General features: G+C 30.1%; 53 protein-coding genes and 2 other annotated features (1 of these 55 running past the window's edge). Of the genes, 9 read left to right on the top strand and 44 right to left on the bottom strand.

Annotation, left to right across the window (positions count from 1 at the left end):
* The 12 genes from M915_RS00645 to M915_RS00595 all read right to left on the bottom strand — a co-directional run.
* A protein-coding gene (locus M915_RS00645; RefSeq protein ID WP_009222416.1) for an ABC transporter ATP-binding protein crosses the window boundary here: on the bottom strand, positions 1-1261 show its 5' portion. 470 nt of this gene lie to the left of the window's left edge; only the first 1261 of its 1731 coding nucleotides appear in the window; it begins with the start codon at positions 1259-1261; its stop codon lies off the left edge, out of view.
* Between the two features lie 2 nt (positions 1262-1263).
* Positions 1264-3000 carry an ABC transporter ATP-binding protein gene (locus tag M915_RS00640; RefSeq protein WP_036728400.1) on the bottom strand — a complete coding sequence of 579 codons (1737 nt, stop codon included), beginning with the start codon at positions 2998-3000 and terminating at the stop codon, positions 1264-1266.
* Between the two features lie 45 nt (positions 3001-3045).
* On the bottom strand, positions 3046-3672 hold the full coding sequence (locus M915_RS00635; RefSeq protein WP_036728398.1) for a TetR/AcrR family transcriptional regulator: 627 nt from the start codon (positions 3670-3672) through the stop codon (positions 3046-3048).
* A 266-nt stretch (positions 3673-3938) separates the two neighbouring features.
* On the bottom strand, positions 3939-4352 hold the full coding sequence (locus M915_RS00630) for a hypothetical protein (protein ID WP_051259761.1): 414 nt from the start codon (positions 4350-4352) through the stop codon (positions 3939-3941).
* A gap of 26 nt (positions 4353-4378) precedes the next feature.
* The gene (locus tag M915_RS00625; RefSeq protein WP_036728397.1) at positions 4379-4702 is read right to left on the bottom strand and encodes a hypothetical protein; all 324 of its coding nucleotides are present in this window, start codon (positions 4700-4702) and stop codon (positions 4379-4381) included.
* A 27-nt stretch (positions 4703-4729) separates the two neighbouring features.
* The gene (locus M915_RS00620; RefSeq protein ID WP_009222421.1) at positions 4730-5599 is read right to left on the bottom strand and encodes an MBL fold metallo-hydrolase; all 870 of its coding nucleotides are present in this window, start codon (positions 5597-5599) and stop codon (positions 4730-4732) included.
* Positions 5600-5611: 12 nt separating this feature from the next.
* Positions 5612-6061, bottom strand: coding sequence for a flavodoxin family protein (locus M915_RS00615; RefSeq protein WP_009222422.1), 450 nt, complete (start codon positions 6059-6061; stop codon positions 5612-5614).
* Positions 6062-6157: 96 nt separating this feature from the next.
* Entirely contained in the window at positions 6158-6508 is a 351-nt protein-coding gene (locus M915_RS07620; RefSeq protein ID WP_321163010.1) for a hypothetical protein, read from the bottom strand.
* A gap of 26 nt (positions 6509-6534) precedes the next feature.
* Positions 6535-6789, bottom strand: coding sequence for a DUF6796 family protein (locus M915_RS07615; protein WP_321163009.1), 255 nt, complete (start codon positions 6787-6789; stop codon positions 6535-6537).
* Positions 6790-7022: 233 nt separating this feature from the next.
* Positions 7023-9371, bottom strand: a complete 2349-nt coding sequence (locus tag M915_RS00605; RefSeq protein WP_036728395.1) for a stalk domain-containing protein — start codon at positions 9369-9371, stop codon at positions 7023-7025.
* Positions 9372-9625: 254 nt separating this feature from the next.
* A complete protein-coding gene (locus M915_RS00600; protein WP_036728393.1) occupies positions 9626-10099 on the bottom strand; it encodes a peptidoglycan recognition protein family protein in 474 nt (157 codons plus the stop codon).
* The gene (locus tag M915_RS00595) at positions 10096-10653 is read right to left on the bottom strand and encodes a sigma-70 family RNA polymerase sigma factor (protein ID WP_009222426.1); all 558 of its coding nucleotides are present in this window, start codon (positions 10651-10653) and stop codon (positions 10096-10098) included. Before M915_RS00595 ends, M915_RS00600 begins: the two co-directional genes overlap by 4 nt.
* 704 nt (positions 10654-11357) lie before the next feature.
* Positions 11358-11563, bottom strand: a binding site (T-box leader).
* A gap of 119 nt (positions 11564-11682) precedes the next feature.
* On the opposite strand from M915_RS00595, the gene M915_RS00590 reads away from it, so the two are divergent.
* Together M915_RS00590 and M915_RS00585 are read left to right on the top strand one after the other, a co-directional pair.
* Positions 11683-12990, top strand: a complete 1308-nt coding sequence (locus tag M915_RS00590; protein WP_036728391.1) for a glutamate--cysteine ligase — start codon at positions 11683-11685, stop codon at positions 12988-12990.
* On the top strand, positions 12983-14302 hold the full coding sequence (locus M915_RS00585) for a glutathionylspermidine synthase family protein (protein WP_036728389.1): 1320 nt from the start codon (positions 12983-12985) through the stop codon (positions 14300-14302). Before M915_RS00590 ends, M915_RS00585 begins: the two co-directional genes overlap by 8 nt.
* A gap of 174 nt (positions 14303-14476) precedes the next feature.
* On the opposite strand, the gene M915_RS00580 is transcribed toward M915_RS00585, so the two are convergent.
* The 3 genes from M915_RS00580 to trxB all read right to left on the bottom strand — a co-directional run bounded on the left by M915_RS00580 (position 14477) and on the right by trxB (position 19909).
* On the bottom strand, positions 14477-17182 hold the full coding sequence (locus M915_RS00580) for a calcium-translocating P-type ATPase, PMCA-type (RefSeq protein WP_036728388.1): 2706 nt from the start codon (positions 17180-17182) through the stop codon (positions 14477-14479).
* Positions 17183-17363: 181 nt separating this feature from the next.
* Positions 17364-18650, bottom strand: a complete 1287-nt coding sequence (gene serS / locus M915_RS00575) for a serine--tRNA ligase (RefSeq protein WP_009222430.1) — start codon at positions 18648-18650, stop codon at positions 17364-17366.
* A gap of 49 nt (positions 18651-18699) precedes the next feature.
* Positions 18700-18863, bottom strand: a binding site (T-box leader).
* A gap of 98 nt (positions 18864-18961) precedes the next feature.
* Entirely contained in the window at positions 18962-19909 is a 948-nt protein-coding gene (gene trxB, locus M915_RS00570; RefSeq protein ID WP_036728385.1) for a thioredoxin-disulfide reductase, read from the bottom strand.
* Positions 19910-20016: 107 nt separating this feature from the next.
* On the opposite strand from trxB, the gene M915_RS00565 reads away from it, so the two are divergent.
* Both M915_RS00565 and M915_RS00560 read left to right on the top strand, forming a co-directional pair.
* Positions 20017-21681, top strand: a complete 1665-nt coding sequence (locus M915_RS00565) for a DUF2207 domain-containing protein (RefSeq protein WP_036728383.1) — start codon at positions 20017-20019, stop codon at positions 21679-21681.
* Between the two features lie 103 nt (positions 21682-21784).
* On the top strand, positions 21785-22360 hold the full coding sequence (locus M915_RS00560) for a glutamine amidotransferase-related protein (protein WP_050747998.1): 576 nt from the start codon (positions 21785-21787) through the stop codon (positions 22358-22360).
* On the opposite strand, the gene M915_RS00555 is transcribed toward M915_RS00560, so the two are convergent.
* Genes M915_RS00555 through ftsE form a run of 4 tightly spaced genes read right to left on the bottom strand, consistent with a single transcriptional unit; the run spans position 22351 to position 26331 of the window.
* A complete protein-coding gene (locus M915_RS00555) occupies positions 22351-23535 on the bottom strand; it encodes a S41 family peptidase (protein ID WP_009222434.1) in 1185 nt (394 codons plus the stop codon). The two genes, M915_RS00560 and M915_RS00555, sit on opposite strands and share 10 nt — an antisense overlap.
* A 13-nt stretch (positions 23536-23548) precedes the next feature.
* On the bottom strand, positions 23549-24742 hold the full coding sequence (locus M915_RS00550; protein ID WP_036728382.1) for a murein hydrolase activator EnvC family protein: 1194 nt from the start codon (positions 24740-24742) through the stop codon (positions 23549-23551).
* A gap of 15 nt (positions 24743-24757) precedes the next feature.
* Positions 24758-25657 (bottom strand): permease-like cell division protein FtsX, encoded by a 900-nt coding sequence (gene ftsX, locus M915_RS00545; RefSeq protein WP_036728379.1) that lies wholly within the window; start codon positions 25655-25657, stop codon positions 24758-24760.
* The gene (gene ftsE, locus M915_RS00540) at positions 25654-26331 is read right to left on the bottom strand and encodes a cell division ATP-binding protein FtsE (RefSeq protein WP_036728378.1); all 678 of its coding nucleotides are present in this window, start codon (positions 26329-26331) and stop codon (positions 25654-25656) included. Before ftsE ends, ftsX begins: the two co-directional genes overlap by 4 nt.
* A 176-nt stretch (positions 26332-26507) precedes the next feature.
* Between ftsE and M915_RS00535 the strand changes: the two genes are divergently transcribed.
* Together M915_RS00535 and M915_RS00530 are read left to right on the top strand one after the other, a co-directional pair.
* On the top strand, positions 26508-27083 hold the full coding sequence (locus tag M915_RS00535) for a 5-formyltetrahydrofolate cyclo-ligase (protein ID WP_009222436.1): 576 nt from the start codon (positions 26508-26510) through the stop codon (positions 27081-27083).
* Positions 27083-28264 carry a coenzyme F420-0:L-glutamate ligase gene (locus M915_RS00530; RefSeq protein ID WP_009222437.1) on the top strand — a complete coding sequence of 394 codons (1182 nt, stop codon included), beginning with the start codon at positions 27083-27085 and terminating at the stop codon, positions 28262-28264. Before M915_RS00535 ends, M915_RS00530 begins: the two co-directional genes overlap by 1 nt.
* 66 nt (positions 28265-28330) lie before the next feature.
* Here M915_RS00530 and M915_RS00525 read toward each other — a convergent pair whose 3' ends face one another.
* Positions 28331-29413, bottom strand: coding sequence for an HAD family hydrolase (locus tag M915_RS00525; protein WP_036728375.1), 1083 nt, complete (start codon positions 29411-29413; stop codon positions 28331-28333).
* Between the two features lie 62 nt (positions 29414-29475).
* Positions 29476-30978, bottom strand: coding sequence for an SH3 domain-containing protein (locus tag M915_RS00520; RefSeq protein ID WP_036728372.1), 1503 nt, complete (start codon positions 30976-30978; stop codon positions 29476-29478).
* Between the two features lie 219 nt (positions 30979-31197).
* Between M915_RS00520 and M915_RS00515 the strand changes: the two genes are divergently transcribed.
* Positions 31198-32529 (top strand): TraB/GumN family protein, encoded by a 1332-nt coding sequence (locus M915_RS00515; protein ID WP_036728369.1) that lies wholly within the window; start codon positions 31198-31200, stop codon positions 32527-32529.
* A 110-nt stretch (positions 32530-32639) separates the two neighbouring features.
* Here M915_RS00515 and M915_RS00510 read toward each other — a convergent pair whose 3' ends face one another.
* The gene (locus M915_RS00510; RefSeq protein WP_009222441.1) at positions 32640-33659 is read right to left on the bottom strand and encodes a hypothetical protein; all 1020 of its coding nucleotides are present in this window, start codon (positions 33657-33659) and stop codon (positions 32640-32642) included.
* A gap of 492 nt (positions 33660-34151) precedes the next feature.
* On the opposite strand from M915_RS00510, the gene M915_RS00505 reads away from it, so the two are divergent.
* On the top strand, positions 34152-34997 hold the full coding sequence (locus tag M915_RS00505) for a DUF4300 family protein (protein WP_036728367.1): 846 nt from the start codon (positions 34152-34154) through the stop codon (positions 34995-34997).
* Positions 34998-35453: 456 nt separating this feature from the next.
* Positions 35454-36959, top strand: coding sequence for a C69 family dipeptidase (locus tag M915_RS00500; protein ID WP_036728366.1), 1506 nt, complete (start codon positions 35454-35456; stop codon positions 36957-36959).
* Positions 36960-37079: 120 nt separating this feature from the next.
* Here the strand turns inward: M915_RS00500 and M915_RS00495 are convergent, their stop codons facing one another.
* The 22 genes from M915_RS00495 to M915_RS07520 all read right to left on the bottom strand — a co-directional run bounded on the left by M915_RS00495 (position 37080) and on the right by M915_RS07520 (position 57292).
* Positions 37080-37874, bottom strand: a complete 795-nt coding sequence (locus M915_RS00495) for a class I SAM-dependent methyltransferase (RefSeq protein WP_009222444.1) — start codon at positions 37872-37874, stop codon at positions 37080-37082.
* A 323-nt stretch (positions 37875-38197) separates the two neighbouring features.
* The gene (locus M915_RS00490; RefSeq protein ID WP_009222445.1) at positions 38198-38752 is read right to left on the bottom strand and encodes a hypothetical protein; all 555 of its coding nucleotides are present in this window, start codon (positions 38750-38752) and stop codon (positions 38198-38200) included.
* A gap of 34 nt (positions 38753-38786) precedes the next feature.
* Entirely contained in the window at positions 38787-40106 is a 1320-nt protein-coding gene (locus M915_RS00485) for a sensor histidine kinase (protein ID WP_036728364.1), read from the bottom strand.
* Positions 40103-40756: a response regulator transcription factor gene (locus tag M915_RS00480; protein ID WP_009222447.1), complete on the bottom strand. Its 654-nt coding sequence runs from the start codon at positions 40754-40756 to the stop codon at positions 40103-40105. Before M915_RS00480 ends, M915_RS00485 begins: the two co-directional genes overlap by 4 nt.
* Before the next feature lie 156 nt (positions 40757-40912).
* Positions 40913-42289 carry an ABC transporter permease gene (locus M915_RS00475; RefSeq protein ID WP_036728362.1) on the bottom strand — a complete coding sequence of 459 codons (1377 nt, stop codon included), beginning with the start codon at positions 42287-42289 and terminating at the stop codon, positions 40913-40915.
* A gap of 11 nt (positions 42290-42300) precedes the next feature.
* Positions 42301-42945 (bottom strand): ABC transporter ATP-binding protein, encoded by a 645-nt coding sequence (locus M915_RS00470; protein WP_036728360.1) that lies wholly within the window; start codon positions 42943-42945, stop codon positions 42301-42303.
* 9 nt (positions 42946-42954) lie between these two features.
* Positions 42955-44232, bottom strand: coding sequence for an ABC transporter permease (locus M915_RS00465; protein ID WP_036728358.1), 1278 nt, complete (start codon positions 44230-44232; stop codon positions 42955-42957).
* A 26-nt stretch (positions 44233-44258) separates the two neighbouring features.
* The gene (locus tag M915_RS00460) at positions 44259-45155 is read right to left on the bottom strand and encodes a 4Fe-4S binding protein (RefSeq protein WP_009222451.1); all 897 of its coding nucleotides are present in this window, start codon (positions 45153-45155) and stop codon (positions 44259-44261) included.
* The gene (locus tag M915_RS07540; RefSeq protein ID WP_009222452.1) at positions 45142-45294 is read right to left on the bottom strand and encodes a CD1871A family CXXC motif-containing protein; all 153 of its coding nucleotides are present in this window, start codon (positions 45292-45294) and stop codon (positions 45142-45144) included. Before M915_RS07540 ends, M915_RS00460 begins: the two co-directional genes overlap by 14 nt.
* A gap of 26 nt (positions 45295-45320) precedes the next feature.
* Positions 45321-46478, bottom strand: coding sequence for a TlpA family protein disulfide reductase (locus M915_RS00450; RefSeq protein ID WP_036728352.1), 1158 nt, complete (start codon positions 46476-46478; stop codon positions 45321-45323).
* A 628-nt stretch (positions 46479-47106) separates the two neighbouring features.
* Positions 47107-48735, bottom strand: coding sequence for a hypothetical protein (locus tag M915_RS00445; protein ID WP_036728350.1), 1629 nt, complete (start codon positions 48733-48735; stop codon positions 47107-47109).
* Between the two features lie 17 nt (positions 48736-48752).
* Entirely contained in the window at positions 48753-49589 is an 837-nt protein-coding gene (cmr6, locus tag M915_RS00440) for a type III-B CRISPR module RAMP protein Cmr6 (RefSeq protein ID WP_200860570.1), read from the bottom strand.
* 41 nt (positions 49590-49630) lie between these two features.
* Positions 49631-50089, bottom strand: coding sequence for a type III-B CRISPR module-associated protein Cmr5 (locus tag M915_RS00435; RefSeq protein WP_036728346.1), 459 nt, complete (start codon positions 50087-50089; stop codon positions 49631-49633).
* Complete coding sequence (cmr4, locus tag M915_RS00430) at positions 50079-50957, bottom strand: type III-B CRISPR module RAMP protein Cmr4 (RefSeq protein WP_036728343.1); 879 nt, start codon at positions 50955-50957, stop codon at positions 50079-50081. Before cmr4 ends, M915_RS00435 begins: the two co-directional genes overlap by 11 nt.
* Positions 50954-52159, bottom strand: coding sequence for a type III-B CRISPR module-associated Cmr3 family protein (locus M915_RS00425; protein WP_036728341.1), 1206 nt, complete (start codon positions 52157-52159; stop codon positions 50954-50956). The genes cmr4 and M915_RS00425 overlap by 4 nt, the downstream gene beginning before the upstream one ends.
* Complete coding sequence (cas10, locus tag M915_RS00420; RefSeq protein ID WP_036728338.1) at positions 52160-53797, bottom strand: type III-B CRISPR-associated protein Cas10/Cmr2; 1638 nt, start codon at positions 53795-53797, stop codon at positions 52160-52162. It lies immediately after the preceding gene.
* A gap of 7 nt (positions 53798-53804) precedes the next feature.
* The gene (locus M915_RS00415) at positions 53805-55130 is read right to left on the bottom strand and encodes a hypothetical protein (protein ID WP_036728335.1); all 1326 of its coding nucleotides are present in this window, start codon (positions 55128-55130) and stop codon (positions 53805-53807) included.
* 316 nt (positions 55131-55446) lie between these two features.
* On the bottom strand, positions 55447-55854 hold the full coding sequence (locus M915_RS07560; protein ID WP_235043743.1) for a hypothetical protein: 408 nt from the start codon (positions 55852-55854) through the stop codon (positions 55447-55449).
* A 284-nt stretch (positions 55855-56138) separates the two neighbouring features.
* Positions 56139-56489 carry a Fic family protein gene (locus tag M915_RS07535; protein WP_268743998.1) on the bottom strand — a complete coding sequence of 117 codons (351 nt, stop codon included), beginning with the start codon at positions 56487-56489 and terminating at the stop codon, positions 56139-56141.
* A 131-nt stretch (positions 56490-56620) separates the two neighbouring features.
* A complete protein-coding gene (locus M915_RS07530; protein ID WP_200860569.1) occupies positions 56621-56860 on the bottom strand; it encodes a hypothetical protein in 240 nt (79 codons plus the stop codon).
* On the bottom strand, positions 56847-57131 hold the full coding sequence (locus M915_RS07525; protein ID WP_200860568.1) for a hypothetical protein: 285 nt from the start codon (positions 57129-57131) through the stop codon (positions 56847-56849). Before M915_RS07525 ends, M915_RS07530 begins: the two co-directional genes overlap by 14 nt.
* Before the next feature lie 23 nt (positions 57132-57154).
* Positions 57155-57292, bottom strand: a complete 138-nt coding sequence (locus tag M915_RS07520) for a hypothetical protein (RefSeq protein ID WP_200860567.1) — start codon at positions 57290-57292, stop codon at positions 57155-57157.
* Positions 57293-57671: the final 379 nt, after the last annotated feature.

Genomic DNA, 57671 nt, shown 5'->3' with positions numbered 1-57671 from the left:
CTTGGAATAAATATACATTTTGAAATACCATACTTATTTGTTCCATAAGAGATTCCAATGTGTATTCCTTTATATCTCTTCCACCTATCGTTATACTACCCTCATCAACATCCCAAAATCTCGCAATTAAATTACACATAGTAGTCTTTCCGCTTCCACTTGGTCCTACTATTGCAGTCATGGTTTTTCCCGGCAGTTTTATAGAAATATTATCTAAAATTTTCTTTTTTTCATACGAAAAACTTACATTTCTAAATTCTATATCATGGCTTTCAGGTATGATTTCTTTTCCATCTATATCCATTTGCGGTATTTCATTTATTTTTTCCGCTTGCTCTATTGAACTGCTCACTATACGGAACGTAGCAAGCGAACTTCCTGTTGAACTTATTTGTGTAAATACCATAAATGACATTATTATACACATTATTGCATTTGTAAGTGTCATAGTCCCATTCAGATACATTGATACTGATACAATAATCATTAATACGCTAAATATATTTAGTGATATGGATTGAGCCATTATATACGGTGTAAATACCCTCTCCACACTTAAATTTGAACTTCTACTATTTTCTAATGCTCTACGAACTTTCTTATCTCCCTTTCCTGTTAAATTAAATGCCTTTATTATATGCATACCTTGTATTTGCTCAAGTACTGCTTCTACAAGCTTAGCTTGAGCTTTTTGCCTTTTAGGAAGTAGTGTTCTTGATCTTTTTTCCATCTTTGATGTTATTACAAGATATATTGCTGTTCCCATTACTACCAAAATTCCTATCTTCCACTCAAATAAAAGTATCATAATTGTAAATACAACTGAATTTATAAACCCGCTAAGCATAGCTACAAGTATCATAGGTGCAAGGGTTTCAACATCATCCAATACTGTTGTATTTATTCCTATTATTTCTCCTATGCTTGTCTTGTTGAAATAACCCATGGGAACACTTTTTAGTCTATTCCCTATTTCTATTCTCTTATTGGCAACCATAAAATAGCCCGCATGCGTTTGCTTAAGCTGAGTAAAATAATTTATACTTGCTCTGCCGATAATACTTATTACTAAAAGCATAAATGCAATAAAAGATATTTTCAAAGACTTTTCTCCCTTGATAAGTCCATCTATAACAAAATATATTGCACTTATTTGCAACATGTGAAAAACTGCAAATACAAAACCTAAAAATACAGATTGACTGATATTTTTTCTCTCTTCTCCGGCAAATTCCCATATCTTTTTTAATGTATTTATCATAATTATTCACCATCCCTTGCTCCAATATGTGCATTCCACATATCTCTATAATCTAAGTTATTATTTAGCAATTCTTCATGAGTCCCTCTATCTGCAACTCTTCCATCTTTTATCAAAAATATTTTATCTGAATTGGTTGTTGTGGATAATCTGTGAGCTATTACTATTACAGTTTTCTCTGAAATTAATTTTGCAACAGCTTTTTGAACAATAGCTTCATTTTCGGGGTCTATATATGCTGTTGCCTCATCCAAAATCACTATCGGAGCATTTTTAAGCATAGCCCTTGCTATTGCAATTCTCTGTCTTTCTCCTCCCGATATATGACTTCCACTACTACCTGCAACAGTATCATAGCCATCTTCTAAATTCATGATAAAATCATGGCATCCAGAAAGCTTAGAAACTTTTTCAATTTCTTCATCCGTTGCATCTATATTGCCCATTCTTATATTCTCTCTTATACTCTCATCAAATAAAAAATTATCCTGAGATACAAATGAAACTAAATCGTATAGCTGATTTAAAGGTATCTCTTTTAGCTCTATACCTCCAATTTTTATACTGCCTGACTTAATATCCCAATAACCTGCAATTAGCTTTGCAATTGTAGATTTTCCGCTACCGCTCAATCCTACAAAAGCATTCATTGTACTTTCAGATATATTCATATTTACTGAATGCAGTACCTCTTTTTCTTCTGTGTATCCAAACGATACATCTTTAAGTTCAATATTCATATTATCAAATTTCACACTTTCCTTATTGTGAATTTGTTCTTCTCCACATAAAATTTTATCTATTGAATCTACAATAGTTCCGACCTTAGCAAGATTATCAAAAAACATCATTGCAGAAATAATCGGACCTGCTACTCCAAGAGATAAAATTATAGTTGTTATAAAAATTTCTATCGATATGCTTCCCTTAATATAGAAAATCCATCCTATCGGCAATGTAGTGATCATTGTCGTAGGTGATATTGCACCTGCTAACGAAGTGTAAAATTGACATTCCTTCATCCAATTATAAAAATATGCCGCATTTGCATTTACTTTTTCAGCAAATTTTGCATAGGATTTATTCCCCTGATTAAATGCCTTTATTACTTCAATACCTCCTACATACTCAACTATTGCCGAGTTCATTTCCGCATTTGTCCTTACAGCACCCTCATAACGCTCTGTGTAATTTCTCATTATTAATCCCATAAAAGACATGCCTACAGGAATAGATACTATAGATAATAATGCCATTTTCCAATCAAGTACAAATAAGTAAATTATTATACATACAGGTCCCAAAATATTTGAAGTCATTTCAGGAACTAAATGTGCAAGAGTTGTTTCAGTACTTTCAACCTGATCTACAATTATCTGTTTCATTCGTCCGCTTGATGTTTCTAAAATTGTTCCAAGTGGCATTTTCGGCAATTTATCAAGAATTTTTAATCTTATATTTTTTAATACGCTAAATGTCGACTTATGTGATATCGAAAGAGCATTTGCATAAAAAACAACCTTAATCAAATAACCTAAAAAACTAATTAAAGCCCAATGAATATACAAATTGTTATCTGTATTTCCATTTAATAAATTAATTAAAATCTTACTTACTGCAAAATATGGTATCATTCCTCCAAGTACACCTATTATTGCAAATATTACAGACTTTATTAATCCCGAATGTTCTTCTTTAGCCAATTCCCATATCCTCATCAAAGGATTTTGTTTCTCCATATTTTACCTCCTTCTCAGCAACTAAATTCATTATAATTTCTATTATTACATTGATATTTCCAATAACTCTTTCCATCCTGCAGAATAAAATTTTGTAATCGTTCTAATACACTCTATTGCCTCTTCTCTTTCATAGTCATGAAAAATCGTTTCAAACATACATGAAAAATAAGAATGCACCAACATATGCATTTCCTTTTCAGATATTTTTTTATAAACTATATTATGCTCCTCAAAAAGCATAAACATTCTTTTATTTGCACGCATCTCTTCCTCAACCAGCCAATCTATAAAATTGACATACCTCGTTCCATCCGAACACATTAGTATGAGTTTAAATGCGTCAAAATTGTCATAGATATAGTCAATAAAAACCATAGCAATATCAACACCAAACTTCATCATTGAAATTAAATCTTCATTAGATAAATAATCAAAACATATTCCCTCAGCAATTCTATACTTTTTCATAATTCCATTTATTGCAGGATCCACAAGTTCAGAAAACAAAGCATTTTTATCTTCAAAATGTCTGTAAAATGCACCTGTTGTTATTTCCGCACCTCTGCAAATTTCCCTAAGGTTTGCTCTCTCATATCCGTTTTTCAAAAAAAGTCTTTTAGCACTTTCAAGAATTTTTTTATGAGTAACCTCATAATTACCGTTTGACAAACTATAACCTCCTCATTCAAAGATTACTTAGTTATCATGATACTATTATTGATAATTAATTTCAAGTATAATTATGTAGTTTTATTTTTGAATTCCATTAGACAAAAAAACAGCCTAAAGCGGCTGCCTTTCTTTTTAAAATTTACTTTTTACAAACTGCAAAATATATCCTCTTTCACTTTTGTAATTCAAATTTTTCAAACATTAACCTTGCAACATCACATAATTTTTGAATGTTTGTTTTATCATACACTCTGCTGATAATATCATTTCCAAGTCAATTCATGTTTCCCATTTGCATTTTTAAATCTCATTACCAGATAATATCTTTCTTTGCGTTCAAAATTATAACTTACAATCTTATTCCCTTCATCAATTGTAAATAATACTTTACCATTTCTATCCTGAACTTCAATATAGGCGGTGCCGTTTTTTAACTTTCCATCATACCTGAACTCATACTCTCTGCTTTCTTTAAATTTCAAAACTCTTTTCACAAATCCGGTACAGGCATAAAATCTAACCTTGCATCTATTTGTAAAATATCCCATGGTTCCTACAAACATCAATGCTTTTTTTGCAGAAAAGACAGCATATCCATTTATGTATAATATATAGATAAAACCGCAAATTGTAGCTACAAGTCCTACTATTTCCAATAAATTTAATTTACTTCCCAAAAACATCCACCCCATAATAATTATATTTATATTTGTTTGTTATCTACAATTACATCTATAACAACTTCTTCATCAACATCCTTATAATAAATAATTATAATTTTATTTTCATATTCCCATATATCTCCATACATTCCGAATAACGAACCATCCGGTTTTCCCCAAGCTTCAATTAAATTTTCTTGACTGACACCTTCTAATTTTTCAAGTGCACTTTCTTTTCCATTGTCATTATAAATCTCAACTATATCACTTTTTGGAGGTATGCTTGAATTACTTTTGGTTATAATTTTAAAAACTCCGAAATTTATAACAAATAATATTAAAAAAATAAATAAAATTCTTTTCATAATTGACCTCACATATAAATATATAGCTTATTCTTCATTTGCCTTTTTTAATTTATTTGCTCTACAGCGTTCTTCCGTATCATCCGACTCATCATATGCATCGTATGGCGCCCTAGGATCATATGGTTTTTGTTTCTTCATACTGTTACATACTTCATCCCTATGAGCAAACGTAAAATCAATGCTATCCGCCCAACCGGTATGTCCAGTAATTACAATTGGATTTAACTTTCTGTTTCTCAACTGTTCTTCCAAATTTTTTAGTGACTCTTTGGCAAGAGAATTACTTTCTGCCAAACTATTTATAAAACTATAACCTCCATCTACACCAAACCAAATTGTATCTCCTGTAAATAAATACTTATCATCTATTAAATAAACTAAATGTCCCCATGTATGTCCTGCAACAAGAATACTTTCAATCTTAATTTCGTCTATAAAAAAGACATCTCCGTCTTTTAATAAAATCTTTTTATTATCAATAAAAACTCGCGGTAAAGTTCCCAATCCATATAATACTTTACGTTTCTTCTCTCCTGTAAGATATTTGTTTTCTATTTCTCCTATATATAAAGTTGCATCCTTAAATAGCTGACTACTGTCACGTTCTACAGCACCTATGTGATCAGTATCTTGGTGTGTAATTAAAATGTGTTTTATTGTATTCGGATCAATATCAATCCACTTCATCTTTTCAAGTAATCTTTCATAATTATATCCTGCATCTATCATTATAGTTGTGTCTTTTTTAGTATAGAAAAAAATATTCGCAACAAATTCTCTGATACATTTTACATTCTCATCAATGCTTCCGGTATTTAACGGCTTAAAAATTCCTTTGCCGCGATACATAAAAGACATTACTTTTTCTTGTATTTTTGACGCTTGCTTAGACATATTCCCGACTCCTCATATTTTATTTATAATATTACTATAAAACTCTACCGCCCCATTTATTTCTTCTTCGTTCGGATGTCCCTTAGCTATTCCACCTATTAATTTAAGAGGTCCAAAAGTATCAAATCCTAAGCAGGCATACTCTCCGAGAACTTTTGAATTTTTTTCAATTACAATTTGTTTTATTTTATCTGTGTAGTTCGCCCTCTTTATTCCACAGGTATATATGAAAAATACCTTTTTATTTTCCGGAAGATTCTTCTTTGCAAACTCAATAACACATTTATGAAAATTACTATAAAAAATTCCCGAAGCAAAACATATAAGATCATATTCCGATAAATCCTTTTCCTTAATGATACCGGCATCAATGAGCTTTACATTTTCCAATTTAGCAATAACATCTATAACTTTCTTTGTATTATTATGATGCTTAGAATAATAAACAATAACTGTTTTCATAATAGACCTCCTTGCATTAAAAGTGAAATAATTAACTTGTAAAAAATTTTATTAACATATTATTATATTACTAATATTATAATCTATCTTTATTTCTTACCTATATAAAGCTATCAAAACTGCAACATAATATATAACAGAAACTAAATTTGTCCAGCCTCCGCAAAGAATCATATGAAATCCCTTAGGAAGTTTTCTTAAAAAAGGAATAAACATAATTAATACAGTTTGGCTGAAAATAAACATCCATCTTGGAAGTTCCGTTAAATCCAAAAAGATAATTATGGTAACAATAATGTAGCCAATCGAACAAAAAACAAATACAATTCCCCTCTGAAATTTTAAAAAATAAAAAACTTCGTCAAGAGTATCCTTATTATCATGTCGACCGATAAGACCTAAATTTGCACAATGACTATGATATACTCCGCCACAGATAATCCCCAAACAACTTACTAAAAAACCTGTCCAACCTAAAATGAAATATCTTCATCAATAAAAAGTACTATATGATAAAATCCTACACAGTACAAAAAAGCTGAAATAGGTCCAAGCATTCCACCGATATAAAGCCTTTTTCTACTTACGTTTTTCATAATACCAATAATTGAACTTAGTCCATCATCTGATGAATAATCGTTCTTATCATAGTAAAGCGTCATATCTCCCAAAAACATAAGTATTGCACCCAATAAACCAGCCAATAATGTAATTTGTAAAAGTGTCATATTTTACCTCCATTTCGACTTAATTCTTAAAATACTTATCAAATAATATTATATCAAACAAATTTAATGTATAAAATACTTAGAAATCAAAATAATAGTTGTTCTAAATATAGTTGTTATATATCATTTTTATTTAACATTTTTGATATTATCTTAACTCTCTATAAAAAATAAGACTGCAGATTTCTCTGCAGCCTTATTTTTTAAATACTTAATTATATAAATTTAGAAACTTATTTGTTTTTTTGAATAACTACTGTTTGTGTTGCCGCATCCCATTCAATGTTCTTTCCTTCGCCTTTATTTCCATGACTTAAGCCTAATGCTTTTCCAACTTCTGAAATAGGAAGCATTGTTCTTCCATTCTTAATTTCAGGTTTTACTGAGAAGTTATATGCTTTTCCGTCAATGTAGAATTTACTTGAATCTATGCTAACTAGAATAATGTGTGTTCCATCTGTGAATGTTGCTATTCTTGTGCTTGCATTCCATGAAACTGTGTATCCTAATGATTCTGCAACATATCTTAGCGGTAACATTGTTCTTCCGTCTTTAATATATGGTGCTACGTCCATATATTGTATTGTTGTTATTCCATCAACTGTTTTTACAAGTTTTCCGCTGCCGATTACAAATTCGTTCTTATAATTATAACTATAGCTACTTGTACTTCCTCCTACAACATATGTTGTAGAAACGTCTTTGTAGTTATTTATTGAAGTTATAATTGTTAATGTTTCTCCATATTTTAATGCTCTGTTAGTGTATGTTGTGAAATATCCGTTGCCATCTGCTGTAGAAGAACCAAGGTTGTAACCAAGACTATCTTTTACTGTAACTGTTGCATATGGATTTACTCCATATCCCTTAACATAAGAGTTGCCTGCTTTCGCATCTGTTACAGTTGCATATTTAGCATTAGTATAATATCCGTTCCAATATCCAGGATAATATCCGTTCCAATATCCATTCCAGTAATTATGAGCATAAGCATTATTTAACCAGAATTTTTCAGATGCTTCTCCATCTTTTTCTGCTTGTAGATAATAATCACTTAAATCATAGTAATATCCATAGTATTTGTCTGAATATTTTCCATAATAGCCATAATATCCACCGTAGTATCCGTCATAATATCCCTTATATACTGTTATCGCATTATAATTTGAAACATAGCTGTAAGATATATAGTAATATCCTGTAGAACTTGAAGTTGTACTTCCAAGATAATTTCCATTTCCGTCATAAGCTACTACATGAGTATTAGCAGTTGTATATCCCGATAGACTTGTATGTCCTACATTTGTCGGATTAATAACATTTCCATAATAGCCATAATATCCGCCGTAATATCCGTTATAATATCCGAAATTATATGCTATTGAATAGTTTCCAAGAGAATCTACTATTCCGGATCCTAATACTACTCCATTTTTATAAAGCTTAACAGTTGCTCCTACAGGTTGCGCAGTTCCTTTTACTTTATCATAATATACATCCGCACTTAATACTCTTGGTGTAACAAGTGCTTTTACTTCTACATTAAAAGTTGCTACAAATCCATTACATTTTACTTTTACAGTTTTTATTCCTGCCGTATCAAGTACTGTATCATCAGCAGGTTCTGTTGTAATTACAGGAGCATGTGCTGCAAAATCTGCAAATGCTACATCTTCTGCCGGTTGTCCTTCTTTAGTTAGAGTAACTTCCAATCCATTCAGTTTCAATTTATCTCCTACATTATAAACCATCTTTGTAGGATTTGTCTTTATAGCTATTCCTGTTACTGTTCCAGGTACAGGTGCATTTACAGTTACTTGGAAATTGAAAGTTTTTCCATTACAAGCTACAGTTACATCTTGATTTCCTACAGTATTAAGAACTGATCCGGGTGCAGGACTTGTTGTAATTACAGGATTATGTGATGCAAAAACTGCAGAATCAACATCTTCAGTATCACCATTTGAATAAGTTAAAGTAGCCTCTAGACCTGTTAGATCTAAAACTTCTCCCTTTGTATAAACCGTTTTGTCAGGATCTGTTTTCTTCGCTATTCCTGTTACTGTTGCAGGTGCAGGTGCCTTTACAGTTACCTGAAAAGTTGCTGTTTGAAGATTACAAGTAACCGTTACAGTTATAATTGATGGTGTATTAACTATCGTTCCATCAGCAGGACTTGTTGTAATTACAGGAGCATGTCCTGCAAAATCTGCAAACGCTACATCGTCAGTATGATTATCTGAATAAGTTAACCTAACTTTTAAACCTGCTAATTCTAAAGCTTCTCCAACTGTATAAACTGTTTTGTCAGGTTTTGATATTATTGCAACGCCCGTTACTGTAGCTCCTCTATCAGAAAGCGTTTCAGGATTAGCTTCTTCTTCAGTCACATCAAGTGGATCATTTTCATCATTTTCACCTTCTGTAACCTCAGGTGTCTTATCTTCGGAAACAATCTCTGTAGTCTCAGGAGTTTGTTCAACCGGTTCATTTACCTCATTTGCAAATACATTCATTGGTAAAATGGCAATCACCATCACCAAAGCCATAATAATTGATAAATATCTCTTTTTCTTTAACATTTTCGTTCCTCCTTTCCAAATTTATAAATTAAGTAAAAATATATTTACACCTCAAGTAAGATATATTTTCATTTATATTATACCCGAAATATAATCATAATACCATACTTCTATATGATTTTTATTTATTGTAATGAATTTTTAATAATTCTTTTAACTAAATTAATTTTTATTACAATAATAAAAAAACAATAAATCACACAGATTTATTGTTAGAAGTTATGTAAAATTTAAAAGCGGATATTTCAAAATATCTAAATCATTTCTTTGAAAATCCACCATTGTTTCCAATTATCAGCACTCATTGAACGTGGGCAAAGTTTTCTTGAAGCATCAAAATGTCTAACCACATTATTTTTAGTTATGCCATAACTTTCCATTAAGAACCTGATTAGCTTAATCGCATTAGCTTTAGTTTTCTCAAAATCAGAACCCTCATTTACACAAAGCTCAATTCCTATCGAATTATTGTTGGTAATGCCATATCTGCCATGTCCATCTCCACAATGCCATGCGGTTTTTGAAACTTCAACAGTTTCAACCACACCATTTTCATCAACAAAAAAATGTGCTGATGCATTTCTGTTTCCCCCGTTAAAATATCTATAATGATTTATTGCATCTGCTCCCTTATTTGAATTGCCTGTATCATGTACTACAATATAAATAATCTTTGTCATGCTTCTACTTGAAAAATTATATTTTATCGGCCTTTTATCAACTATCATCTCAAAACCTCCCTTAAAATTTCAATAGCTCTTGTTTTAGTGTTGACAACCGTTCTATATTTTATTCTAAGTTTATTTGCAATATCTGAAATTGACATATTATAAAAATAAAACATAATTAAAACATCTCTCTGTCTTTTAGTTAAGACACTAAAAGCTGACCTTAATTTTAAAACTTCATCACTACATAAAATACTTTCTTCTAAGTTGAAATCACTCTCTAAAAACTCAAAAATTTTGACAGTTTCATCATCTAATGACCCAATATTCCTTTCATCTTTTACCAAGTATTTAAACGTATCAAGATAAAAATACTTAAGATAATTTTTTACATAATTCAGAAAAGAACCTTTACTTGAATTAAACGATACAATAAGCTCAAGTATAATCACAATACCGTCATTATATAAATCATCGTAAAAATTCCACATTGGGCAATATTTTTTTATAGATGACTTAATAAGCGGATCAAGTCTTTTTAAAAGCAATACTTTTGCGTTCTCATCGTTAGCTTTAGCAAGTACATATAAATCGTCAATCTCTTTATAATTCATACTAAACCTCCTTATTATAAATAGATGCTTTAGAACATATGTTCTTTTTATATTATAAAATCTATTTATTCATATGTCAATATAGATTTCTTTTTCATCTCGACACATTTTTATGCCATCTCAACCGTAGCATAGTGACTTTTTACCTTCTTGTCATCTTGACCGTAGTGGAGAGATCTTTTACCTCTTGTCATCTCGACTAAACGCCGAAGGCGTGCATGGAGAGATCTATTACATACCATCATAATTTATAATATTTACACTTCTTTTATTATTGTGAGGGGGCGAAGGGAGTTGCGATTCTCCATCTCCCCCTCACGCTCCCCCATTACACCCTTAAAACGCTTTTAGAATGTTGTATTGATTAGAATATAGACTTATTTTATGTCATCTCGACCGAAAATGAACGGAACGTAGTGCAGTGAATTGGAGTGGAGAGATCTTTTTTCTTTCTGTCATTGTATAACATGAGATTTCTCCGTTTCGGCTGCGCCTCCAGTCGAAATGACAAAAAAGTAAAGCTATCTGAACCTCTGTCGAAATGACAAAAAAGTAAGACTATCGGTACTCCAGTAAAAATGATAAGGAAAATTTTTACGACATTACAGTCGAAATGACAAAATTTAGACGTAAAAATAGCACGAATATTCGTGCTATTTTTACATAAGATATTTAATTTTGATTATAAAAAAAGTCTCTTTAAAAAAAGAGACGACTTAATCGCGGTACCACTCAAATTGATGTTAATACACCCACTCACAATCAATAACGCGATTAAACGTAACAGGCTCACATTAGCTTACCTGAAAATTTCCATGATCCTATTCACAAAACTAACCTTATTCGTTTTCACCAAACCGAACTCTCTTGGAAGGTATCATTATGTTACTTCTCACTTCATAAACCTTTCTTATAGTATAAATATAAAAACCTAAAGTGTCAATGAATTTTTAATCTTATATAGACAATTTTTTAAAAAGAATATTTTATATACTTATTGGGTATTTAATATCTATCGAGGAGGTTTGTATGAATTATAATTACAACGAACAAGTAGAAAGAATTATAAATTATATTAAAGATGGCGAGAAACCTAAAAATCTTTTTAAAATAGGCGTGGAATTCGAGCATTTTGTAATAGATAAAAATACTTTAAACACAATATCCTATTATGGAGAAAATGGAGTTGGCAGTACAATTAAAGAATTATGTAATTTTTTTAATGCCGTTCCTATTATGGATGGAGATTTTATTTTGGGATTTGAAACAGATGACTACTCAGTTTCAACAGAACCCGGTGCACAATTTGAACTTAGTGTTGTTGCACAAAAATCTGTAACCGACTTAGAACGTAAATATAAAAATTTTATGCAAATTGCACTTCCATTTTTCGAGAAAAAAGGACAATTTTTACTTGCGCTTGGATACCATCCAAAAACAAAAATTGATGAGATAAAGATACTCCCTAAAAAAAGATATGACTATATGTTTAATTATTTTAAATCAAAAGGAAATATGGCTCATAATATGATGAAAGGAACTGCATCAGTTCAAGTATCTATAGATTTTGAAAATGAATATGATTTTAAGAAAAAATATTTTTTGGCAAATGCTATTTCTCCTATTCTATATACTATTTTTGATAACAGTCCGATTTTCGAAAACAAACCTTATAAAAAACATAATCTAAGACAAACCATTTGGGAAAATACAGATCCGGATAGAAGTGGAACCCTAAAAATTGCATTTGATGATAATTTTTCTTATAAAAAATATGCCGAGTTTATTTTAAATACTACTCCAATTTTTATAGATAAGAATAAAAAGCTTGAAGATGTTAACGAATTGCCATTTAAATCAATATTTAATCCTAAAAAAGATAACGATGATCTTATATATCATGCCCTATCTATTGTATTTCCCGATATCAGAGCAAAAAAATATTTGGAATTCAGAATGATGGATGCCGTAAAAATGCCTTATAACTTTGGAGCGGCAGCACTTATAGAGGGGCTTTTCTATAATAAAAATAATCTTGAAAGACTTTACGAAATGTACAGAGAAGTAAAATATGAAGATGTAATTAATGCAAAAAAATCATCCGCCGAAAAAGGACTTTTAGGGATATTTTTAAATAAAACTATCTTTGAACATGCAACCGTTCTTTTAAATATTGCTCATGACGGTCTTTCAGATATAGATAGAAATTATTTAATGCCTCTATTTGAACTATTAAATTCAAATAGCGTACCTAAAAATGAATTTGAAAAAACAGCTGAAAAATATGGATTAAAAGAAGCTGTATTTAAAAATAAGATTGAGGTGGAAAATGTATAACAGTAAATTTGTAGATAAATATATTGAAATTATAAAATCAGATGAAGAAAAATATTATAATGACTTTTTAAAATTTAAAAATTCTGTTGCAAATTCAAGTGCAATATATAAAAATAAACCTGTCCCTACAACCTATCAAGGACTATTCTATTCACAAGAAGACAGGAAAATTTTTGAAAATATGTCGTCTATTCTAATGAGCATTACAAGAAAAGTTACTGATGAATATTTAATAAATTCTGAGTATAGAAAGTTGTTTGAATTTTCAGAAGAACTTGAAAATTTAATTTTACACAATCCAATCTATGATGTGCCCGTTCCTATCGCAAGATATGATGTATTCTACAACGGAAAGGAAAATTTTAAATTTTGTGAATTTAATACTGACGGTTCATCTGCAATGAATGAAGATAATACGATTGGCGAGCTTCTTTTAAATACTCTTGCAATGAAAGAATTTAAGAAATACTATAATGTTAAAAATGTTGATTTATTTACTCCATGGGTAAAAGAATCCATTGGCATATATGAAAAAATCTATAATAAAAAACCAAATATAGCAATAGTTGACCTTCTTGATATAGGTACTCCTCATGAGTTTAAAAAGTTTAAGGAAAAATATAACGAACTTGGATATAATTGTGAAATTATTGATATAAGAGATTTAAAATATAAAGACGGTAAGCTGAAAAAGGATGACTATACTGTTGATTTAGTGTACAGAAGAATCGTTACAATAGAATTTATGAAACATTATAATGAATTTAAAGATTTTATAAAAGCATACTACGACAATGCATTTATGATGCTGGGTTCCTTTAGATCTCAATTAATGCATACAAAACTGATTTTTAAAATTTTAAGAGAACCTGCAACAACAAAATTTTTATCTGACTCTGAAAATGAATTTATTAAAGAGCATATACCTGTTACAATATCTCTCACTGAAGACACAATAGATGAGTTGGTAAAAAATAAAAACAGTTATATATTAAAACCTATAGATGACTATGCAAGTCATGGAGTTTATTGTGGAAAAAACCATTGTATCGAAAAATGGAAAGAAATTTCACAAAATGCTTTACAGAAAAAATATATTTATCAAGAGTATTACAAAATGCAGCCTTTACAATTTGTAGAATTTTCAGAAGATGGAAAACTTGAAATAAATAATTTTTCAGCAGTCTTAGGAATGTTTATATATAACGAAAAATTTATAGCTCCATATACAAGAATCGGAAAGGAAAATACAATAGGTGGAAATAGCAGTTATTATACCGCTCCAAATCTATTAATTGAATATTTAACTTAAAACAGATATTAAATATCTGTTTTTTTTTGCCAAAAATTTTACTATTGTTTTACTGTCAATCTCTATTATATTAAAAATGTTTTTATAATATATTTGTTTTAACATTCAAATAATAAAATATATAAGTATCTTCACTACTGATATAAACAGCTAAAAAATAAAAAGTCTTTCTTATTAGAAAGACTTTTTAGATTCGAATCTAAGCGCTTTTTGTATTTCCCCAAGTATTAAAGGAATTACGGATGCAACTAATACAACTACCCATTCCCTTATTCCTATACTCTCAAGCTTAAACAACTCTCTTATTCCGGGAATATACATTACAAGTAACATAAGCATAAGTGAAAAAGCTGTAGCTGAAACAAGTTTTCTGTTAGAAAATATTCCGATACTTAACAGGGTATTTTTTATTGATCTTGCTGAATATGATCTTAAAAGTTCTGATAAAATCAATGTTGCAAAAGCCATAGTTCTTGCGTATTCAAGCCCTATTCCCTCTTTTCCAAACCACTTTAACCCTATCATATATGCGCCAAGTGTTGAAATTGTAATAGCTATTGATTGAACTAATACTGTAATTTTAAGTTCTTTATCTAAAATTGATTCATTCGGATCTCTCGGCGGCTCTTGCATTATTTTTGCATCTGCATTTTCAACTCCAAGTGCAAGCGCAGGGAATGAATCTGTTACAAGATTAAGCCATAATAACTGTATTGGAATTAGCGGTACAGGCAAATTTAATATTATTGATATTAAAACTATAAGAACTTCTCCAATGTTACATGATAATAAAAATCCTACAAATTTTTTTATGTTAGAATAGATTATTCTTCCTTCCTCAACTGCATTTACTATTGTGGCAAAATTATCATCTGTCAGTATTACATCGGCAGTATTTTTTGCAACATCTGTTCCCGTAATGCCCATTGCTATACCTATATCCGCTCTCTTTATTGCAGGTGCATCATTCACTCCGTCACCTGTCATAGCTGCAATATGACCATTTTCTTTTAATGCACGAACTATCTGAACTTTATTTTCAGGTGATACTCTTGTAAATACTCTTTTTTCTTTGACAATTTCTCTAATTTGTTCATCTGTCATATCATTGAGTTCTCTTCCCATTATTGCTTGAGTTTTATCTTTTGCTATTCCAAGTTCAATTGCTATCGCAAGACCGGTTTCAAGGTAATCACCTGTTATCATTACAGGTATTATTCCCGCATCTTTACATTCCGATATTGCCTGTATTACTTCAGGTCTTGCAGGGTCAATCATTCCGGTAAGCCCTACAAATATCATTTCTCTTTCAACATTTTCACTTGTCAGCACCGAAGGAATCTGATCAAATTCTCTATATGCATAAGCAAGTACTCTAAGAGCGGATCTTGCAAATCTTGAATTGACAGACATTATTGTATCTTTTGCTTCATTTGTAAGCTCTTTTATTTCTCCATTATCCAAATAATATTTACAGTTTGAAAGAACTATATCCGGAGCGCCTTTTGTAAAAGAAATCGCTTTATTTTCTGTATATCCGCTATGAATTGTAGACATCATTTTTCTATCTGAATCAAACGGTATCTCTGCATCTCTGCTATATTTATTGTTTAATTCATCTACCGAATATCCAACTTTTTCTGCAAATGTCAATAATGCTCCCTCAGTTGGATCTCCTATTATTGATGCCTCATCGTTTTCTGTTATATTTAACCTTGCATCATTTGTAAGTGCAGCTATTGTTGCAAGAAGTTTTAAATCTTTAAAGTCATCTAACAAAATATTTTGACCGCTATATGTTATTTCCCCTTTCGGTAAATATCCCGTTCCGGCAATTTCAATTGTCTTTGAGTCTATAAATGCCTTTACTACCGTCATTTCATTTTGCGTAAGTGTACCAGTTTTATCGGAGCATATTACTGTTGTAGTGCCGAGCGTTTCTACTGCTAAAAGTTTCTTAACTATAGCATTTTTCTCTGCCATTTTACCCATTCCTATTGACAGTACAATTGTTACTATTGCAGGAAGACCCTCAGGCACTGCCGCAACTGCAAGAGAAATTGACGTCATAAACATTGTTAGAAAGTCATGCTTGTATAAAAGTCCCACTAATAATACCAAAATACAAATAGCTACCACCAAAATACCAAGTGTTTTTGAAAGACCGGCAAGTTTTTTTTGTAATGGTGTCTGCTCTCTATCTACTGTCTGAATTGATGTTGCTATTTGTCCGATTTCAGTTTTTATACCTGTTTCAACTACAACTCCTGCCCCTCTGCCATAGGATACTATTGTCGAAGAATAAGCCATATTAGCCCTATCGCCAATTTCCATTTTAGATTTATAAATCTCTTTGGCATTTTTTTCTACCGGAACAGACTCTCCTGTAAGTGAAGATTCATCAATTTTTAAGTTTTTGCTGTCAACAAGTCTTAAATCGGCAGGCACTATATCTCCTGTTTCAAGTATTACATAATCTCCGGGTACAAGTTCTGCCGAATCAACTTCAATAGATTTTCCATTTCTCACTACTTTAGCTTTAGGTGACGACATTTTTTGAAGTGCAGCAATGGCTTCTTCCGCTTTTCCCTCTTGATATATTGAAAGTGTAGCATTGACTACTACTATTGCAACTATTATTATTGAATCTACAACCTCTTTAAAATATGCCGAAACTAATCCCGCACATATTAAAATAATAATCATAGGATCTAAAAATTGATCTGCAAGTTTTTTTATAAAAGGTTTTTTTTCTTCTTTCTCCAGTTCATTTTTCCCGAATTCTATAAATCTTTCCAACACCTGTTCTTCTGAAAGACCTTCTTCTGAAGTATCTAATTCTTCAAAAACTTCTTCAGACAACTTATTATACCATTGCATAAAATTCCTCCTGTTAATAAAAAAGCCACTGCTTCACACGAAACAGTGGTCTTGCTACCATAAATGGTTTTCAGCCGGGTATTATCCGTATTGACGACTGAAAAATATTAGCTACTCCCCAATGTATTATCAGTATACATTATAGGTTAACTTTTTTCAATTGATATTTCAAACAAACTTTTTATTTCTTTATTTCAATTTTTTCTTTACCGCCCATATATGGTTGAAGCGGCTCCGGTATTCTGATACTTCCATCTTCTTGAAGTAAGTTTTCTAAAAATGCTATTAACATTCTCGGAGGTGCCACTACTGTATTATTTAGTGTATGTGCAAGATAATTGCCATCTTCACCTTTTAATTTTATATTAAGTCTTCTCGCTTGAGCATCGCCAAGATTTGAACATGATCCAACCTCAAAATATTTTTTTTGTCTTGGAGACCATGCTTCAACATCAAGTGATTTAACTTTTAAATCTGCCAAATCTCCTGAACAACATTCAAGTGTACGAACCGGTATTTCAAGACTTCTAAAAAAATCTACAGTATTCTTCCATAATTGATCAAACCAATATGGAGAATCTTCCGGCTTACAAATTACTACCATTTCCTGTTTTTCAAATTGATGTATTCTATAAACTCCTCTTTCTTCAATTCCATGAGCTCCCACTTCTTTTCTGAAACATGGAGAATATGATGTCATCGTAAGCGGCATATCATTTTCAGGTGTTATGGTATTTATAAATTTACCTATCATTGAATGTTCACTTGTGCCTATCAAGTAAAGATCTTCGCCTTCAATTTTATACATCATATTTTCCATTTCGGCAAAGCTCATTACACCTGTAACTACATCTGAACGAATCATAAACGGCGGAATATAATAAGTAAATCCTCTGTCTATCATAAAATCTCTTGCATAAGATAATATCGCAGAATGAAGTCTTGCAATATCTCCTCTCAAATAATAAAATCCATTTCCTGATGTTCTTCTTGCAGCATCTAAATCTACACCGTCAAATTTTTCCATTATATCTATATGATAAGGTACTTCATATTCAGGAACTACAGGCTCTCCAAATTTTTCAATTTCAACATTTTCAGAATCATCTTTTCCGATTGGAACCGATTTGTCAATAATTTGAGGTATTATCATCATTCTTTGAGTTAATTCTCTATCTAACTCTTTTTCTTCCGCTTCAAGCTTTTCAAGTTCATCATTTATATTCTTTACTTCAATCTTTGCTTCATTTGCCTTTTCAATTTCTTTTTTTTGCATAAAAGCTCCAATTTCTTTAGAAACATAATTTCTTCTTGAGCGTAATTCATCTCCTTTAGTTTTAACAGCCCTTAATTGTTCATCAAGCTCTATTACCTCATCAACTAATGGAAGCTTTTCATCTTGAAACTTCTTCTTAATATTTTCTTTTACTACCTCAGGATTTGCTCTTAAAAATTTAATATCTAACATTTCTTCCTCCCTTTTAATTTAATATAAAAAAAAAGCCTTCTCCATCCCTCAAAGGGACGAGAAGACCCGCGTTGCCACCCTAATTAACCTTATCGGTTCACTTTAAAAATTAAAACTCAGAGGTGGATTCAATTAACCAAAATATCTACTTTCACCATCCGTAAACTCTCTACAATTCTAAATTAATTTACTATTCCTCATCATAGTTCTATTAAATTTAAAGTCATTATATCAAATCCATTAATATTTTTCAAATAATTTATGTGAAATTTAAACTCACCTTAAACATCTCTCGTAAAAGATGTTTAAGATTAATTTTTAAAACCTTCGTAAAGAGTACCTTCTTGTTCTGCAATGTACTTTTCAGCAACAACTGCAGCTATCGCTCCATCTGATGTAGCAGTTACAACTTGTCTAACCTCTTTAACTCTGAGATCTCCCGCTGCAAATACACCCTCAACGCTTGTTTTCATATTATTATCTGTTAATATATATCCATCTTCCATATCAAGCTTTCCTTCAAAAACTTTAGTTGCAGGAACATATCCTATAAATACAAATATTCCAAATGGTTCTTTCTTGGATATATTTGTAATTTCTCCTGTCTTTAAATTTTTTATACTGATTTCATTTACTATTTTATCGCCCTTTATTTCTTCTATTGCACTATTCCAAATAAAATGAATTTTTTTATTTTTAAAAGCTCTATCTTGTAGTGATTTACTTGCTCTTAATTCATCTCTTCTGTGAATTATATAAACATTTTTTGCAAATTTAGAAATAAATAACGCTTCATCTACGGCACTATCTCCACCGCCGACAACATATACATCAAGGTCTTGATAAAATGCAGCATCACAAGTAGCACAATATGATACTCCTCTGCCGATAAATTCATCTTCTCCTACACATCCTATTTTTCTCGGATGTGCTCCTGTTGCAATTATTATCACCTTGGCCTCATATACATTTTCTTTGCAAATTACTTTTTTTACTTTTCCTTCAAGTTCAACATCTATAACTTCATCCATCACAAATTCAGTTCCAAAATTTTCTGCCTGTGATTTTATTGTCATTGCAAGTTCTAAACCTGAAACCATTAATGAACCGGGATAATTTTCAACATCTGTAGTTGATGAAATTTGTCCTCCTTCAACAGCTTTTTCTATTACAAGTGTATTAAGTTTAGCTCTTGCACCATAAAGACCCGCTGTAAGTCCTGCAGGTCCTGCCCCCAAAACTATTAAATCGTATATCATAAAATCCTCCTTGTCATATGTTACTTATATACCCCCATTTTTATTTTTTAATAATAACTTATTTATCTATTTTTTTTATTTGGTATAATTTATAAAGAGGTGAATTTATGAAAAAATTATTTCTACTTTTAACATTATTACTCCTAATAATCCCGCAAAATATATTTGCGGACAGTTCTACAACAATACAAAAATTTGATTCTAAAGTAGTTGTAGAAAAAAACGGAGACTTAAAAATTACGGAAACTGTTAACTATAAAAGTTCTAAAAATATGAATGGAATTTACAGAAATATAGTTATTAAAAACAGTGATTCTATAGAAAATTTAATAATCAAATCTGATTATAAAAAATTCAGTCCGACTGACAAAGCAAAAAATGGAGATTCTTATGTATATACTGTTACTAAGTCAGATAACTCCGCAAAAATTAAAGCTTATATACCTTGGACCGGTTCTATTAATTTAACATTTGAATATACACTCAAAAATGGAGCAATACTTGGAACTGACTCGGGTATTATTGCATATACTTTTTTAAGTGATATAGATACAAAAATTGAAAGTTTTGTAGGAACTGTTGAAGTTCCTAAATTAGATAAATTTATGAACTACTACACCGAGAATAAACTTAACATTGATGAAGGTAACGGAACATTAACCATTTCTTCTGATAATATAAATAGTTCTTCAATTTCAATAGCTGCTTCTTTCCCAAAAGAATTTATTTCAGAAAGCACAAATATCAAAAATGTATCTTCTGAAAATCTTGACGAATTTTTTGAAAATTTTCCGATAAATAAAGATATGGCTAAAGTATTGAGTTCTATTTTAATTATACCTTCATTTATATTTATGATTGTTATTTTCATCTTTTATTCAAAAAAAGATGAAAATGAAAAACAACCCATAGGAAAATTTTTAAAGCTATCTCCTTCAGAAGCATCCGTTTTTATAATTGGAAATTATTTGCCGTCTGTAATTCTTGCAACAATATTTGATTTTGAAAAAAGAGACTTTTTAAAAATTAATGTTGAAAATTATACAACTAAAAAAGATAAACAAAAAGAAAATTATATATTTGTAAAAACAAACTCTCCTACAAATTTATCAGAAGACGAAAAATATCTATACGATTTAATATTCTCATATGGAGATGGTAAAACTGTTTCTACAAATCAATTAAACTCCGCAAGAAAATCAAATTCTATGACATTTATGAGAGACTTTAATAAATATTATGAACTTGTCAAAGATGAACTTTATAAAAAAGGTGTTATATATAAAAAGCCTAAATATTTAGTAATATCAATAACAGCTATGCTGTTTTCTCTATTTGCATTTGTAATGAGTATTTTATTGTTAATCAGTAAAAGCATATTGGCTATTTTAATTCTACCTATATCAATAATTATATTTATTCTCTCTATTATGTTAATAACCAAAAAAACACCTCTTGGAGATGAACAATACAAGTTATATACTACTTTATACAGTGAATTAAAAAAAGTTTCAAATTTTGAATACAAAAGTAATGACGATAAACAAACTCTATTACTTTATGCAATTGCTTTTGGATTAAAAGAAAAAGCATTAAATAATTTAAAAGAAAATTTAGATATAAATTCAGATATCTTTATTCCGATATTTTGGAATTATCCTATGATGTCAACATTTAATTATTCATTAATAGGAAGTACTTCAACTTCGACTTATTATGGAACATCATCAAGCGGAGGTTCTACAGGCGGAGGCTCTACAGGCGGATTTTAATAAATTTGATTTTAATATATAAATTGTTATAACTTTTAAAAAATATAGACAAATTAATGGGTATACTATTTAATGGAAATTTAATTTATTAATTGAGGTGTTTATGAAAAAAATACTTATTGTAGATTTCGGGTACTCTTACCCTGAAAAAATAAAAGAAAAAATTGAGGAATTTGCTGATGTTTATATAACAGATAATAATTCCGCTTATGAAAGAGCTGTTATGCTTGATGTTGATGGAATTATATTGGGCGGCGGAATCTCAAATATAAAAGCAGATGATGCTTCGTGGATTGATGAAAAAATATTTAAACTTAATATTCCAATTTTGGGAATATGCTCCGGCATGGAAATAATTGCGATAGTTTTTGGCGGAAATGTCGGCAAAGAAAAATATCCGTTTGAAAAGGGCGAAACTGTAACCTATTTAGATTCAACATCCGATTTATTTAAAAATCTTCCTCATTTACAAAATACTCATATGTTTCATGGATATAGTGTAGAATCATTACCTGTCGGTTTTAAAAATATAGGCTATACAGATACCTCACCTATAGCCGCTTTTGAATTTAAAAGTAAAAATATTTACGGGGTAATTTTCCATCCTGAGGGAAAATATTCCGCCTATGGCAAGATAATATTAAATAATTTTATAAAAATAATAGAGTCTCAGTGTTGAGACTCTTTATTTATACTTTCATTTAATACTTCTATTGCTTTTTTTAATTGAGTATCGGTATCCAAATACTCTACCCCTATTCCTTTTGCATCTTTTTCAATTTCAATTTCAATATCAGGTTTTATTCCTATCTTATGAATACATACCCCATTCGGAGTAAAGTATTGAGATGTTGTAAGTTTTATCCCGTCTCCTTTTGGAAATCTTGCAGCACTTTGCACTATACCTTTTCCAAAAGATGTAGTTCCTATAATTGTAGCCCTCTTATGGTCATGTAATGCTCCTGCTAAAATTTCAGATGCAGATGCACTTCCCTTGTTAATTAAAACTGTTATTGGAAGCTCTGTCTGATTTGAATCCGATTTAAATTCAAATACAGTTTTTTCATTTTTATCTTTAGCATAGACTATCATTCCTTCAGGTAAAAGTTCATCCGCTATATTTGCAGCAGCATCTACAACTCCTCCCGGATTTCCTCTAAGATCAATAACAAGTCCCTTTACATCTTCTCTCTCAAGCTTATTTAATGCCTCTTTAAAATCAGGATAAGTAGTTTCATCAAATTGAGTTATTGCTATATATCCAATATTGTTTATCTTTTTAGATATTATTGTTTCCATTTTAACTTCATCTCTTTCCATAGACAAATCTCTTGTCTCACTTGTAGATGGAGTATATACGGTAATATTTACCTTTGTCCCTTTTTTACCTTTCATAACTGCAATAGCATCGTTCATTTTTTCTGCAGTGTATTCAACACCCTCAACTTTTATTATTTTATCCTGTGCCTTTACGCCTGCTTTGTCTGCCGGAGAACCTTTTATAGGTGATATAACTGTAATTAAATTATCTTCCCCTTTTGTTATAACAACACCTATGCCATAAAATTTTCCGGATGTTGTTTCCATAAGTTTATCGTATTCTTCTTTTGTCATATATTCTGAATACGGATCATTTAAACCTGCAATTACTCCCTTTAATTCTCCAATCTCAAAATCTTCGTCTGTTACAGGATAAAGAAAATTTTTCTTAACATAATCCTCTAAGAATTTTATTCTTGCATATTTCGTAGAAGATGCATTCCCATAGCCGTATATAGCTGCATTATATGTCAAAAAATTTGTACCTATTAAAAGCAATATAACAGCTAAAATTTTTATCATCTTTTTTTTCATAAATTTTCTTCCTTTATAAATAACCCATAGGATCTACTGTCTGTCCATTTATTCTAACTTCAAAATGTAAATGTGGTCCTGTTGAAAGTCCTGTTGAACCCACAAGTGCCACAATATCTCCTTGACTTACACTTTGTCCAACTTTAACTTTTATTGAACTGTTATGTGCATATACAGTAACAATATCTCCATGGTCCACCATTACAACATTTCCATAACCGCTCATAGCTCTTGCCATTATTACAGTACCCGCTCTTGCAGCAACTACCGGTGTACCGTTAGGTGCCGGAATATCTACTCCGGAGTGAAATCTGGATATCTTAAGTATCGGGTGAAATCTCATTCCGTATGGTGACGAAATTGAATTGTGACCCGGAACAGGCCAACCGACTTTTGCTCCCGGTCTTATTTTTATATTTATATTCCCTGTCTTGGCAATATCTTCCTCGCGTTTTTTTGCAGCTGCAATTTCTTTCTGAAGTCTTACTATTTCGCCGTCAAGCTTACTCCAATTTTCTTGGGCTTTTTCATATTCTTTTCTATATGCCTCTAAATCTTTCTGTAAGACATTCATATAAGATTGTTTTTCATTGTTGGCAGCAACAAATCCAACCTTTTCTTGTTCAAGCTTTGCTTTTGAAAGAGTAACTTCATTCCTATCACTTTCAAGTTTAGCTCTTGTTTTTTTAATCAATTCAGCTTGTTCTGAAATATAATCTACAAGTTTTTTATCATAATTTGCTATTGAAGTTATAATTTCATTGTTTCTTATTAAATCCTCCATACTTCGTGAATTTAATATTACCTCAATGTAATTCACATTTCCGTTCATATACATAGCTCTTACTCTTTGTCCGAAGAGCTTTTGCTTTTCTTCTAAATCTTTTATAGTTTTATCTAAAAGCTCTTGATTTTTTATAATTTCAGAATTTAAGGAATTAATTTTATTTTCAAGCTGATTTATATTCGATGTAAGCCCGTCAATTTTTCTGTCTAATGCTGAGATTTGAGCTTGTACCGTATCTACATCTTCTTGCTTATTCTTTAATTTATCTTTTGTTTTTTCCATTTTCTTTGTAGCATCTTCTTTTTTCTTCTCAACCTTTTGCTTTTGTTTTTGAAGCTGAGTACTACTTGATGCAAACACAGGTTGTGAAAAAACTAACGCTATTACTAAAAATAGAATAAAACTTTTCTTCTTTTTCATTACTTCACTCCAATTCTAAACATCTAAAAATCTCTTTGTAGACATTAAAGAACCCAAATATCCTATACCTACTCCTATACACAAAAATATTATGGAAATATTTTTACTAATACTTTGAGGAGTTGCAATACTTGTTCCAAATAAATTTTCAATATATTGATTTACTCTTATATAGCTATATTCATATGCAAAATACACTATTAAAAGTGCTATTAATGCACCGATAATTCCAAATATTATTCCCTCTATTAAAAAAGGACCTCTAATATAAAAATTTGTAGCTCCAACATACTTCATAATATATATCTCACGTTTTCTGTTCGCAACTGCTATCTTAATCGTATTGTGTATAATTAGAACAGCAACAAATATAAGTGCAATAACTACTGCAGAGCCTATATATTTTACTCCTTTTTCAAAGGTCATCATCTTTTCAATTAAATCATAATGATAATCTACTCTTTCAATAAATTTATTTGTTTTTATTGTATTGACAACATCCTTTGAATAAGACAAATCTTTTAAGCTTATAACAAGCGATGCAGGTAATGTATTTTCAGGAATGGAATCTAAAATATACTTTTTATCTCCAAACCTTTCCTTAAAATCTTCAAGAGCCTGTTCTTTTGAAGTATATTGAACTTGCATTACTCTATCATCATTTCCTATTTGATCAATAAGTTTATTAACAGTAGACGGCTCTATATCTTCTTTTAAATACACAATAACCTTATCAAGCTTATGCCCCAAGTGGTATACCGAACTGTTTATATTGAGTATCAAGATAAATATAAACCCGAATAAAGTCAGCATTGCCGCTATTGAAACTATAGAAGCAATAGACATTGCAAAATTTCTCGATATTCCTTTAATGCTCTCTTTTAAAATATTTAGAAATCTTCTAATCGCTCTCATAGATAGCCTCCTCTTTCAATGTCTTTTACAATATGTCCATCAGAAAGAGTTATAACATGTCGTTGCATTTTATCTACTATATCAACAGCATGAGTCGCCATAATTATGGTAGTTCCCTGTTCATTTATCTTTGTTAAGGCATTCATAATTTCCCAAGCAGTTTCTTGATCAAGATTTCCTGTAGGCTCGTCACACACAAGTATAGGCGCTTTATTTACTATTGCTCTTGCAATAGATACTCTTTGAGATTCTCCACCTGATAATTCTTTTGGATAACAATTTTCTTTACCTGTAAGACTTACAAGGTCCAATGCTTGTGCTACACTTTTCTTTATTTCAGATTTACTTGCTCCTTGTATTTCAAGTGCATATGCTACATTTTCAAATATTGTTTTTTTATCCAACAATCTGAAATCTTGAAATACGACAGATATATCTCTTCTAAGTTTAGGTATCTTTTTTTTCCTAAGTTTTGTAATATCCGTATCATCAATTAATATTTTACCTCTTGTAACTTCTTCTTCTCTTATTAAGAGTTTTATCATTGAAGATTTTCCTGCACCGCTTGAGCCTACTAAAAATAAAAAATCTCCATCAGGTATATTCATATTAATATTTGAAAGAGCCATCACTCCATTTGAATATTCTTTATAAACATTTTCAAATACTATCATAGCTTATCCTTTCTATTTCTTTAAATCACTATTCATTATTATATTACAAAATAATTACAAATTACAAGCCATATTGACTATGCAACACAATTAACATAAAAATTTCACACAATCATCAATAAAATTCAAAAATTTTTGTAAAATTAGTGTATAATATATCTAGTTAGAGGTGAACTATGAATAAAATTGAGTTTAGAAAATTAATGTCCAAAAAAAGAAATGAACTTTCAGAAGACTATATTGAGAATTCATCAGAAAAAATATATGAAAATTTCATAAACAGTGATATATATAAAAAAAGCAATCACATATTTATATTTGTAAGCTATAAAAAAGAAGTTAACACACATAAAATTATAAAAAAAGCATTAAAAGACGAAAAAAATGTTTATATTCCGGTAATCGACAGAAATACAATGACTATGAATGTTTCATGTCTTAGAGATTTTGATTCCCTTAAAGAAAATTATATGGGAATACTTGAACCTACGGAAAAGGATTTGAACTTTGTAGACCCAAAAATTATAGACTTGGTTATAGTACCGGGACTTGCCTTTGACAAAAATGGATACCGAATCGGATACGGCGGAGGTTTTTACGACAAATTTTTTGCTACAATAGAAACAAAACCTATCAAACTTGGAATAGGATACTCAATGCAATTTGTAGATGAAGTTATTCACGATGACTTTGATAAAGCATTAGATTATTTTTTATCTGAAAATCAGATATATAAATTAGGAGGATTTTAATGGAAAGATATGTTGGCACAGTAGTAAGAGGAATCAGAACACCCATAGTAAAAAACGGAGACGATTTAATTGAAATAGTATATGAATCAGTAATTAATGCTGTAAAATCAGAAAATATAGAAATAAAAGATAAAGATGTTGTTGCAGTTACAGAATCATTAGTTGCAAGAAGCCAAGGAAATTATGCTACAACTGATCAAATCGCAAAAGACATATCAGAAAAATTCCCAAATGAAATAGGGGTAGTGTTCCCTATACTAAGTAGAAACAGATTTTCAGTTCTTTTAAGAGGAATTGCAAAAAGCGGAAGAAAACTTCATATACTGTTCTCATATCCATCTGATGAAGTTGGAAACCATTTAATGGACGAAAAACTTTTATATGAAAAAAATATAAACCCTTATACAGATATACTTGAGGAAAATGAATATAGAAAAATATTCGGCGAAGAAGTTAAACATAAATTTACAGGTATTGACTATGTAAAACTATATAAAGAAATTGCACCTAATAGTGAAATTCATTTTTCAAATGATCCTAAAGCCATATTAAAATACACAAAAGATGTACTTGTATGCTCAATTCATACAAGAGATTTTGTAAAACAAGAACTAAAAGATGCCGGCGCAAGCATAGTATATGGACTTGATGATATCCTTTCAGGTCCGATAGACGGTTCCGGATATAATGAAGACTTCGGTTTACTTGGAAGTAACCTTTCAAATGATGAAAGAGTAAAACTATTCCCAAGAGATTGTCAAACATTTGTAGATGAACTTCAAGAAAAGTTATGTAAATATTCCAACAGACAAGTAGAAGTTATGGTTTATGGAGACGGTGCATTTAAAGACCCTGTCGGAAAAATTTGGGAACTTGCCGACCCGGTTGTATCACCCGCTCATACAAAAGGTCTTTCAGGCACTCCTAATGAGCTCAAAATTAAATATATAGCAGATACCGAATTATCAAGTCTTTCTGAAAAAGATGCTGAAAATATATTAAAAGAGAAAATAAACAATAAAGATGCAGATTTGACAGGCAAAAATGAAACTCTCGGCACAACTCCAAGAAGAATTACGGACCTTTTAGGTTCACTTGCCGATTTAACTTCAGGCTCCGGAGATAAGGGAACTCCTGTAGTATATATTCAAGGATACTTTGACAATTTTGCAAGCAAATAAATAGTTCATTGAAATTTATAAAATAAAAGATACTGAAATCCAAAAGATTTTCAGTATCTTTTATTTTTAATTTAATGATATGCTGTCTTGACTGCTTATAAATTCTCCGGTTGTTTCATCTCTTCCCTGTAATAAATATATAGTTCCGTCTTCACAATTATCATATGCAAGCTTTTTTAGTTCATTTATCTTGCCATTTTTTTTAATATTTATTATTAGTCCGACTTTTAATCCTCCATAGCTCAAAGCATCATAATCTCCATTGCTATCTCCCATAAATAATATCGGCGCCTTATTATATTTAGATTTTAATATATCTAAATATTCAGCTTTGCCTTTCATATATGTTCTCAATGAATTTTCTTTTGTAATAGGCAAAAACTTTCCATTTTTATCTTTTTCTAATTCAAGTCCTGCTATTTCTCCAATTTTAAATCCATATCCGAATTTTTTTGAAATTGCAAACTCCTCTACTACTATTTGTGAAGATGCACTGCAAATATATACATCTATATTATTCTCTCTAAGTTCTCTATATAAATCAACTTGCTGTTTTATAGCGCGAATACCGACTTTATATGACAATAATTTTCTTTCTCTAGCCAGCTCGATTTCAAAATTCATAATTTGTAGGGCTTTTTCACTCCAAAACTCAAGTGCTTTTCTTGTAATATCTCTTACATCTTCTTCCGACATATTAAAAAATAGATAAAGTATTTTATAACATGCAGTTCCATATTCTAATGTCTGTGCAAATTCTTTAAATAAATAAGCCATCATATTCACAAAATTTTTATAACTAACAGTTGATTTTATTTCACTCAACTCAATTTTAGATTTCATTTCAATTAAATCATCATAATATTCAACTGTTTTTATAATTAAATTGTCTATAAAAGAATTTATTTCTATTTCTATGTCTTTTCTTAAAACATATTCAAATTCATCTCTTGTCATACTAAATTTTAAATTAAATAGCTGATACAAAAATACGGCTTCTTCAACATCAAACATTGCAGAAGTATTATCCCAATCTGATACTGCATAATTTCTATTATATTTATTTGTAAAATTACAACTCTTATTCTCTTCTATGAGCTTTTTCAGATGATTGTAATTTTTTTCTGTCCATCCACTTTTATCTAACATATTTACCTCTATTTTATAAAAATATAAAGTCCTCTTACTGTTAATAAGAGGACTATAGAATATTATCTTCCATACGCAGGAGTTCCTTCAAACATAGTTTCTGCATCTACCTCAGGTTGATCATATAGTGAATTCTCAAATTTAGATTTTTTATTTCCATGTTCAAGTCTCACATATCCTGTTTCTCCACTTTCAAAAACCTTAACTTTAATCCATAATTTTCCGTCTGTTTCAAGTAATAAAAGTACATCATCTTTATTTACACTTCCTATAGGCTTTGTATCAGTAGGAGTCTTGTATATATTTATCACTTTTGTAGGATATACTGTAATTCTTGAATCAAAATCAAACATTTCATTAGTATCAAACTCAAGTTCAACAAACTTTTCATCTTTCAGTTCATACTTAATATCTCTAACATACGGGAAAAACATATGTTCATAAGCTCTTGTGGCAAAGACGGGCTCTTTTTCCGAGGTACAAATTGAAGCCCTGTCATAAATAACCTGATATGCTCCACCTATAAATTTAAGTTCTCCATTCTTATAATGGAACATCAAGATATCATTTCCCGTTTCTCTTGAAATAATTAATGCCAACTCTTTATAATTGTCATTAGGATCTATATCTATAACTTCAAGATCATAAATAGTATCATTTTCATCCATTCCTTTGCCATATACTTCATCTTTAATTATTTTTGTTAAATCAAAATCTTTTTCATCTATTTCAAATCTGCCTTTAAATTTTGCATATTCCATTTCTCCATCTTCATTTAGAGAATCCGCCCATCCATCAGAAACAAAATATATAGTTTCCAATTTTTTATCTCCATCTAAATCAACATTGCCTTGTTTCTTAGATGTAGATTCATAAGAATATCCGTTTGCCAATAGGTCAGGCTTCAGCATCTTCTTCCATTTAAAAGCATTAAATGAAATCTCCTTTGTAAATTCAGTTTCATATCCGAAATAAGTAGGCATATCTGCAAAATTATCAACATATAAATCCGGAAATTTGTTAGCTCTAATAAAACAACTGCTGTTTTCTCTATCATATATAGGCATTATAAAGGCTTCCCCTTTATTCAATTTGAACTTACCTAAAGATTTTTCAGCACCACTATATCGTTCAGATACTACATCAAATAAAACATTATTATTGCAACTTATGAGCATTTTATAAAATTTCGGTTTTTTTTCAAGTACGTCATCTTTATTATATGTCTCAATAAATTCCACCTTTTTCCAGACTTTCTCCGGTACAAAATTTTTTTCTTCAAATGATATTTCTACATAAGCATTTCCGTCTTGATTATAAAAATCTAAATATTTAGAAGTAAACTCTGCAATATCTTTATCAATTTTAATATTTTCCTCAACTTTATCTTCTTCTTTGACATTTTCCTCTTTAGAGTTTTCTTCTTCAGCTTTTGCATTTGTTTGAGCATTTTCCGTTTTGTTCTTTTCTTCATTTTGAACATCATTAGAAGCTTTACCGCATGCTGAAATATTTAACGCTATCACTAAACACAATATAGCTAATATTTTAAACTTACATTTCATAACTCTCGCCTCTTTTCTTTATTAAAGATAAAACTTTTGTGCAAAACTTACTTCTATTAACTCTATAATAGCATACATTTAATAAAAAAAATATATTTTTTACATTATCACACTAAATATTAGATTATTGAAATTATATATTAAAAGTTATATAATGTTGTTTCACTAATTAGATGATTTCAAATTATGTATGATTAAATTTCATGAAAGGAATAAAAAATGAAAAAAACACAAAAATTTATTACACTTCTGATTTTTATATTATTCTTTAACATAACAAATAGTTTTGCCAAAGAAAATCAACCTGTAAAGTTTAGCTCATGGGCAACATTAGCATTAGATAATGCTGCAAAGGCAGGAATATATTCACCGGACTATATGACATCCGGAAAAGATTTTACTAAAGAAATAACTCAAAAAGAAATTGAAGAACTCGATAAAAATACAAGGATGAAACTTTCAACCTATAAATTAGAAAAAAATCCTGTATTTAAAACAATAAATGTAGAGAAAAACTCTTCAAGAAAAAACATATTATACAATATTTTTAATCTAATGTCACTTTATGACAAAGATATAAATAATAATACCGATGTCATAAAATATCTTACTGAAAATAAAATTCTAATTGGAGACGGAAAGAACTTAGAATTAGATAAAAAAGCAAACTATGAGCAAGCAGTAGTATTTTATAATAGAGCACTTGAAAACATAATAAATAAAAATAATCTTGGTTCAAAGGGAATATTCTTCAAAATAGAAAACAACGGAAACACCGTATATCTATTCGGCTCAATTCATGTCGGTAACTCTTCTATGTATCCGATAGACCGTAATGTTATAGATGCCTTTAATTCTTCAAATGAACTCTATGTTGAAGCAAACATAAGTAATGCGGAATCTATAAAATATATTCAATCAAAAATGATTAGAACAGATGGAAAAACTGTAAAAGATGACTTAGGAGAGGAAAACTACAGTAAATTAAAAAATTATATGGATGGTTATAAAATTCCGGAAAATAATTATGCAAACTTAAATATCTGGTCTCTTAACAGTTTAATTACTTCACTTCCTATTCAGTCTAAAAATCCTTATGCTTCAGCTTTTGGGATAGACACATACTTTATATCTAAGGCTAACACTATGGGAAAAACAATCAAAGAACTGGAATCAACAAAATTTCAAATAGATTTATTATCTGACTTCAGCCCCGAAAAATATAAACAAATGATTATTGGATTTTTAGATAGTCCGGAAAGTAAATCAACTGAAAAATTCTTAGAGCCTATTTCAAAAATGCAAAGTTTATGGATTGAAGGCAATAGAGAATCTCTTAGTAAAATGATTGTCAAACAGGATGACTTTACAATAACTCTATTTAAAGATAGAGATGTTATGATGGCTGACAAAATTTCTGAAATGCTAAATTCAAAAGATAAAAAAATATACTTTGTTGTTGCCGGTGCAGGTCATTTTGCTCCGGATGATAGTGTAGTGAAATATCTTAAAGACAAAAACTTTAAAGTAGAAAATCTAAATATAAATTAGAAAATAATTCAAAATAAAAGCATCTCATGAGATGCTTTTATTTCTTTGCTAAGAATCATATATGACTTATTAATTAAAGAAGACCTGTTTTCACAGGTCTTTACTTTTAATTACATCGCTTTTGGAATAACTATTACCAGCAATACGATTATAAAGAATAAAATAGTATATGCCAAACTTTGTTTTAATTCTTTTTTGCTAAGCTTTGTCGTATCCTTATTCATTAACTTAGTGATACAAACTCCAATATATGCAAGTATCGGCATTATTACAAGAGCTCCCAATATCGTAACTCCCATTCCCAAAAATCTATAAAAAGTCAACAATATAAGCATAAAAGTAATTATATAAATGTTATTAAGACTTTTCTTATCAAGCCAAATAACTGCCAATGTAATTATGAAAGATACAATAAAAATTACATATGAAAGATTGTTTACCAAAGATATTCTTGATATAACAGAATTATTTTTCATTTCTTGTGCATTTACATAATATCCCGAGTCACTAAAAGTAGGATTTTCATTTTCTCCCATTTTTTGTGCATTTGTAAACTTATCCACTTTTGCATTTGTTATAAACACACTTGTTTTAGACAATACATCTTTTCCCTTATAAACTAATTCCTTAGGTTCATAAAAAATACTAAAAGAATATGTTCCTTCGATTTTCTTTAACGGTACTCTAATTTGTGAAACAGGTTTAAATTCATAATTTTGTGTTTTCTTATATGAATCTTTTAGCGAAAGCTTTTCATTAAACAGCTTTTCATTAATCTTATCATAATCTCCTTTTAAAACCACTTCACTGTGACTTGGAACTACACCGGCATTAAAAAAGATCTGCCTTACAGGTACTCCCAAAATTCTAAGGCTTGAATTATCACCTTGATACTCAAATTCAACATCATATCTAATTAAATCCCCTGAGTCAGTTTTTTCTACATTCCTTGCAACTGTCAAATTTGAAATTTCAGTAGGGTTTTTAAATAATAAACCACTGAACTCAGTTCCCTTATTATCAGGCTGTGTCCATAAAACAGATGAGCTGAATTGTTTTGTTATAGTGGAGACGAATAAAATTAAAATAAAAATTCCGAATAAAATAACATTTTTTAATTTTTTGCTCATTATTAACCTCCATAAGTCTATGAAAACATTTTAATAACTATATAATATCATATAGACTCAAAATAATAAACATATTTATTTAAAGGACTAATCATAATATCATTATAAACCTTTAACACGTAAAACTTTATACTATAATATTTTGTAAGAAAAAGATTCTAAAATTACCAACTTAACTTTCTGCAAAAATTAATACTTTTAAGGACTTAAAAAACGAAATAGAGTTGCATTTTGATTATATTGGAAAACTCACAAAAATCTTTTATTTTTTGTCATTTTAATATATCATTAGATTAGCATTTTCGTCTCTGTCGGCTATTTTTTACTGATTTAATATAATAGATGTCAGGTGTTTTTACATGTCAATATCAAAATTAAAGCATTGATTTTTCCGGTAATATCAATCTTTGATATTTGTTGTAAGTGGAAAATCTCAGTAAAATATAAAATTATAGAATAAAGATTGCTAAAAATAAAATTAAAGGAGAAAAAATGAAAAAATATAATAAAATAATCAAACTATTTATCTGTGTAGTATTAGTATTTGGAATTACAGCATGCAATAATTCACAAAAAAATTCAAAAGTAAATCAAGATGTATCAACTTATTCAAATTTAATAAGTAAAAACAGCATTGAAGAAGTTAAGTCCTTGTTGTCAGCTCATCTGGATAAAGATAGTGTAGAAGATTTTATCAAACAAGTAAATGAGTACAATGAAATTGCAAGTTCTACAGGATTAAAAGGAGATTTCACAGCATTTAAAACACCACAATACGATGTAGATAAAATCAGTACCTTGTGGCGTGAAAAGAAGGGAGATTTTATCGGAACAAATTGCAGAATTAACAGCTATATGTTGTTGAAAAAAGACATTGAAATCTCTCAAACTGAGAAGGATGACAAACTTCTATTTTTAGATGACGATGCTATTGACAAAGGAAATTTATTTAGTGCAGAAGAAAAAGAGAAATTTAAAATCTTATTCTCAAGCGTAAAGACCGAAGCAACACAAGATATCAAAATACACGCTGAAAATATGGAAAAATACTTTGAAAATATAAAGTTTAATGAAAATGCCAGGATGCTCTCTGTAATAATACACGATAATCTTGACGGCGAGTATCTCTTTGTAGGACATGTAGGTGTTTTAGTTCCCAACAGAGACGGATTTTTATTTGTAGAAAAAATCAGCTTTGAAGAACCTTATCAGGCAATAAAATTTGCGACCAAAGAAGATTGTTATAAATATCTACAGGATAAATATGCAGACTATACAGGAGAGGGTTTAGCAAAACCTTTCATTATGGATAACGATAAAATGGTTGAAGTTAAATAGATGTATATTTTTCCTTAATAGAAAAACTACATCACCCATACTTACCTATGACGTGAATCCAAGCTCAACATATCATACAGAATGGACGGTTGAAATACTTTAGTTTAATAGCTTTAAAAGCACAAATAAAAGATCTTAATTTTACTGTTAAGGTCTTTTATTATAAAATGTTTTCTTTAAGTTATAACTATTCTGTAATAGTGACAGATATTTTAATAAAGTACTCTATGTATTATTTAAAGTATATATCTTTTATACTTCAAGTTAAAATTTATATCTTAAATATTTTAATTTATCCGAAGTTTACAATAATTCAAAGCTATCTGTTATAAAATTCATATATAAAACACACATATATATAAAATTTATTTTATTAAATGTATTATAATTTAATTTGTATATAAATTTATTTTTAATATATTACCAAAAAATCAAATAAAAGAAAGGAGAATATTTATGGCATGTACTACAATTCTTGTTGGCAAAAAAGCCAGCTATGACGGTTCAACTCTTGTTGCTCGTAATGAAGACTCGGGAGCAGGTGAATTTACTCCCAAAAAATTTATAGTTGTTCATCCTAACGAACAACCGATTAAATATAAGGCGGTAATTTCCCATGTAGAAATTGAGCTTCCCGATAATCCGATGAAATATACTTCAATGCCTGATGCATTAAATGACAATGGTATTTGGGGAGCCTGCGGAGTAAATGAATTAAATATTTCTATGACTGCAACAGAGACGATAACATCGAACGAAAGAGTTTTAGGAGCAGATCCTCTTGTAGAACTTATCCCTGCAATCGGAACAGAAGGTTCTGATAATTATGTTCCCGAAAAAGTCGGAGGTATCGGCGAAGAAGATATGGTAACACTTGTTTTACCGTACATTCACAGTGCTCGTGAAGGTGTTGTAAGATTAGGAGAAATCTTAGAAAAATATGGAACTTATGAAATGAATGCCATTGCATTTCAAGATGTAAATGAGATTTGGTGGCTTGAAACAATCGGCGGACATCATTGGATAGCAAGACGTGTGCCTGATGATTGTTATGTTGTAATGCCAAATCAGCTTGGTCTTGACTATTTTGACTTAAATGATGCATTAGGAGAACAAAAGGAATATATGTGTTCTTCAGATATGCGTGAATTTATTGAAGATAATCATCTTAATCTTTCATTTGATGATGAGTTCAATGCAAGACTTGCTTTTGGAAGTCGTTCAGATGCAGATCACTCATATAATACACCACGCGCATGGGTTGTTCAACGTTACTTCAATCCCAATTCAAACTATTGGGAAGGATCGGATGCAGATTTCAAACCGGACTCAAATGATATTCCATGGTGTAGACAACCTGAATGGAAAATTACAGTTGAAGATATAAAATATGTTCTTTCAAACCACTATCAAGGAACACCTTATGACCCTTATGCAAAATATGGTGACCTTTCACTAAGAGGAGCATTCAGACCAATAGGTGTAAATCGTACAAACTTTTTAGCATTAGTTCAAATAAGACCATATATGCCTGAAGCAATTAGAAGTATTGAATGGATTGCATTCGGCTCAAATGTATTTAATGCTTTTGTTCCGTTCTATGTGAATATAGACAAAACACCGGATTATTTTGCAAATGCGGCAAAAACTGTAAATACAGACAGTTTCTATTGGGCAAATCGTTTAATAGGAGCATTGGCAGATTCACAATTCAGTCTTTGCGGTTCTCATATTGAACGTTACCAAGACTCAGTTCAATCAAAAGGACGTAAACTTCTATGTAAATATGATACTGAAATTTGCAAAAAAGAAATGACTGATGAAGAAATAAAAAAATTATGCGAAAAAGCAAACGAAGAAATTTCAACTATGGCTAAAAATGAAACTAATGATACACTCGGCAAAGTACTTTATGAAGTAAGCTGTCAAATGAAAAACGGATATTCAAGGTCAGATGCATAATAAAATGATTTAGAAAAGCACATGAACTGTACTATCTCCAAAAAGTCAGACCAAAAATCTAACAATTGGAGATCGGTACACATATCTCATGTGCTTTTTGTATATCAATATAAATCAAATTTATTTCTTACCAATCAATAATGAAGACCCTGATAATAAATATAGTTTGGATTCTTTTGGACTCATGAACATACCATTTGTAGTATCAATAAGTTCAACTCTTTCATAACCCTCTCGCTTCAGTTCCTCCATAAATTTATTCATATCTCCATAAATCATTTTAGACATTATATCGTGAATTGCAAATGTACCTCCCTTTTTTAAAACACGTAGAGTTTCCTTTAATAACTCTTGATGACTATATCCTTTAATGTTGTGATATACATAATTACTTGTTACAACATCAAATGTTTCATCCGGAAAATCTAATTTTAAGGCATCACCTTTTACAAATTCTACATTGTTAATTCCTTCAGCCTCCGCATTTTTTCTACATAGAGCTCTGCTATAATTTTTATACTCCTTACCCCAGCGATCAAGCCCTACCATTTTTGAATTTAAATTTCGTTTAGCACAAGCAATAGTTAGTGCCCCGCTACCACATCCGACATCAAGTCCTTTTCCTCCATCAGGAATCGTTACATATTCCGCAATACCCTCGATAATTTGTTTAGACATTTTTCTATCGCCCTTATAAGAAAAAGCTCTGTACAACATAGTCATAAAAATACACATTCCTGCAAAAAAAATAAATCCTACTCCGCTTATGCACATCAGTGCTATTTTTATACCGCCACTCAGATTCTCAAACACATATCCAAAAATATAAAATAAAATTCCACAAACAACAGCGGCAGCTCCTAAAGCCAAAATCAACCACTCAGGTACCCAGTTTTTATAATCAGGTTTATTCATAATAGCCTCCTAAATTAAATCTATTAATAAATTACAATATAACGACCACAAATTTGATAAATAGTACTCAAGCATACTATAAATTTATCATTTGTACTTTAATTATAACATTCTAAATTCCAAATTGACAACATTTTAATATTCATTATCAATTTATGATACTTTCGACTACCTATCATCATTTATCTTCACAATCTTTTTACGTCAACACTTTTTTGTTCTCTGTTTTTCTTTTAGAGAATAAAAAAGGACTTTTACACTTTATGTAAAATGTCCTTCAATTCCAACACTAAAAGTTTTTTCTATTAAAAACTCATTTTATCTCACTCTACTATATCAAGAAAACATCTAACATCACTTATTTCACAAAAATTGGGATCCATGTGTGTCAAGAAATGCCAATTTTTAGTGTTCTTTTTTCTATATAATATAGCTTCGCCATCTTCTGAGCCAAAATATTCTCTACTAACTTCAAAATTATTTTTTTCTAAATATTGTTTCACTATTTCGTATTTTCTTTCACGCTTCTCAATATATTCTTTTAAATCGTTATTTTCAATAGAGTATGCATCTACTCTTGTGCATCCGGGTACAATGCCATTGCCTTCGGTTGATAAATTAGAAATTTCTTTCCATATAATATCTATTCTACCATTTCCTATAAACATAAATTTTGTAAAAGGTATAATATGATTATTAAATTCCAATTCCAAATAATCGGGAATTTTATCTAATTGAATAGATTCATATATAAATCCATCTTCTTCCTCACATTTATAACCTTCTAATTTAGAAATAAATTCTCTACCCTGTTCAATAGTATCAAATAAACCTATTTCAATTCCCATGCCTTCCTGATTTAATTCTAATATATACATTTTTACTCCTTTTGAATCTTATAAAAAGTATTACCTAAACAGATAATTCTATTTTAAATACAAAACATACTTCATTTTGTAGAACCCTATATTTTATTTTATAGTTGTTCAATAGATTGCTGACAATATATAGACCTAAACCGTTGCTGTTTTCCTTATTCAAGTCAAATTTCACTTCAGAAAGTTTATCTGTATCTACAGACTTCTTATTTTCACATGAATTTTCAATGTAGAACCATTCCTTATCTACTCCAATATTTATAGTTCCATAGTCATCAGTATATTTTACAGCATTACTGATCAAGTTGGATAAAATAATTTTGAGAGCTGTTTTCCCTATATAAATCTTTTCATTTGATATAGAATTATTGATTTTTAGATTTTTTTGATTTGTTAATACTTCATATTTTTTTAATACGCCTGCTAAAATATCATTGATGTTTAACAATTCTTCATCATTTTTCAAGTGTTCTAAAGAAGAAACCGATAAAATTTGGGAAATATTTTGTGTCAGACCGTCAACTATATCAATACACTCATTAATATAAACATCCCTATCTTTATACTTTCCGATATTATATTTCATATTCTCCAATATTATTTTAAGGCTCGCAAGAGGAGTTTTAAGCTCGTGAGATGCTCCTTTAAGAAAATCATACTTTAACTTTTCTAATTTTAAAATCTCTTTATTTTTAAATTCCAAATCATCAATTGAGCTTAATAAAGTAAAATACAAATCATTAATTTGTTCTTTTAATTGTCCTACCTCATTTTTAGAATCAACTTTTAAGTAAACATTCTTATCCAGTTTCATCATTTTATCAGTAACACTTTTTATTTCTTGTATATTATTTTTTATTGATTTTGCATACATTAAAGAAACAACAACGGAAAATAAAAGCGATATTAATAATGAATATGGTAAAAATTTAAAACTTAAATCTTTTGCATCCTGCTGCATGTCTGCCGTAGAAATAAATTGTAAATATATTTTTTTACCGGTGTTAAGTTCTATTTCCCTTTCCTCAATTATCAAAGAATTGTTATCACTTTCTAAATTAACATTTACGTTATCTTCAATTTGTATTTCATTATTACTGTTTTTATCTTTTATAAATGCCTTTATTTCACTGCCCTTAGAATAAAGCTCCAAAGTCTGTTCTATATATTTTATTTCTTTTTCATTCATATTGGCCGAAATTTCATTTGCCTTATTATAAATTTCTTCTTTTCTGGTCTCCAAATATGTTTTAGGAAAAATAAAAAAAACTAATGAATGGACTAATATAATTATTATTCCAAGAACAGAAAATATTTGTATGAACATTTTTGGAAATATCTTTAAATTTTTCATTCTCTCTCCAATTTATAACCTACATTTCTAATAGTAGTAATACAATCTAACCCTAATTTTTTTCTCAATTCTTTAATATATACATCTATTACACGATCATATGGAATTTCTTCTGTTTCCTTCCACACATTATCAATTATTTGCATTCTTGTTAATGCTTGTCCCTCATTGTCTAATAAATACTTAAGTATCTCTAATTCTTTTGCATTTATGTCTATACTTTCACCGTTTATTTTTGCCGTATAGCTGGTAAAGTTTACTTCTATATTCTTATATTCAAACTTTTCTATTAGTCCAAAGTTTTTCTTAATTAAAGAATCGACTCTGGCTTTTAACACAGGTAATGAAAAAGGCTTTTCTATATAACCGTCCGCCAAATTAGTAAATGCATCAATTTTATATTCTTCATCACTAAATGCTGTTAATATTAAAATCGGCAATTTACTTTTCTTTCTTATCTCTCTTAAAACTTCTAATCCGTTTATAAAAGGTATTTGAATATCTAAAATAACTAAATTAATATCATTATTAAATTTTGACAATGCTTCTCTTCCGTCTTTTGCCTCTATAGTAATATATCCAAACTCTGATAAATACGCACTTATACCTTCTCTTATCATTTGGTCATCTTCAACAACCAGTATTCTCATAACGCCCTCCTTTTTTCATTTGATAAATATATTATATATCAAATTTTATCTTAATTTATAGTTTTTTACAAATTGCATATTCTTTCTTAATTTTTTGTTATACAATTTATTATATAATATATAAAAGTTATCGATGCACACTTGCATCGATAACTTTTACTTTGTATCAATTAATAATTCTTTCGGATTTTTCTTTAGAATACTTGATGACGATATGATTAAAGATATTATAAGCACCAAAGACATAAATAAAACTACATATATCATCGATTTCGGCATTATATTAACATCTAAACTTGTCAGAGTTTTATTGAAACCGTCAACTTCAGCTCCTCCTCCAAGTTGACTGGATGATGATTGTCTCGCTATTTGTTTTGCTATATCACCTGTAACTTTATTCAGTATATTATTCCCAAGTATTTTTCCTGTATAATCAGCTGAAAAATATGCTCCTATAAATGCAGGTATAGATATGAATAATAGTTCAATTACAAATTGTCCGAAAATTCTTGCCTTTGAAATTCCAAGTGACAATAGGACTGCAATCTCTTTTTTTCTGGCATTCATCCATAAAAATAGTAATAGTGAAACTATAACACCGGCAAATATTAATGAACCGGCAAATAACTTATTTGCTATTGAATATATCCCCGATATTGACTGTTGTAGTGCAGGGTAATTTGATGAACTCTTAATTAAATTATATTCTCTCCAATTAATATCAAGCTTTCCAAATTCTTTTATAACCTGATCTAAATTTTTATTTCCTTTTACAAAAAATGTTGCATCCTGATACACAGCAGTATCTTCAGTATTGCCATAAACTTTTGCCGCCGTATCGATATCGGTGATTAAAGTGTTTTCGTAAAGCTCTTGAGCTGCACTTACACCGCCATTATTATGACCGTCAAAAAGACCTTTTATTTCTACTTCTACCGTTTCATCTGCACCTTTTTCGTTATCGGCATCAAATAAATTGGATTTAATTTTTATCTTATCTCCGACTTTTAAATTATTCTTTTCAGCCAAATCCTTATGCATTAAAATTTTATTTTTATCTTGATATTCTAAGTGAGTTCCCTCAACTAATTTATAAACTCCAGACACAAATTTTGTTTCTTTAGAAGAATCATTAACTCCTGTTAACATAACTGTTCTTTTAAAGTTCTTTTCTCTCTCAGGAGATTGATTGGCAATTGTTTCCTCAGTTTCTATAATATCATGCCCAACCAAGTCGGCGACACTATTTATTCTTTTTACAAAATGATCTATATCTTGAGATTCAGATATCTTTTTAATATCCTGCCCTTTTACATTTCCTCCTCCTCTGGGAGTACCGGGATTTACCTGTCTATTTATTTCCATAGAAAAACTATTTGTTATATTTCCAAAAGTTTCTTCCGAAGCTCTATTTGTAGCATCCTTAATAGATAAACTAATCAGGCTTAGTGCTGACATAGCTAGAATAACTAATAATATTATTAATGACTTTAGACTTTTTCTCGTTACATATGCAAAAGCATTTTTTATCATTATTGTACCTCCTAGACAGTCTTACTTACCTTTTTTAGTTTCTTATCATTCAGCTCTAAAATAATATCTGCCGCACTTGCAACTTCTTTACTATGTGTTACAACTATCACGCACTTATTTCTTTCTTTAGCCAACTTCTTTAATATTTCTATTATCTCTCCCGCCGTAGCACTATCAAGATTTCCGGTAGGTTCGTCAGCCAGAATTATTGGCGCTTCTGATACTAAAGCTCTTGCTATGGCAACTCTTTGTTGTTGTCCCCCCGACAATTTCATAACATTTCTTTTTATCTGACTTTTATCAAGTCCCAGTTCAAGTAAAATTGTTTCAGGTGCTTTACTGTTTACTAATCTAACATTTTCAATCGGTGATAAATAATCAATTAAATTATAATTTTGAAATACCAATGATATATTGTTTTTTCTATGATTACTATATCCTTTTTTTTCTATATCTTCATCTTCAAATAAAATTTGACCGATTTTCGGTTTATCTAAACCGGCTAATAAAGAAAGCAGTGTTGACTTTCCTGTGCCGGATTTACCGATTATTGCATAAAATTGTCCAAGTTCAAATTTTTGATTTACTGATGATAAAATCTTTTCTTTAGAGTTTGAATAACTGTATGTTACATTTTTAATTTCTAATACGTCCATTATGTTCTCCTAACTTATTTTTGATAATATTTCTTTCGGTTTCTTTATTAAAATCATTGCACAAGCAATAGTAACTGACACGACAATAATGCTGATTAAAACACCATAACTTTGTATAAAAGTAACGAAATTTACTATGCCATTTCCGTTTTTAAGCAAGTTATGAGTAAACGTTCCTGAACTGTCAGAATTTATAAATGCACCTATAATTTGGTGTAACAACAAATTTCCAAATAATAAAGATGCTACTATAGCCGGTATAGATATAAATATCAATTCAAAAATAAATTGAGTTACTATTTTAATTTTGCTTATTCCTATTGACAATAGTATTCCGATTTCATAAATTCTTTCTCTTAACCATAAAATTAATATTAATGAAAGAACAGTTACTCCACCTATCATAATAGAATATGTCATTATTTTGATAATATTCTTTATTCCACTCAGTGCTTCTAAAGACTCCTCAAATGCATTAGTATCTTTTTCAAGATTATACTTTGACCAATCAACTTTAAACTCTTTTATTTTATTTAAAGACTCTTTCATATATTCCGGGTCATCTGAAAATAGTGCAAGCTTATTTGCAATTTTATTGCCTTCTCCTCTATTCAATGCCGCTTGACTTGACTCATAATCAATAAAGACCATATTTTCACTGAAATCGGAAGATAACCCCGTATATCTTTCCTGTTTTTTCCCCGAAAAAATTCCAACAATTTCAAATTTATATTCTTTATTTGAACCCATGTTACTAATTTCAATTAATTCAAGACCAATTTTATCATTTAATTTCAAATTGTTCTTTTGGGCAAAATCTTCATGTACAAGAATCTTTCCTCTATCATTTTCTTCAATATTTCTTCCATTTTTAATTGTAAAAACTCCACTGGTAAATAAAACATTTCTCATTGTATTATTTGTAGCTTCTACAGATACAACGTTTTTGAATTCAATAGGTAAATTATCTCTTTCAATTTTTTGTTCACCCTCAACTACTTTGGCATTTGTAGGTTTTGCCAATCCATCATATTGAGGAACAATCTCGTCAATCTCTTTTATATTTTTTATTCCTTTAAATTGATCTACTTCAAAATACCCATTATCTTTTTTTGTTATTGATAAAGAGGAGTTCGAAGATTTATATAAAGATTTTTCCAAACTATTACTTGATTTCATTATGCTTAAACACGAATATAAGCATGACAAAACCATTGTTAAAATAATAAAAACTATAAATGTTCTATTCTTTTTTCTTAAAACATATGCAATAGCATTTTGAATCACTTTTTCACCGAACTCCCTTCTGTTTTTTAATTTTTAATTCCAAAACTAATTGCGTCTACAGGACAAGCATTTTTACATCTTGCGCATCTAATACACTCCATATGATTACAATTTTGAACCGGATCTATATTCATTTGACAAACTTTTTTACATCTACCGCAACTAATGCACTTATCTTTGTCCAATTTATACCTAAATACTGAAATTGAGTTGAAGAATGAGTAGATAGCACCAAGTGGGCATATATACTTACAGAAAGGTCTATATAGGATTATTGAAAGTATCACAGTTGCTATTAAAATTGTTCCTTTCCAAAAATATAAAAATCCTATAGCACCTCTCATAGTTTTATTCAGTAATACAAGTGGTAATCCACCTTCTAACATACCAACCGGACAGATAAGTTTACAAAAATATGGAGAACCCTGACCCAAAATATCAACTAAAAATAAAGGTAATATTATTACAAACACAAGTAAAATTACATATTTCAATTTTCTCAAATACTTATCAAACTTAAATGTTTCTATTTTTTTATAAAATGGAATCTTATGCAACAGATCTTGAATTAATCCAAATGGACATAACCATCCGCAAACAAATCTTCCTACCAATGCTCCTATAAAAAATAAAAAACCTACTATATAATAGCTGAATTTATATTCCGACTTTCCAATCACTGCCTGTAGCGAGCCTATAGGGCAAGCACCTTTTGCCCCCGGGCATGAATAACAATTCATACCCGGAACACAAATTTTTTTCAATTCTCCACCATAAATTTTACCTGTCTTAAATCCTTTAAAGTGAGAATTCGTTAGCAAAAACCAAAATGATTGAAAAAGATGTCTAAACCAATCCATTATCTTGTATCTATTTTTTTTTGTGCCAACATTTACAAATTTCTTTAACTTATCCAATTCCAATACACTCCATGCAAATTCTTATTGCTTTATCAAATACAACCTTAACCTCTCCGTTACTATGTCCATAGTAAATCATAGCCATACTAATAAACATAATTATTACGGGTAAAGCACGACCCCTTAAAAAATTTTTATACATACATCTCCCACCATTTAATCTTAATTTTATTTATTTTTTATATTTGCAAGTTCTTTTTCAATTACTTCTTTCCATTCTTTTGCACTTTTTGCTCCTGAATAAGTTTCACCTACAATTTCACCATTCTTATTAACAAAGAATGTTTCCGGTAAAGCTTGTATTCCATTTAATCTGCCATTAAAATTAGTTTTATCCGGCATTAAGAAAGAATATGGCGCTTTAGTTTTTTCTTGTATTATTTTTGCTTTTTCAAGTGCATCTTTGTTTTCACCATTATCATCAACAGTATCTGTAACAACTCCAACTATATTTACACCTTTATCTTTCATCTCTTTATAAACTTCAACTAAATCAGGAATTTCCTTAACACATGCTGTACACCAAGTTGCAAATACGTTAACCATAGTAATATCATAGTCTGCAAAATCTTTACTTGAAAATTCTTTTCCGTTAATATCTTTTGTTACCACATTGCTTAAATTACCGGATGACTCTTGATTAAATGCTTCTGTATTTTCTAAATCAGTTTTTTCCGATAAAACAAAACCATTTTCCGGACGTTCTTTTTTATCTATAATCTCAATCTCAGTTTTGTTAAATTCATCCAAAAGATTGCTTTCAGCTCCGCTATTTGTACTTAGATAGCAATCGTAATTTCCATCACTTGAAACTCCTATTTTAGTATGAGTATCACATTTTGTAATCTTAGATATTTCTTCTTCCGGTGTATTTTTTTCGAATATACCAATAGTTCCAACTCTTTCAAGTTCGTTTTGCCATTTTTCATATCCGTCGCCCATCTTTTCTATAACTGCATTTTTTTGTTCTTCTGTCATTTTATCAAATGTCAAAATAGCATACTTTAATTCTTTGTCTATAGGACTTTGATCATCCAACATTGCAATTTTTTTATCGGAAATATATTTTCTGGTTTCATCTGAAAGTTTAAATTTAAGTCCTAAATATTCATAAACATATTCTTCCTTTGCTTCCAATGTATAATCTGACGGTTTAAAAGTTTCAGTTTTGCCATTTGCATTAGTTGACATACCTGCCTGTTCAGAGCTTATAGCTTTATTATTTTCCGCCTTATTATTTTCACTACCTTTTTGACATCCAACAGCGCTTAGACTTAAACATAACGTAAGTAATACACATGCTCCTCTTAATACTTTCTTTTTCATAAATTTTCCTCCTTAAAATAGATTGATTTCCAATTAATATATCAGTTCACACATCAAATCGAACTGTTCATGGAATATATTACAAGACTTTTATGAAATGTTTATGAAATGAAAAAAATTTTTTTACAACTTATTTTTTATATTTATAAAACATAAATCAACCCTAATATTTTTATAATTAACTTATACGAGATTACGTTACAATATATTTCTATAAAAAAACAAGCTGAAAATCAGCTTGCTAAAAAATTACATTTTATATTGATTCTATTATTACTTGTTGCATTGCTCATTTCGCCCATCGCTTTTTTTACATTTACATTTCACTTTGATTCTATTATTACTGTCATTTGCGACGCTAATAGCGTATATTCTTAGCGAATTTACATTTCACCCTTGTGTCAAGTATTGGATACCTATTTTCTTTCAGAAATTGCTTGTATGAGGTCAAGATTTTTAATCTCACTTACATTACAATTATTTATAGTGAAATTTTTGAACTTTGAAACTTATACATCTGTTGTTCATAAAGTTTTTTGAAAGTTTTAAATCTTGCACTATCTTTGTCGAATAAACATTTTCTTTTAAGAAAATTTCTATAAAGCCTAGTTGATATCACCATGCAAGTTTATTTTTTCCATTTCACTGACTTCCAAAAACAAGAAAATATTAGAAATGTGGTCAGGAAAATCATTAGCAACTCACACTTTATCAATTTAAATTGACCACAGAATTTTATGCTAAAATCCCTCCCAAGTATAAAGTTCATTAGGTCTAAAAGTATGGATAAAATAGCAATACATCCGATAAATAGTCCAAATCGATTAAACTTATTACCATAATCCACATTATTTTTTTCATATAATATCTCTAAATTTTTTTCCAAGGCTTCCATTTCTTTCTTGATATACAATTGTTTTTGAATAAGCTCATATAGCTCTATTCCCTGCTCTTGTGAACTTACCTCAAAAAAATGTAATTGATTGCGATAATCAATATATTCAGATTGAAGTTTCCGAATCTTTTTATTATCCATATTACTCTGTATTTGTTTTTGAAAACGCAAAATAGATGCTCTTTGAACCAAAACTAAAATAGCAATTTCTACATATTGTGTTAAAAAAGGCCAAGTAATAATAGTGTCCAAGAATTCACCTTCTCCTGTAATTGCAACAAAAGAAGTATGAGAAGCTCCATAAATTGTACCAATTTCTGTCCAACGATGATATAATGAATTGTTTAAAATATTTTTTCTAAAACTGAATGTAGCTGCTGTGCAGCTATTATCTTTATCAATATAAATATATTCATATAAGTATTTAGATAACTTTTTGAATTGTGCATCATCATCTTTTTGTGCGATATAATCCCGTGAATACACTCTGGCAAGTCTATCATCTTGAATTAAACAACAAGTGAACATTCTATCATCTAAAGATGGCTTAAAATCATGATGCAACCGCTGTTCCTTTTTAAGGATTATATTTTTCAAAAAATCCAGCATGTAAGTTTTTTCTTTTGGTGATTTTTCGTTCAGAAAGCATTCATTTTTTTCACCAAAATTGTATTCTTTTTCATCCGAATGTAAAAAATCCCATATTAATATTTGAGCAGATGCAATGTTTTTGTTTTCCAGTGCAATATATGGCAAACTAATATGTCTTCCAAGTTCATTAATATCTTTAACGCTTTTGAAATTTCTATATAAATCATTACATAATTCTAAAATTAAAATTCCGATTCCTGTATTAAAAAGTTTAAGACGAACGTTTGACACCTTTAAAACATATTCATTATTATCATTGGTGTTTTTATTTTCATTGGTACTTTCATCATTAATGTTTAAGTTTTCTTTTATCTTTTTACAAAACTTTTTAATTATGACACGCTTGGTGTTTTTTTCATCAAATTGAAACACATATTCTGATACTATTCCACTTTTTCCATCATCATGAATCGCCTTTTTTACATTGTTATGGAAATACTGTTCTTGATTATACTCTACCAATCGTACTACAGACTCAATTAGATTATTATTTTTTTTCTTACTGTCATCTTTTTTTATTCCGTTTGTTGAGATGACAGAATCGAATGCCGAAAGATGGTCTCCTGACAACCGTTTCCAATACTCCTGATTCAAAACATTTTCTATCTCTTCTTTACTGCATAGAGTTTCGTTGTCGCTTTTTAGAATTTCAAAAGGAAGCAAAAAAGTATGATAGCTATAGACTCTTTCATTTTTATCTTTGATTTCCATTATTCTTCCCCTTTTTATTAAACTTCTTTCAAACTTCCATATCCGGTATTCGTTTTTGCACCAATACCCAAATCTAAAATTAAACCCTTATAAAGTTCAAATCTTTGTTCCCGATTCATTTTTGCAATTATCTTTTCTCTTAACAAAAAATGGAATTCAAGTTTTACTTCCGGTTTAATTGCCAATATTCGAATTGGTATCGGATTTTTAAACATATATGGATGCGGTGTTATATAATCCGATTTTAAAATCTTATCATTTGATCCATCAATAATAATGGCATCCAAAAACACATCTCTCTCCAATACATCAGTATTATTCTTGATTTTGTCATTGTCTACATCATCATTCCCATCTCCAAATATTTCATATATCATTTCTTTAAATAGTCTGTCATCAGTCAAAATGCCTATATTATCCTCAAGCCACTGACAAACATCTGTTTTATACTTCTCAATGGAAGCTCTCAACATCCCCTTAATTGAAGATCCCGGAATATAAGGTAAGCCTGTTACATAGTCAAAACTAAAACCCATTTTAAACGCACTGTCTTGCCCTTCCTCATCCGATTCCTGTTTCAAACTCGACATTACAGGATTTGACATGCCAACCAACAACCCCGGATAACTCACACAAGCTTGAAAATAGCCTATATCAAGCTTGGAAGTTTCCCTTTTTGCCAATTTTTGCAATTCTTTTTGTCGACTTTTAATCATTTCCTTTGTCTTATCGTCCAATGTAAAATCAACGATTCTTTTTACATCCTCTTTGACCTTCTCTGTTTGCATATAATAATCCTGTGTTTGAAACGCATACCCCAAATTTGCAATCTTATTTTTTTCTGAATTATTCATTTTCTCCTCTATTTCTTGCAGCTCATTTCTCCGATCCCCATTCATCTTCCATTCTCACCTTCATTTTCTTTTTCTTTTGGAAAAAAATTAATTGCTAATTTCACCGCTATTGCTGCATTTAAAATATCTTGCTGAAGCTGCCCATAATCCAGTAAGGAACCTACATCTCTTATTTGACTATGAGTTTGTTCGTATTTTTTCTTAACATAGGATAGTAAAACTGCCTTAGAATTGTTAGCGTCATTTCCACTTGCACTTTCTCCCGTAATTATTTCGTAAATTACATTCATTAGCTCCTGACGCTCAACAGCGGATTGTTTCTTTTCACTAAAAAATGCGACGGCAGATAGTAAACTTCCTGTGGACACTGCAACTGAAAAGGTAGCAATTTGACCTGCAAATCCACTTTTAATTTCTCCATTTATCACTATTTTTTTATTTTTGGAAAGACTATTAATCGCCTTAGGAATGTATTCATCAATTTTTCTCTTATTCTCCATCATTCTCCTCCCACTCTCTATTCATTGGAGTAATAGTGCAATAACCATAGCCAACAGAATTATTTCCGCCAAAAGCAATCGGTTGTTTACTAATCTCTTGAATAAAATTTGAAAAAACTTCCGCCTCTTCTTTTTCCCACAACACAGGAAAATAAAAATAACTTTGATGAGGAACAAATTCTTCATACCATAAGTTGGTGCTTTTTCCATCTTTTAAATAATTTCTGGCAATAATCGGCAAATCGATCATTCGAAAAAAATCCGTTCTCATAATAACAACCGGAACACCCTCGCTAATTTCCAGCAAAATTTTATATAGGTTATTCTCTTTGCTTTGTATTTCTTTTACATCATATCCTTCAACTTCCATGATGGCATGGTCATCTTTGTTTACAATTCCCGCTACGACTTGCTCTTTCTTTTCGTTCAGTTCCTTTTTTATTTCATTAAGAGCTTTTTCGAAATCTTCAGCACTTTTTGCAGATTGGAGATTTAATTTAATTTGAAAGGAGTCAATGGTATCTATCATTACTTGAAGTAACTCAGGTGTTGTCACCAAACAATAGGCACGATCTCCTTTTGATACCCTCATCGATCTAAACAGCAGTTGCCCACTTACAAATTTGCAGTTTCCTTTTCTATTTTCATTTTCTTCTTCAGCATCGGATCCAAAAATAGTAACAGTTCCCGTAGTCCCATTTGCTCTCCAAAAGTCTCGCAAAGCCCCTTTTATACCTGAAGAGGGCATAATCGGCGTTGCTAAAACAGCATCCTTCTCCACCTCGCTTTTTATGTCTCCATAAATATTTCCACTTGTGCCAATATGCAGATTAGTAATGCACTTTGCTTTTAATAATGCGACTTTCATATTTCTCCTCCTAAATAATAATGATTGTATCCTATTTGCTGTAACCCATTTTTTTGAAATTCTTTTATAATTTCATTCACACGCTTCGTAATTAAGACACTTCCTGAATCCATCATACGATATAAAGTTTTTGTCTTTCTCCACGCATCATCAATATTGCCACCATTCATCGGGCGATTGACCACTGTATCTAATGAAGCAAACTCACTTTTCATCAAAATGTCTTGTGGATTGCTTACATAGCACGGAGATATACAATACAAAATATTTTCTTTCTTTACATGATTTTCAAAAATTTGGTCCACATTTAAAATCAATCCATTTTTTAATCTTTTTTTCTCTATTTCTTTTATTTTTAATGTTCTTACAGAAAATAGAGAACCTCCCAAACCCATTCCGACAACTCGGTTCATTCGTTTTGTTACTTCCTCTTCCTCTCCATTTTCTATCTCTACATAGACTCCAAACGAGTATTCCACTTCACCTGATTCTTGTTTCAATCGGACATATTCTTTTTTGAATAAAGAGCTCATAGGGTCTTGAGGATTGGTCAAATCCATCATATCCTTCGATTTGGCCGCTTTTCTATTAATTTTTAATCCTGTTTTTAAAACATATTCAAATGGAGATTCTATAACTGACAACTCATTTTGTAACAGCTCTCCGGCATCGGAAATTCCTGCATCAATACTGATAAATCCAATTCCCAACCCCTCTTTCACATTATACTTTTGAGGCATCATTTTTTCCCCATTTGAAGTCACTACCGATTCTTCCCCTTCATCAAAAATGGAAGTGTAGCTCTTATCTATCTCCGACTGCTTTTTTGCGTCTTTAGGAAGTGTTACATAAACTCGATTCACTTTATCCTCTACATCATATCTATGAAGAAAAACTCCGCTCATACCCTTTATGATTCCAAAATTCTGAACTTCACTGTTAGAATCGATGGCTGATTCGATAGAAAATCCTTTTTTCCCAACAGTCTTATTATTCAGTTCCTTTTCTTCCTGCGAATATGATCCTTTGTCTTTTAGACATAATAAATTTAAATATCGAATAATTCCGAATACAGTCGTTTGACTCGGAAAAAATCTGGAAGTAATAAAATATTCCGCATTGCTTACTCCTTCACGAAAAGAACCGTCTTCTCCAAAAAAGTATTCTTCCAGTGGATGAAATAAAACTTTATATATCGCCATTTATTTTATCTCCTTTTCATTATAAAACTTCAATAACCCTATAACTGTCTCTATTTCCTGTAAACTATCCAAAGCTGCTTGCCGTTTTGTTTTTTCTGTTTTATCTTGAATCAAAGATAATTTCATGTAAAAAATTTCTTCCAACAAATCAACTATCCTTTCAATATAATTTGCTTCTTCGCTTTTCTCCTCTGTCTTAGTCTCATCAAAAATTCCGGGGTATTCTTCAAAAAGATTTTTAAAAACTTCATTTAGATAGCTTTCCTTTTTCTTACCATCCTTTAGCATGGCAATCAAAAAAACATTTCGATAATCTTGTAACTTCGTACCAACCGACCTTAAAAAATCTTTCGAATTATTTAATTGCCCATTTTGTTTTCCATATTCTTCCAACAAGTCTAAAAATATAGTATAAATTTTATTATTTTCACCGTTATTGAAAAAATTTATAAATTGAATTCCATGTTGTTTTCCCGAATGTTTTTCAAAATGAACACTAATTGTATTTTTGGTTTTGATTTTTTTAGATTTATCCAATTGATCTAAAACGCCGATTAGTGCTTCCTTCAAAGGGTATTTATAATAGCAAATCATAACGCCTGCTGAAAATCCCATCTTTTTTTCCTGTCCTTCTTCCTTGAAAGAAAAACCGCCGAAACAATTTATAAATTCATCATTTAAAGTAGATAGTAAATGAAAAATTGTTTCTCCATGATTTTTTACCGGAGCAATGAATAGGAGGTCATCGCCTCCTGCATAAATCATCTTTCCACCATATTTCCCCACTTTTTCAAAGGCTCTTCTTGCATAATCGAAACATTTTTCTGAAAAGCCTTTGATTTCTTCTATTACTTGATTTCCTCCAATATTTTCCATACTTTTTAAAACTCCCCCCAAATTATCTCCATCAGCTTTTACCAACGCAAAATAATTTTTGGTTTGAGTATTTACATCAATTTTATCTCCGCCAACTCCTGCTATATCATCAATTGTGATGATGTTCCCCTCTTCAAGAAAATGCCATTGTATTTTTTCTATTTTTTGAGTGAATTTTTTTATATTTTGATTTCTATTTTCCGACTTCTTCTGCTCCAAACTATCTCTATTTTCTAAAAAATCCAATAAATAATTTTTATCTTCTTTCGGAATATAGCTTTGTCCCAATTCCAAAATATCCAAATTCGGACTTAGAGCTAATATCGGATTTTTCCCCTCTTCTACCTTTTGTTCAATTACATGAACTTGCAAATAATCTTCTATGAATTTCTTCGCTCTTTCAATATCCTCATCTCCCGTTAAGCAAATTGTTAAAATTTCCTTTGCTAAATCTTCCTTACACTTTTTTATACATTGATCGACTTTGCTTAATGGAATAGAATGATCTGTCTGAAAAATAATTCTGTCATGAAACAACCCTGCCCAAGGACAATCCTTGATAATATTTTCTACCTTTCCGGTATTAACCGGTACTATAAAAAAATCATCCGGAATTTTAAGTTCTTGTTTAATCTGTTTGATTAAGTTCTTTGCATAATACGAAAAAATATAACTTGCCCCCCACAAACCTGCAGGAGTCGTTGTCAACATCAAGGTTTTTACAATCGGTCCGATTGTTATTCCAATAAATTTCTTATTCATATCTCACCTATCCTATTTCTATGTCGGAAATTACACTATATTGCCATTTTCTACTTCTTTTTTTTATTATCTTACTCTCAAACTCTTTTATTCCGTTTTCTATTACACCATTTATTTTGAATAATTGATAAATGCTATATTGCTCTTCATTTGGTATTTGTAAATTGATTTTTGAAGATAATCCCTTCTTGACTTCATTTAAAGAAAAAACAGCTGAATGTATTTTATCACACTTTTTCCGAAATTCTTCAATTTTACCATAGTCTACAAGAATAATGATTTCTTCATATGAAATTGGAAGATATTTAATCGGTGATGGAAATCTCTCTACTCCTTTTATTTTGATATTAAATCTCGCTGTAAATTTTGGCCGGTCTCCTTTTTTTACATTTCTGAACTCGTAAAATGGAGCCAATCCTAAAAGCCCTCTTACATAGTACAATTCTTGATTATTCAAATCCTCTTGTTTTAAGAATAATTTTAGTGATTTTTTTTCAAAAAGTACTCCTTCTTGCTTTTTATATTTTTTTAGCATAAATGATGGGATATATATATTATGGTTAGAATTGTGCTTATACTTATGGCCAAAATTCAAACCGGATTTTAATATTTGATTAAAAAATTTAATATCCTCCAATAAATTTTGAATTTTTTTAGATCTTGAATCGCCTTTATTTTCAATTTGTAATTGATAAACTCCCACACCTTTTTCTTTATCTTTTTCTTTTAATTGTTCTATATATTTGTTTTCCAAACTTTGATACTTTTGTATATCTTCTAATATTCTTTCCTTTGTATTTCCCTTCAGTTTGAAATATCCATATCCTTTATTATTTCTCAATCCAAAGCCGTTGACAGCTAAAAAAACGGGAAACAACTCTTGTATTTGATTTCTTAAATCTTGATGTGGCGAGAGAAATGAAACCTTAATTTCATTGTAAAAAGAAAATTTATTATCTTCTAATTTCCCGTAAAATGAGCCATAAAATGAATTTTTATCAGCCTTTTTCATCTTCGGCTTATAAAATGTCATATCATGGTTTTTACAGCCGTTGTTAAAGATTTTAACCTTGTAATCAAACGAAACTCTCTTTTTTTCATCTAAAGCATTGTTTTCAATTTCTTCCTCATTTTGCTTTAAAACACAGTTTTCTATTTCTGTTTTTTCTTTTTCTGTCTTCAAGTCATACCAATATTTTTTTAAAAAAACATCAAACCGCGGTTTCAAGTCACTTGCTCGTATTCCTGCTGATTTCTCTTCTCCTTGAAAATGAATCATAGGTGTTACCTGCTCCAAACAAAACTCCACTATTGATTTCTTTACAATATTCATCTTTTCTCATGTGTTAAATATATTTATAACACAATTCCTCCTTTCTTTTAGAGCATAGATAATTTATTTGACGAATATACCCTGACTTTCTTAATAACTTATCACTCTCATTCTGAGTTCCATATTTATATTTCCGTTCGGTTCTATTATAAGAACGATTTTATCGCTCTTGTACACAATTTACATTTCAGTTTGATTCAATTAATACCAACTCTAGAAATTATAACCCGAGAGACAAAAACACATCTACATTTCACCCTTATGTCAAGTATTGGATACATATTTTTTCAAATTTCCAATCTGATTTAGTTCTATTTTAACTGCAACACCGGATTTTTGGAATGTTATCTTTCCTAAACGAATATTCTTGGCAGAAATCTTGATATTCAAGGCTGTGCAGTCCTTTGCCGATGTTGTCGCTGAATATAATGACCTCTACCAATAAAGGAACATCTTTCAATAAAACCAAGGTTTTCACTCCGATGTAGTTATCGACGATATAAATACTCTTTTTCGCTATGCTGTAAATGTCCTTATAAGCAAGATTTGCTTCGATCGGTTGTCCGTTCAAGAGTAAAAATCCATATTTGAGTTGTGGATTGATGAGGTCAAGAATCAGGTTGGACAATTCGGATTTATGCACCACATTATTCAGGATGTCCTCCACTTCCGCCACCTGATCTTCCACATCTCTTAAATCTCGTCTTAAATCCTGCATTTCCACGACATTACTCGTAATCTGCATCGAAAGCTACAAAAACTCTCTCCTGCCAATCAACCCTTGATTTTCTATAATGTAGTCTTTCATTTGCTTAAAAGTACGAACTAAAGCTCTGCTTTGCCTTACTGCAAGATCTCCTTTTAATAAGGTAAGTATCTTCTATCCGGAACCTGTTTCCGATTTTGAGGTCAAAAAATTTGACCTCAAAAATTCCCATTCCTCTTTTGTGAGGGGAACAAATCCGCTATTATAATACAAAATAAGTTCCCCAATAATGCCTTCTATAGTTACATTTTCTTCCAACAATTCTTTTTCATAAAATTAGAAATTATAGATATATTCTCTCCTTCATAATACCTTACAAGTAAACTTTTGAATTCTGGCACTTCTTTTTCAGGAATAACTAAAATGCCTCCTCCATGAGATATTAAATAGTGATTCGCAAAAATAATAGATGTCCTTTTATTACCGTCAAGGAAAATTTGAATCTTCATACAATAAAGGCATAATTTGATTGCAACATCAATTACATCGCCATTTTCTTCCGTAAGCTCTCGTATTCTGTCTTTCACATCACCTTCATTTGGTAACGGTGGTACATAAGAGGAACCTCCGATGGTTACGGGAACACCTCGAATACGACCTCCTTCTGAAAAAATCCTTCATTCACAAGCCTTGCAATATGGCTAAGCATATAATAGTCCGATGTGCTTGCTATTACATCCTTGTCCAAAATAAATTTCCATGCATGTTTCAGATTTAAGATTTTCTATACATCCGTTGCTGTCATGCCGGAAACTTTTCCATTATCTATGATTTCTTCTGTTTGTGGAAAAGATGTAGCCACCCCCTCCAGTACAGCCTGTTCATAAATATTCACCTTCATATTTGCTCTTGCGAAGGAAATATTATTCATAACATCAACAGATAATTGATCTTCTGAGTATCCTGTATCAACAAGTTTCTTTTCTATGCGTCTAAGTTCTTTCCTTATTTCACATAATTTCACATATTTCTCTAGCGTTACGAAGTAGTAAATTATAGAGTTCTTCGGTGTATATTCCTACATATGTTGATGTCAATTTACCGGCTACACGCTTTCTAACGTATAAATATTTCCCATCGCCACGTTCTTTCATTTCAGGTGTACCGTCATAGGGCATCAAATTCAATCTAGCATGGAGATCAGCACGACTTCTAAGTAATTCTTGTATTTCGTTATATTTTATATTCATTATTTTTACTCCTTCGGGGAACATTTTTTGATAAAATTGTACCATTTTATTCCCCAAATCTCAATGCTTTATGGGAAACAAACATTATTTATATTCATCATATTTGTTCCCCAGTTGATTGCTAAAATTCTATTTTTCTTTCGTTCCAATGCAAATTTTATATCCTTTGTTCTCTCAAAATATCCAATATCTTTATGATAACTCATTCCACATTTACAATGTAATAAACCTATAAACTGCTGCTCCTATCATCCGGTATTCCGTAAGGACTTAGTAGAAATTGAAAACAAGAATATTTTAATTATCCATGTCATTTCATTCTTACCTTACCACCGAAAAGGCGAATATATCGGCTTGAAATATTTTTACATCTCATAAAATCCTCCTTTTAGACCTGATTATTTGATTTTCACGATTTCTAAAATAAGGATACAGTGCTGAAAGCTCCTATTTATCTGGTTTTTCTCTCTGTATCTCTCTCAGACCACAAGCCCACTTTGATTCTATTATTACTATAAAATAGAACACATCAGGTCTATTCTTTTCTGTATTTACATTTCATTTTGATTCTATTATCACTAAAGG

This window comes from Peptoniphilus mikwangii (genome assembly GCF_000468535.1).
Classification (GTDB): domain Bacteria; phylum Bacillota; class Clostridia; order Tissierellales; family Peptoniphilaceae; genus Anaerosphaera; species Anaerosphaera mikwangii.
Note: the sequence above shows the minus strand (reverse complement) of the source record. Positions and strands in the feature narration are given on the sequence as shown.

Excerpts from the sequence above, each read along its gene's own strand:
- M915_RS00640 (WP_036728400.1), bottom strand. The coding sequence starts at position 3,000 with ATGGAGAAACAAAATCCTTTGATGAGGATATGGGAATTGGCTAAAGAA.
- M915_RS00625 (WP_036728397.1), bottom strand. The coding sequence starts at position 4,702 with ATGAAAAGAATTTTATTTATTTTTTTAATATTATTTGTTATAAATTTC.
- M915_RS00620 (WP_009222421.1), bottom strand. The coding sequence starts at position 5,599 with ATGTCTAAGCAAGCGTCAAAAATACAAGAAAAAGTAATGTCTTTTATG.
- M915_RS00615 (WP_009222422.1), bottom strand. The coding sequence starts at position 6,061 with ATGAAAACAGTTATTGTTTATTATTCTAAGCATCATAATAATACAAAG.
- M915_RS07615 (WP_321163009.1), bottom strand. The coding sequence starts at position 6,789 with ATGACACTTTTACAAATTACATTATTGGCTGGTTTATTGGGTGCAATA.
- M915_RS00605 (WP_036728395.1), bottom strand. The coding sequence starts at position 9,371 with ATGTTAAAGAAAAAGAGATATTTATCAATTATTATGGCTTTGGTGATG.
- M915_RS00600 (WP_036728393.1), bottom strand. The coding sequence starts at position 10,099 with ATGATAGTTGATAAAAGGCCGATAAAATATAATTTTTCAAGTAGAAGC.
- M915_RS00595 (WP_009222426.1), bottom strand. The coding sequence starts at position 10,653 with ATGAATTATAAAGAGATTGACGATTTATATGTACTTGCTAAAGCTAAC.
- M915_RS00590 (WP_036728391.1), top strand. The coding sequence starts at position 11,683 with ATGAATTATAATTACAACGAACAAGTAGAAAGAATTATAAATTATATT.
- M915_RS00585 (WP_036728389.1), top strand. The coding sequence starts at position 12,983 with ATGTATAACAGTAAATTTGTAGATAAATATATTGAAATTATAAAATCA.
- M915_RS00580 (WP_036728388.1), bottom strand. The coding sequence starts at position 17,182 with ATGCAATGGTATAATAAGTTGTCTGAAGAAGTTTTTGAAGAATTAGAT.
- serS (WP_009222430.1), bottom strand. The coding sequence starts at position 18,650 with ATGTTAGATATTAAATTTTTAAGAGCAAATCCTGAGGTAGTAAAAGAA.
- trxB (WP_036728385.1), bottom strand. The coding sequence starts at position 19,909 with ATGATATACGATTTAATAGTTTTGGGGGCAGGACCTGCAGGACTTACA.
- M915_RS00565 (WP_036728383.1), top strand. The coding sequence starts at position 20,017 with ATGAAAAAATTATTTCTACTTTTAACATTATTACTCCTAATAATCCCG.
- M915_RS00560 (WP_050747998.1), top strand. The coding sequence starts at position 21,785 with ATGAAAAAAATACTTATTGTAGATTTCGGGTACTCTTACCCTGAAAAA.
- M915_RS00555 (WP_009222434.1), bottom strand. The coding sequence starts at position 23,535 with ATGAAAAAAAAGATGATAAAAATTTTAGCTGTTATATTGCTTTTAATA.
- M915_RS00550 (WP_036728382.1), bottom strand. The coding sequence starts at position 24,742 with ATGAAAAAGAAGAAAAGTTTTATTCTATTTTTAGTAATAGCGTTAGTT.
- ftsX (WP_036728379.1), bottom strand. The coding sequence starts at position 25,657 with ATGAGAGCGATTAGAAGATTTCTAAATATTTTAAAAGAGAGCATTAAA.
- ftsE (WP_036728378.1), bottom strand. The coding sequence starts at position 26,331 with ATGATAGTATTTGAAAATGTTTATAAAGAATATTCAAATGGAGTGATG.
- M915_RS00535 (WP_009222436.1), top strand. The coding sequence starts at position 26,508 with ATGAATAAAATTGAGTTTAGAAAATTAATGTCCAAAAAAAGAAATGAA.
- M915_RS00530 (WP_009222437.1), top strand. The coding sequence starts at position 27,083 with ATGGAAAGATATGTTGGCACAGTAGTAAGAGGAATCAGAACACCCATA.
- M915_RS00525 (WP_036728375.1), bottom strand. The coding sequence starts at position 29,413 with ATGTTAGATAAAAGTGGATGGACAGAAAAAAATTACAATCATCTGAAA.
- M915_RS00520 (WP_036728372.1), bottom strand. The coding sequence starts at position 30,978 with ATGAAATGTAAGTTTAAAATATTAGCTATATTGTGTTTAGTGATAGCG.
- M915_RS00515 (WP_036728369.1), top strand. The coding sequence starts at position 31,198 with ATGAAAAAAACACAAAAATTTATTACACTTCTGATTTTTATATTATTC.
- M915_RS00510 (WP_009222441.1), bottom strand. The coding sequence starts at position 33,659 with ATGAGCAAAAAATTAAAAAATGTTATTTTATTCGGAATTTTTATTTTA.
- M915_RS00505 (WP_036728367.1), top strand. The coding sequence starts at position 34,152 with ATGAAAAAATATAATAAAATAATCAAACTATTTATCTGTGTAGTATTA.
- M915_RS00500 (WP_036728366.1), top strand. The coding sequence starts at position 35,454 with ATGGCATGTACTACAATTCTTGTTGGCAAAAAAGCCAGCTATGACGGT.
- M915_RS00495 (WP_009222444.1), bottom strand. The coding sequence starts at position 37,874 with ATGAATAAACCTGATTATAAAAACTGGGTACCTGAGTGGTTGATTTTG.
- M915_RS00490 (WP_009222445.1), bottom strand. The coding sequence starts at position 38,752 with ATGTATATATTAGAATTAAATCAGGAAGGCATGGGAATTGAAATAGGT.
- M915_RS00485 (WP_036728364.1), bottom strand. The coding sequence starts at position 40,106 with ATGAAAAATTTAAAGATATTTCCAAAAATGTTCATACAAATATTTTCT.
- M915_RS00480 (WP_009222447.1), bottom strand. The coding sequence starts at position 40,756 with ATGAGAATACTGGTTGTTGAAGATGACCAAATGATAAGAGAAGGTATA.
- M915_RS00475 (WP_036728362.1), bottom strand. The coding sequence starts at position 42,289 with ATGATAAAAAATGCTTTTGCATATGTAACGAGAAAAAGTCTAAAGTCA.
- M915_RS00470 (WP_036728360.1), bottom strand. The coding sequence starts at position 42,945 with ATGGACGTATTAGAAATTAAAAATGTAACATACAGTTATTCAAACTCT.
- M915_RS07540 (WP_009222452.1), bottom strand. The coding sequence starts at position 45,294 with ATGTATAAAAATTTTTTAAGGGGTCGTGCTTTACCCGTAATAATTATG.
- M915_RS00450 (WP_036728352.1), bottom strand. The coding sequence starts at position 46,478 with ATGAAAAAGAAAGTATTAAGAGGAGCATGTGTATTACTTACGTTATGT.
- M915_RS00445 (WP_036728350.1), bottom strand. The coding sequence starts at position 48,735 with ATGGAAATCAAAGATAAAAATGAAAGAGTCTATAGCTATCATACTTTT.
- cmr6 (WP_200860570.1), bottom strand. The coding sequence starts at position 49,589 with ATGAATAATTCAGAAAAAAATAAGATTGCAAATTTGGGGTATGCGTTT.
- M915_RS00435 (WP_036728346.1), bottom strand. The coding sequence starts at position 50,089 with ATGGAGAATAAGAGAAAAATTGATGAATACATTCCTAAGGCGATTAAT.
- cmr4 (WP_036728343.1), bottom strand. The coding sequence starts at position 50,957 with ATGAAAGTCGCATTATTAAAAGCAAAGTGCATTACTAATCTGCATATT.
- M915_RS00425 (WP_036728341.1), bottom strand. The coding sequence starts at position 52,159 with ATGGCGATATATAAAGTTTTATTTCATCCACTGGAAGAATACTTTTTT.
- cas10 (WP_036728338.1), bottom strand. The coding sequence starts at position 53,797 with ATGAATAAGAAATTTATTGGAATAACAATCGGACCGATTGTAAAAACC.
- M915_RS00415 (WP_036728335.1), bottom strand. The coding sequence starts at position 55,130 with ATGAATATTGTAAAGAAATCAATAGTGGAGTTTTGTTTGGAGCAGGTA.
- M915_RS07525 (WP_200860568.1), bottom strand. The coding sequence starts at position 57,131 with ATGGTACAATTTTATCAAAAAATGTTCCCCGAAGGAGTAAAAATAATG.
- M915_RS07520 (WP_200860567.1), bottom strand. The coding sequence starts at position 57,292 with ATGAGTTATCATAAAGATATTGGATATTTTGAGAGAACAAAGGATATA.